Source organism: Roseateles sp. (assembly GCF_965229315.1).
Taxonomy (GTDB): Bacteria; Pseudomonadota; Gammaproteobacteria; order Burkholderiales; family Burkholderiaceae_C; genus Pelomonas.
Window position 1 is genome coordinate 57,672 of the sequence record NZ_CBDDJA010000001.1, and the last position, 57,671, is coordinate 115,342.

Genomic DNA, 57,671 nt, shown 5'->3' on the forward strand with positions numbered 1-57,671 from the left:
ATGTTGCGGTAGCGCTCGATGGGGGTTTTGCGGGCCATGGTTTGCTCCAGAAGACAGGAGCCGCCAGCGGGTTGGTAGAAACCCGAGGCGGCCGAAAGACAGTGAGTTTAGAAGCGGAAGTGCGAGAACGCCTTGTTGGCTTCTGCCATGCGGTGGACTTCGTCGCGCTTCTTCATCGCGCCGCCGCGGCCTTCTGCGGCCTCCAGCAGCTCATTGGCCAGGCGCTGCGCCATCGATTTCTCGCCGCGCTTGCGGGCGGATTCCTTCAACCAGCGCATGGCCAGAGCCATCCGGCGGACGGGGCGAACTTCCACGGGAACTTGGTAGTTCGCACCGCCGACCCGGCGGGACTTCACTTCGACCATGGGCTTCACGTTGTTCAGGGCGACCATGAACACTTCCAGCGGGTCCTTGCCGATCTTCTTCTCGACCTGCTCCAGGGCACCGTAGATGATGCGCTCGGCGACGGCCTTCTTGCCCGATTCCATGATGACGTTCATGAACTTGGACAGATCGACGGAACCGAACTTGGGGTCCGGCAGGATTTCGCGCTTGGGTACTTCGCGACGACGTGGCATGGCACTCTTCCTTTTGCTTCAGTTGGAGACGGCTTTTCTGGCCTGACTCCGCTGGACAACCACCGACATCTGGGGTCATCCACTTACTCGGCTGGCTGACATTGCAGCAGCCGCAACAACGTTGGGTCAGCGTGTGCGCTGAGCCCGAACAAACGATTTACTTCTTCGGACGCTTCGCGCCGTACTTGGAACGCGACTGCTTGCGATCCTTGACGCCTTGCAGGTCGAGCGAGCCACGGACGATGTGGTAACGCACGCCGGGCAAGTCCTTCACACGGCCGCCGCGCACGAGCACGACGCTGTGTTCTTGCAGGTTGTGGCCTTCACCGCCGATGTACGAGATGACCTCGAAACCGTTGGTCAGGCGCACCTTGGCGACCTTACGCAGAGCCGAGTTCGGCTTCTTGGGCGTGGTGGTGTAGACGCGGGTGCAGACACCGCGGCGCTGCGGGCAGTTCTGCATCGCAGGCGACTTGGACTTGATGACCTCGGCCTCTCGACCGTGGCGCACCAGTTGATTGATGGTTGGCATTACGACTTGTTCCCGTTTGAAGTCTGTGAACCTCGCCCACTTGTTCAAGCGCTTGTTCAGCCACCCGTTCAAGTGACGTTCAAGCGTTTTGAGCGCGCAGCGATGCGCCGCCCAAAAGGCGAAGAGCCGAGGATTGTAGACCGGCGGGCGATCGGGCACAAGGGCCGGTCCGAAGCCGCAGGTAAGCTGCCGACCATGGACATCGTCACGCCACCCGCGCCCGACATCGGCAGACCCGGCGCAGACCCACGCCCGGCCATCGTCGTCGACACCCAGGTCGTCATGGACTGGCTGGTCTTCAACGATCCGCGCGTGGCGCCCCTGGCGGCGGCGCTGACGTCGGGCGCGCTGCGCTGGCTGGTCGCGCCGGCGATGCGCGATGAGCTCCGCCACGTGCTCAGCCGAGGCGTGGCTTCTCGCTATGCGCCCGACCTGGCCCTCATCGAAGCGCAGTTCGATGCGCATGGCCAGGCGGTCGACGCCGTCGAACCGTCGCCACGCCTGCTGTGCCGCGACCCGGACGACCAGAAGTTCATCGACCTGGCGCTGGCGCTCGGCGCCCGCTGGCTGGTGTCGCGCGACAAGGCGCTGCTGGCCTTGGCCAAGCGCGCCCGCCCGCGTGGCCTTGCCATCCTGAAACCGGAGCAGTGGTCGCCGGACTGACAAAGAAAAAGCCGCCCGCGGCGTGAACCGGGGCGGCTTTGCGGGGCGCGAGGCCCCGTGGCTTATTCAGCCGAGCCGTCGCCAGCGTCCACACCCGCCATCTGCGCGGCAGCCAGTTCTTCGGCCTCCTGCAAGGCGATGGAACGGCGCTCGGCGTCGTCCATGGCTTCCTTGACGCGGCGCGCCTCGTGGAAGGCCATGCCGGTGCCCGCGGGGATCAGGCGGCCGACGATGACGTTTTCCTTCAGGCCGCGCAGCTCGTCGCGCTTGCCCATGATGGCAGCCTCGGTGAGCACGCGGGTCGTTTCCTGGAAGGACGCAGCCGAGATGAAGGAGTCCGTCGACAGCGAGGCCTTGGTGATGCCCAGCAGCACATCCGCGTGGGTGGCCGTGGTCTTGCCTTCCTTGCGCATGCGGTCGTTGGTGTCCAGCAGCTCCGAACGCTCGACCTGCTCGTTCAGGATGTAGTGCGTGTCGCCCGGGTTGGTGATGACCACGCGACGCAGCATCTGGCGAACGATCACCTCGATGTGCTTGTCGTTGATCTTCACGCCCTGCAGACGGTACACGTCCTGCACCTCGTCGACGATGTAGCGCGCCAGCTCCTCGATGCCCAGCAGGCGCAGGATGTCCTGCGGGTCTGCAGCGCCGTCGACGATCAGCTCGCCACGGTTCACCACCTGGCCTTCGTGCACCAGGATGTTCTTTTCCTTGGGCACCAGTTCCTCGTGGGCGTTGCCGTCCGGGTCGGTGATCTGCAGGCGGATCTTGCCCTTGGTCTCCTTGCCGAATGACACCGTGCCGGTCTGCTCGGCCAGCACGCCGACGTCCTTGGGCGAGCGGGCTTCGAAGAGTTCCGCCACACGCGGCAGACCGCCGGTGATGTCGCGCGTCTTCTGGCCTTCGACCGGGATGCGGGCAAGCACTTCACCGGGCAGCAGCTCCTGGCCGTCGCGGATCTGGATCAGCGAGCCGACCTGGAAGCCGATGGCCACCGAGTGGTCGGTACCCGGGATCTTGACCTCGTTGCCGCCGGCGTCCAGCAGCTTGACCTGCGGACGGATGACCTTGGCAGCGCCGCGGCGCTTCGGGTCGATGACCACCAGCGTCGACAGGCCGGTCACTTCGTCCACCTGCTTGGCGACGGTCACGCCTTCCTCGACGTTCTCGAACTTCGCCTGGCCGGCGAATTCCGTGATGATCGGGCGGGTCAGCGGGTCCCAGTTCGCGAGCACCACGCCGGCCTTGATGGTCTGGCTGGCCTTGATGTTCAGGATCGCACCGTACGGCACCTTGTGACGCTCACGCTCGCGGCCGTGCGGGTCGGAGATGACGATCTCGCCGGAGCGGGAAATCACGACCAGTTCGCCCTTGCCGTTGGTGACGTAACGCATCGTGGCGTTGAAGCCGATGATGCCGTCCGACTTGGCTTCGACGCTCGACGCCACGGCTGCGCGGGAGGCCGCACCGCCGATGTGGAAGGTCCGCATCGTCAGCTGGGTGCCCGGTTCACCGATGGACTGCGCGGCGATGACGCCGACAGCCTCACCGACGTTCACCAGGCCGCCGCGGCCGAGGTCGCGGCCATAGCACTTGGCGCACAGGCCGAAGCGCGTGGCGCAGGTCAGCGGCGTGCGGACCTTGATCTCGTCAACGCCGGCTTGTTCCAGCACGTCGAGCGTGTCTTCGTCCAGCATGTGGCCGGCACCCAGCAACGAGGCTTGCGTCTCGGGGTGGACGACATCGATGGCGGTGACGCGGCCAAGGACGCGGTCGCGCAGCGATTCGATCACCTCACCACCTTCGACCAGGGCGCGCATCGCCATGCCGTTGTCGGTGCCGCAGTCGTCCTCGATGACGACCAGATCCTGGGTCACGTCGACCAGACGACGCGTCAGGTAGCCGGAGTTCGCGGTCTTCAGCGCCGTATCCGCCAGGCCCTTGCGGGCGCCGTGGGTGGAGATGAAGTACTGCAACACGTTCAGGCCTTCACGGAAGTTCGCCGTGATGGGCGTCTCGATGATGGAGCCGTCCGGCTTGGCCATCAGGCCGCGCATGCCGGCCAACTGGCGGATCTGGGCGGCGCTGCCGCGCGCGCCGGAGTCGGCCATCATGTAGATCGAGTTGAAGGACTCCTGCACCACGTCCTTGCCGTGACGGTCCTTGACCGTCTCGACCTTCAGGTGGTCCATCATCTTCTTGCCGATCTCGTCACCGGCTTTGCCCCAGATGTCCACGACCTTGTTGTAGCGCTCACCGGCGGTCACGAGACCCGAGACGTACTGCTGCTCGATCTCCTTGACTTCCTTCTCGGCGCGGTCGATGACCGTGTGCTTTTCCTTCGGCACGAGCATGTCGTCGATGGCGATGGAGATGCCGGCACGCGTGGCCAGCTTGAAGCCGCTTTGCAGCAGCTTGTCGGCCAGCACCACGGTTTCCTTCAGGCCGCACTTGCGGAAGCTCGTGTTGATGAGACGCGAGATTTCCTTCTTCTTGAGCGCCTTGTTGATGTTCGAGAACGGCAGGCCCTTGGGCAGGATCTCGGACAGCAGCGCACGGCCGACGGTGGTGTCGGTCAGCTTGGTCTCGGCCACCCATTCGCCGGTGTCCTTGTCCTTGCTGTACTCCGTCAGGCGCACGCTGATCTTGGCGGTGATCTCGACGGCGCCGTTTTCAAGGGCGCGGATCATCTCGGGAATGTCCGAGAAGATCATGCCCTCGCCGCGGCCGTTGGTGCGCTCGCGGGTGGCGTAGTACAGGCCCAGCACCACGTCTTGCGACGGGACGATGGACGGTTCGCCGGAAGCCGGGAACAGCACGTTGTTGGAGGCCAGCATCAGCGTGCGGGCTTCCATCTGCGCTTCGATGGACAGCGGCACGTGGACGGCCATCTGGTCGCCGTCGAAGTCGGCGTTGAAGGCCGAGCAGACGAGCGGGTGCAGCTGGATCGCCTTGCCTTCGATCAGCACGGGCTCGAAGGCCTGGATGCCCAGGCGGTGCAGCGTCGGGGCGCGGTTCAGCAGGACCGGGTGTTCCTTGATGACTTCTTCGAGGATGTCCCAGACCACCGGCGTGCCGGATTCGACTTCCTTCTTCGCAGCCTTGATCGTCGTCGCGATGCCCATGGCTTCGAGACGGCTGAAGATGAAGGGCTTGAAGAGTTCGAGCGCCATCAGCTTGGGCAGGCCGCACTGGTGCAGCTTGAGCGTCGGGCCGACCACGATGACCGAACGGCCCGAGTAGTCGACGCGCTTGCCCAGCAAGTTCTGACGGAAGCGACCGCTCTTGCCCTTGATCATGTCGGCCAGCGACTTGAGGGCACGCTTGTTCGCGCCGGTCATCGCCTTGCCGCGGCGGCCGTTGTCCAGCAGCGAGTCGACGGCTTCCTGCAGCATGCGCTTTTCGTTGCGCACGATGATTTCAGGGGCCTTCAGCTCCAGCAGACGGGCCAGGCGGTTGTTGCGGTTGATGACGCGGCGATACAGGTCGTTCAGGTCGGAGGTCGCGAAGCGGCCGCCGTCCAGCGGCACCAGCGGACGCAGGTCCGGCGGCAGCACGGGCAGCACGTCCAGCACCATCCAGTTCGGCTTGATGCCGGACTTCTTGAAGGCCTCCATGACCTTCAGGCGCTTGGAGTTCTTCTTGACCTTGAGCTCGGAGCCGGTCATGTCGTTGCGGAGCTTGTCGATCTCGATGTCGAGATCCATTTCCTCCAGCAGCTTCTTGATGCCCTCGGCGCCCATCAGCGCGATGAACTCGTCGCCGAATTCGATGCGCTTGGCGTCGTAGTCGTCCTCGCTCATGATCGAGAACTTCTTCAGCGGCGTCATGCCCGAGTCGACGACGACGTACGCTTCGAAGTACAGCACGCGTTCGATGTCGCGCAGCGTCATGTCGAGCACCAGGCCCAGACGCGACGGCAGGCTCTTCAGGAACCAGATGTGCGCGCAGGGCGCGGCCAGGTCGATGTGACCCATGCGGTCACGGCGGACCTTGGTCTGGGTGACCTCAACGCCGCACTTCTCGCAGATGACGCCACGGTGCTTCAGGCGCTTGTACTTGCCGCACAGGCACTCGTAGTCCTTGATCGGGCCAAAGATCTTGGCGCAGAACAGGCCGTCGCGTTCCGGCTTGAAGGTGCGGTAGTTGATGGTCTCGGGCTTCTTCACCTCGCCGAACGACCAGCTGCGGATCTTCTCCGGGGAAGCCAGGCCGATCTTGATGGCATCGAAATGCTCATCGGGGGTGAATTGCTTGAAAAGGTCGAGTAGTCCCTTCATGCATCTGCTCCTTAATTGCGTTCCAGTTCAATGTCGATGCCCAAGGAGCGGATTTCCTTGACCAGCACATTGAACGATTCGGGCATGCCCGCTTCGATGGCGTGTTCGCCCTTGACGATGGACTCGTACACCTTGGTGCGGCCATTCACGTCGTCGGACTTGACCGTCAGCATTTCCTGCAGGATGTACGAGGCGCCATAGGCTTCCAGCGCCCACACTTCCATTTCGCCGAAACGCTGGCCGCCGAACTGCGCCTTGCCGCCCAGCGGTTGCTGCGTGACGAGCGAGTACGGGCCGGTCGAGCGGGCGTGCATCTTGTCGTCCACCAGGTGGTGCAGCTTCAGCACGTGCATGTAGCCGACGGTGACCGGGCGTTCGAACTGCTCGCCGGTACGGCCGTCGCACAGCCAGGCCTGGGTGCGCGTGGCGGTCAGGCCCTTCTTGGCGGCGATGTCGTCCGGGTAGGCGAGCTTGAGCATGCCGCGGATTTCCTCTTCCTTGGCACCGTCGAAGACCGGCGTCGCGAAGGGCACGCCCTTCGACAGATTCGCGGCCATCTCCAGCACTTCGGTGTCGGTCAGGTCGTCGATGTTCTCGGTCTTGCCGCCGCTCTGGTTGTAGAGCTCGTCGAACAGCTTGCGCAGCTCAGCCACCTTGCTGTGCTGCTGCAGCATGTCGCCGATGCGCTGGCCGATGCCCTTGCCGGCCCAGCCCAGGTGCACTTCCAGCACCTGGCCCACGTTCATCCGCGACGGGACGCCCAGCGGGTTCAGCACGATGTCGGCGGGCGTGCCGTCGGCCATGTAGGGCATGTCTTCGATCGGGGTGACCTTGGACACGACGCCCTTGTTGCCGTGACGGCCGGCCATCTTGTCGCCGGGCTGCAGGCGGCGCTTGACGGCCAGGTAGACCTTGACCATCTTCAGCACGCCGGCGGGCAGCTCGTCGCCCTGCGTCAGCTTCTTGCGCTTTTCTTCAAAAGCCAGGTCGAAGCTGTGGCGGGTCTGGTCGAGCGAGTTCTTGATCGACTCCAGCTGGTTGGCGGCCTCTTCCTCGGCCGGACGGATATCGAACCAGTGGAACTTCTCGACCGAGGCCAGGTAGTCCTTGTCGATCTTGGTGCCCTTGGCGATCTTCTGCGGGCCGCCGTTGGCGACCTTGCCGATCAGCAGCTTCTCGATCCGGTCGAAGGCGTCGCTCTCGACGATGCGCAGCTGGTCGTTCAGGTCCAGGCGGTAGCGCTTGAGCTCGTCGTCGATGATCTGCTGGGCGCGCTTGTCGCGCTGGATGCCTTCACGGGTGAAGACCTGCACGTCGATGACGGTGCCTTGCGTGCCCTGATCGACGCGCAACGACGTGTCCTTCACGTCCGAAGCCTTCTCGCCGAAGATGGCGCGCAGCAGCTTCTCTTCCGGCGTCAGCGTCGTCTCGCCCTTGGGCGTGACCTTGCCGACCAGCACGTCGCCCGGGTTCACCTCGGCACCGACGTAGACGATGCCCGACTCGTCCAGGCGGCCGAGTTGTTGCTCCGACAGGTTCGGGATGTCGCGGGTGATTTCCTCGGCGCCCAGCTTGGTGTCACGCGCGTTGACCACCAGTTCCTCGATGTGGATCGAGGTGTAGCGGTCTTCGGCGATGACGCGTTCCGAGATCAGGATCGAGTCTTCGAAGTTGTAGCCGTTCCAGGGCATGAACGCGACCAGCATGTTCTGACCCAGGGCCAGCTCGCCGATGTCCGTGGAGGCACCGTCGGCAATGATGTCCTCGGCCGCCACCTTGTCGCCACGCTTGACGATGGGGCGCTGGTGGATGTTCGTGTTCTGGTTGGAACGCTGGTACTTGATCAGGTTGTAGATGTCGACACCGACCTCACCGGCCACGGTCTCGGCATCGTTGACGCGAATCACGATGCGGTTCGTGTCGACATAGTCGACCACGCCGCCGCGGCGAGCCGCGACCACCGTGCCCGAGTCCTTCGCAGCGACGCGCTCGACGCCCGTACCCACGAAAGCCTTCTCGGGACGCAGCACCGGCACGGCCTGACGCTGCATGTTGGCACCCATCAGTGCGCGGTTCGCGTCGTCGTGCTCCAGGAACGGCACCAGCGATGCCGCAACGGACACGATCTGCGTCGGCGCCACGTCCATGTACTGGATGCGTTCGGGCGAGGTCAGCACCGATTCGCCGTTTTCACGGGCGGACACCAGTTCGTCGGTCAGCTCGCCGCCGGCGTTCAGCGTGGCGTTGGCCTGGGCGATGACGTACTTGCCTTCCTCGATGGCCGACAGGTAGTCGATCTGGTCGGTGACCTTGCCATCGACGACGCGGCGGTACGGCGTCTCCAGGAAGCCGTACTCGTTGAGCTGCGCAAACAGCGCCAGCGAGTTGATCAGGCCGATGTTCGGGCCTTCCGGCGTTTCGATCGGGCAGACGCGGCCGTAGTGGGTCGGGTGCACGTCGCGGACTTCGAAGCCGGCGCGCTCGCGGGTCAGACCGCCCGGGCCCAGGGCGGAAACGCGACGCTTGTGCGTGATTTCCGACAGCGGGTTGGTCTGGTCCATGAACTGCGACAGCTGCGACGCACCGAAGAACTCCTTCAGCGCCGCGGAGATCGGCTTGGAGTTGATCAGGTCGTGCGGCATCAGGGCTTCGGTCTCGGCCTGGCCCAGACGTTCCTTGACGGCCTTCTCGATGCGGGCGAGGCCCGAGCGGTACTGGTTTTCGGCCAGTTCGCCCACGCAGCGCACGCGGCGGTTGCCCAAGTGGTCGATGTCGTCCACTTCGCCGCGGCCATTGCGCAGCTCGACGAGGATCTTGACGACGTCAAGGATGTCCTCGTTGGACAGGTTCATGTTGCCTTCGGGCGTGTCACGGCCGACACGCGCGTTGAACTTCATGCGGCCGACACGGCTCAGGTCGTAGGTGTCGGTGCTGTAGAACAGGCGGTTGAACAGCGCTTCGACGGCGTCTTCCGTCGGCGGCTCGCCGGGGCGCATCATGCGGTAGATGGCAACGCGGGCCGCCAGCTGCGTCTCAGTCTCGTCGGACGCCAGCGTCTGCGAGATGTAGGCGCCCTCGTCCAGTTCGTTCGTGAACAGGCACTGGATTTCCTTGACGCCGGCCTGGCGCAGCTTCTTCAGCAGCGCTTCGGTCAGTTCGTCATTGGCCTTGGCAATGATCTCGCCGGTGTCGGCATCGATCATGTTCTTGGCCAGCACGCGGCCGATCAGGAAGTCTTCCGGCACCGAGATGTGCTGCGTGCCGGACTGCTCCAGCTGGCGCGCATGGCGGGCGGTGATGCGCTTGTCCTTCTCGACGATGACGGCACCCGACTTGTCGACGATGTCGAAGCGCGCGACTTCACCCTTCAGGCGGTCCGCCACGAATTCGAGCTGCGCGCCGACGTCCATCAGGCGGAAGTTGTCGAACACGAAGAAGTGGGCCAGGATCTGCTCGGGGTTCAGGCCGATGGCCTTGAGCAGGATCGTGACCGGCATCTTGCGGCGGCGGTCGACGCGGAAGTACAGGATGTCCTTCGGGTCGAACTCGAAGTCCAGCCAGGAGCCGCGGTAGGGAATGATGCGGGCGCTGAACAGCAGCTTGCCCGACGAATGCGTCTTGCCCTTGTCGTGCTCGAAGAACACGCCCGGCGAACGGTGCAGCTGCGACACGATGACGCGCTCGGTGCCGTTGACGATGAAGCTGCCGTAGTCGGTCATCAGGGGCACTTCGCCCATGTAGACCTCTTGCTCCTTGATTTCCTTGACGGTCTTCGCCTGGGGCGATTCACGGTCATAGATGATCATCTGCAGGCGCGCACGCACGGCGGCTGCGTAGGTCAACCCCCGCTGCTGGCACTCGCGGGTGTCGAACGGCGGCTTGGCGATGTTGAACTCGAGGAACTTCATCTCGACGAAACCGTTGTGCGAAACAATCGGGAACGCCGAAAGGAAAGCCGCCTGCAGCCCTTCGGGCTTGCGTTTGGCGGGGGCCACGTCCTTCTGCAGGAAGGCCACGTAGCTGTCCTTCTGCATGGTCAGCAGATAGGGAACGTTGAGAACGCTCTCGCGCTTGCCGAAGCTCTTGCGGATCCGCTTGCGCTCGGTGTAGCTGTAGGGGGTTGCTTGCGCCATAAACACTCCGTGTCGAGCCCACCCCTGGCCGTGGGGCGAGCCGCGTCGGCGACTGGCTGGCTCACCGGCCCAGGACGGGCGGCTGCCTAGCTTGGTGGTTGGCCACTACCAACCGCTGGCGGACAACCCCGGCCTCACCATCGGAGGCTTACCGGAGTCCGACCAAACTGGTTCTCTGCAGTCGGATCAGAGAACACGTGAAAGAACTGCGCATCATACTGCGCCGAGTGCTTTCAGCTGTTCTCAAGCAGGATTAACCCGCAAAGACGAAAAAGGGGAAGCCCAACGGGCAACCCCTTTTCAAGCGAGTGGGACCGGCGCTGCGTCGCAGCCCCGATCCCCGGGCTTCACTTCAGCTCAGCCTTGGCGCCGGCTTCGACCAGCTTCTTGACAGCGGCTTCGCCGTCAGCCTTGGACACGGCTTCCTTGACGTTCTTCGGTGCGCCGTCGACCAGGTCCTTGGCTTCCTTCAGACCCAGGCCGGTGATTTCGCGAACGGCCTTGATGACGGAGACCTTCTGTGCGCCGGCTTCGACCAGCACGACGTTGAACTCGGTCTTCTCTTCGGCAGCAGCCGCAGCACCGCCGCCAGCGCCACCGGCAGCCGGAGCAGCCATCGAAGCGGCGGACACGCCGAACTTCTCTTCGATGGCCTTGACCAGGTCGTTCAGTTCAAGAACGGTCATGCTGTCCAGCGAGGCCAGGAAAGCGTCTTTATCGAATGCCATGATGAATTTCCTTAAAACAGATTGATTGCGCGTGACTTGACGTGATGCGCGTTAGTTCGTCGATCAGGCCGTAGCCGGGGCTTCTTCGGCAGCAGCTTCCGGGGAAGCAGCGCCTTCGCCACGCTTGGCAGCCAGGGCAGCCAGCACGGCCGCGGTGCGTTGCACCGGCGACAGCAGCAGGCCAGCGATCTGCGACAGCAGCACTTCCTTGCTCGGGACCGAAGCCAGCGCCTTCACGCCAGCGACATCCAGAGCCTTGCCGCCGTACGCGCCGCCCTTGATGACGAGCTTGTCGTTGGTCTTGGCAAAGTCAGCGATGACTTTGGCAGCCGCGACAGCGTCTTCCGAAAAGCCGTAGATCAGCGGGCCGACCATGCTCTCCGCAGCAGCTTCGAACGGGGTGCCGGCGACAGCACGACGCGCCAGGGTGTTCTTCAGCACGTGAAGATACACACCTTGGGCGCGCGCGGTGACGCGCAGCTTGTTCAACGCTTCCACGGTGAGGCCACGGTACTCGGCCAACGCCAGCGTCTGCGACTTGGCAGCTTGCGCTGCGACGTCGGAGACAACGACTGCCTTCTCGTTGCGATTGAGACTCAAGGTCTACTCCTCACATTTGCCCCTTCGGCCTTGCAGCCTCCGGAGCGCCAGGGATTCAGCGACCATCTGTCAGGAAACCATCCAACAAGGCAGGGCCTTGTTGCACAACTTTTGCCGCAGCTTGCGCCACGGACGTTCCTTTCAGCGGGACCGCCATCTGCGTTGGTTCCCCGCCCTCGATTGCTCGAAGGCCGGGATTTAAGGGGTCTCCACCAACGGTCTTGGATGACGCGCCTCTCCGGCGAACCGGATTGACGCCCCACCAATCTTGTCGCCCCGGGCCAGACTCGCCCGGGGCAGATTCAGTGCACCAGGCCACGAGGGCCTGGACTTGCTTCAGGCCGCGCTGGTCTGAGCGTTGATCGACGCGATTTCGACGCGAGCGCCGACACCCATCGTCGAGGACACGGCGACCTTGCGCAGGTAGATGCCCTTGCTCGATGCCGGCTTGGACTTGTTCAGCGCCTCGATCAGCGCGCGCAGGTTGCCTTCGAGCTTGTCGGTGTCGAACGAGCGACGGCCGAGCGTGCCGTGGATGATGCCGGCCTTGTCAACGCGGAACTGGACCTGGCCAGCCTTGGCGTTCTTGACGGCGGTGGCGACGTCCGGGGTCACGGTGCCGACCTTGGGGTTGGGCATCAGGCCGCGCGGGCCGAGGATCTGGCCCAGGGTACCGACGACACGCATCGTGTCCGGCGAGGCGATGACCACGTCGAAGGGCATGTCCCCCGCCTTGACGCGCTCGGCCAGGTCTTCCATGCCGACGACGTCGGCACCGGCGGCGCGGGCTTCATCAGCCTTGGCGCCTTGGGCGAAGACGGCGACGCGCTTGGTCTTGCCGGTGCCGTTGGGCATCACGACGGCACCACGCACGACCTGATCCGACTTCTTGGCATCGATGCCGAGTTGCACGGCCACGTCGATGGACTCATCGAACTTGGCCGAGGCCAGGCTCTTGACCAGGTCCAGGGCTTCCGTCAGGCCGTACAGCTTGGTCGATTCGACCTTGCCAGCCAGCGCCTTTTGCTTCTTGGTGAGCTTGGCCATGTCAGACCCCTTCCACGATGATGCCCATCGAGCGGGCGGAGCCGGCGATGGTCTTGACCGCGGCGTCCAGATTGGCTGCCGTCAGGTCCTTGGTCTTGATCGTTGCGATCTCTTCCAGCTGGGCGCGGGTCAGCTTGCCGACCTTGTCCAGATGGGGGCGCTGCGAGCCCTTCTCGATCTTGGCGGCCTTCTTCAGCAGCACGGTCGCCGGGGGCGACTTGATGACGAAGGTGAAGCTCTTGTCTGCGAACGCGGTGATGACCACCGGCAGCTTCATGCCCGGCTCGAAGCCGGCGCCCGAAGTCTGGGCGTTGAACGCCTTGCAGAATTCCATGATGTTCAGGCCACGCTGACCCAGCGCGGGACCGACCGGCGGCGAGGGGTTGGCCTTGCCTGCGGCGACTTGCAGCTTGATGAAGCCGACAATCTTCTTTGCCATGTTTTCTCCAATCAGCGCCCGGGCGGCAAGCCTGGGCACCTGAGTGCTAACGCATCGGACTCGGACCGAAGTCCTACCTTTGCTCCTCTTGTCCGCCTCTCGTTGCAGACTGATCACGGGCCGACGTTAGGGACGCCGGCCAAACCCGCGATTCTAGACCGTCAAACTTTGCCGTAGGTCCTTTGGGCCAGCGGCGAAGTTTGACGAACCTTTCGGCTCGTCAAACTTTCTCGACCTGCGCGAAGTCCAGCTCGACCGGCGTCGCACGACCGAAGATCGTGACCGACACCCGCACCTTGGACTTGTCGTAGTTGACTTCTTCGACCGACCCGTTGAAGTCCGTGAAGGGGCCTTCCTTGACGCGCACGACCTCGCCAACCGTCCACTCGACCTTGGGCCGGGGCTTCTCGACGCCCTCCTGCATCTGGTTGACGATCTTCATGACCTCGGCTTCCGAGATCGGGGCCGGGCGGTTCTTGGCGCCGCCGACGAAGCCGGTCACCTTGGAGGTGTGTTTGACCAGGTGCCAGGACTCGTCGTCCATCGACATCTCGACCAGCACATAGCCCGGGAAGAAGCGGCGCTCGGTGACGGCCTTCTTGCCGTTCTTGAGTTCGACGACTTCTTCGGTCGGCACCAGGATGCGGCCGAACTTGTCCTGCATGCCGGCGCGGTCGATGCGCTCGCGCAGGTTGCGCTCAACGGCCTTTTCCATGCCCGAATAGGCATGGACGACGTACCAGCGCTTGGGCAGGCCCGCCGGGGCTTCGGTCGTGACGACTTGTTCTTCAGACATTGGGATTCCTTGCCTCGGTGATCAGCGCTTCCAGCCCAGGATCAGGTCGTACAGCACCCATTCCAGCGTCTTGTCGGTGAGCCACAGGAACAGCGCCATCACGACAACAAAGGCAAACACGTAGCCGGTCATCTGGGTCGCTTCCTTGCGGGTCGGCCAGACCACCTTCTTCACCTCACGCACCGAATCGCGGCCGTAGGCGATCAGCGCCTTGCCGTGCTCGGACGTGAAGAAGGCCGCCACACCGGCAGCCAGCAGCACGATCAGCGAGGCCCACTGCACCAGCGGGCCTTGCTTGGACAGGCCGTAATAAGCCGCCAGCGCACCGATCAGCAGCAGCACCGCAACAGCCAGCTTGGCCTTATCGGCGCCGGTGGTCACGGTCTCGACTTGGGGAGGATTCGCCATCACTTCACTTTCACGCGCCGCGCTTGAGGCGGCTTTTCAGATGCCGCCGAGGCCTGAAGCCATCAGCAGCAAGGCCCGCCGAGATCACTCTCGCGGGCCGATGCTCTTGTTGCCAGGAAAACCAACCGTCGTGATCAGCGACTGTTGGCAGGGGCAGAGGGTCTCGAACCCCCAACCTTCGGTTTTGGAGACCGACGCTCTGCCAATTGAGCTATGCCCCTGTGGCCTTGAAAACTTACGCGAGGATCGTGGCGACGACGCCGGAGCCGACGGTGCGGCCACCTTCACGGATGGCGAACCGCAGGCCGGTTTCCATCGCGATCGGGGCGATCAGCTTCACGGTGATGCCGACGTTGTCGCCAGGCATGACCATTTCCTTGTCCTTGGGCAGCTCCACCGCACCGGTCACGTCCGTCGTGCGGAAGTAGAACTGGGGACGGTAGTTGTTGAAGAACGGCGTGTGGCGGCCGCCCTCTTCCTTGCTCAGAACGTAGATCTCAGCGGTGAAGTGGGTGTGGGGCTTGATGGTGCCGGGCTTGGCCAGCACTTGGCCGCGCTCGACGTCTTCGCGCTTGGTGCCGCGCAGCAGGATGCCGACGTTGTCGCCCGCTTGACCTTGGTCCAGCAGCTTGCGGAACATTTCGACGCCCGTGACCGTGGTCTTCTGGACTTCGCGGATGCCCACGATTTCGATTTCTTCGCCGACCTTGATGATGCCGCGCTCGACGCGACCGGTCACCACGGTGCCGCGGCCGGAGATGGAGAACACGTCTTCCACCGGCAGCAGGAAGGCGCCGTCAACGGCACGGTCCGGCTGGGGGATGTAGGTGTCCAGCGCATCGGCCAGGCGCATGATGGCCTGCTCGCCCAGGTCGCCCGTGTCGCCTTCCAGCGCCAGCTTGGCCGAACCCTTGATGATGGGGGTGTCGTCGCCGGGGAAGTCGTACTTGCTCAGCAGCTCGCGCACTTCCATTTCGACGAGCTCAAGCAGCTCGGCGTCGTCGACCATGTCGCACTTGTTCAGGAAGACGATGATGTACTTCACGCCGACCTGGCGAGCCAGCAGGATGTGCTCGCGGGTTTGCGGCATCGGGCCGTCAGCGGCCGAGCACACCAGGATCGCGCCGTCCATCTGGGCGGCACCGGTGATCATGTTCTTGACGTAGTCGGCGTGGCCGGGGCAGTCAACGTGCGCGTAGTGGCGGTTGGCCGTCTCGTACTCGACGTGCGCGGTGTTGATCGTGATGCCGCGGGCCTTTTCTTCCGGCGCTGCGTCGATCTGGTCGTAGGCCTTGGCCTCGCCGCCGAACTTCTTCGACAGAACCGTCGCGATCGCCGCCGTCAGCGTCGTCTTGCCGTGGTCAACGTGACCAATCGTGCCCACGTTCACGTGCGGCTTGGTCCGTTCAAACTTGCCTTTTGCCATCTTGCGCTCCTGAGGCGAACCCGTTGAAACGAGTAGAAAAAGAGAAAAGGTGTGGTGCCCATGACGCGGATCGAACGCGTGACCTCTCCCTTACCAAGGGAGTGCTCTACCACTGAGCCACATGGGCATCGGCACGGGTTTGGCGCCATGTCCATTGCTGAACCGCTGGCCGGCAAACCGGTGTCGACGTCTGCCGACCAAGCTCCGCTCGATGGAGCGGGAAACGGGAATCGAACCCGTGTCATTAGCTTGGAAGGCTAAGGTTCTACCATTGAACTACTCCCGCCCTGGGAGTCAAAACAAAGCTGCCTCGACTGAAAGTCTTGGTGGAGGAGGCTGGATTCGAACCAGCGTACGCAATGCGGGCAGATTTACAGTCTGCTGCCTTTAACCACTCGGCCACCCCTCCTGAGGCAAGCCCGCAACTATAGCACACGTCGAACGTGGCGCAACAGAGGCGCGGGAAGTTCATGCGCGGCCGCGTCGGCGGCTCGCGCCAGAGGCCACACACCCGGCGGCACAGGCCCGTCGGAGATGGCGCAAAAAGCACCCCCTCCCGCAAACCCCGCGCCGCGCGCTGCCGGCCGGCAGCCGACGACCACACCTCGTCGCCCATTTGCAACACCGGGCAGCCCGTCGAAAAGTCCAATTGCATACCAATTTTGCATGCGGATTTGATCCTCCCAGAGAGGGGCCGGCCGCATGGACGCATTCCTCCACGGCACCAGGGAAACTACTCAGCCTAGATTGGTACCAAAGTGGCGTTATCCATCGCTATAGTGGCATCGCACTGGTTGCACCATGTGCCCGAGGACAAGCGCAGCAGCAACCGGACTGAAGGTGGTATGCGTCCAGCACACAACGAACACCGCCGCCCCGATTTCATTGGCCACAACGAGGAACAGTACATGAAGGTCAAGCAGACCCCCATCTCGCAGGCGGTGTTCATCGCCTTGCTCGGCGCCGGTGGCGCCGCCATGGCACAGCAGCAGGCACCGGCTTCGCAGCAGCTGGAAACGGTCACCGTGACCGGCATCCGTGCGTCTCAGGAAAAGTCGCTCAGCGTCAAGCGCAACGCCGACACCCACATCGACGTCATCTCGGCCGAAGACATCGGCAAGATGCCTGACAAGAACGTGGCCGACTCGCTGGCGCGCATTCCCGGCGTCACCATCCTGAACAGCCCGTCGGGCGGCTCCGGTGGCTTCGACGAGCGTGACCGCGTGGGCCTGCGCGGCACCAACCCGAGCCTGACGCAGACGCTGCTGGACGGCCACTCGGTCGCCAACGGCGACTGGTTCGTGCTGGACCAGACCGGCGCCGGCGTGGGCCGCAGCGTCAGCTTCTCGCTGCTGCCGTCCGAACTGGTGAGCCGCGTCGAGGTACACAAGAACGCTTCGGCCTCCGACATCGAAGGCGGCACGGCTGGCGCGGTGAACATCATCACCCGCAAGCCGCTGGACTTCGCCAAAGCGCTGACCTTCGAGGCCAGCCTGGGCGCCGTCTACGCCGATCTGCCCAAGAAGACGGACCCGCAGCTGAGCGCCCTGCTCGCCTGGAAGAACGATTCCAAGACCTTCGGCGTGCTGGTGCAGGCCTTCGACGAAAAGCGCCACCTGCGTCGTGACGGCGTCGAGACCTTCGCACATGACGGCGCGATGTCGCTGACCCCCATCACCGCCGCCACCAACCCCGCGGCCGTCGCCGCCGGCATCCCTGCGGGCACGCTCTTTCCCAACCTGATGGGCTCGGCCCTGTTCACCCAGGAGCGCGAGCGCAAGGGCGGCGTCATCAGCGCGCAGATCAAGCCGACCAGCGATGTCGACGTGACGCTGACGGGCTTCTCGTCCAAGATGGATGCGGACAACTACAACCGCAACTACATGCTGTCCAACCAGTGGGCATTGAGCCGCAGCCCCGCGATCAGCAACGTCACGATCGATCCCGCGACCCACATCCTGACGTCGGCCAACTACACGTTCGCGACGCCCACGATCATCGGCGTCTACGACCTGATCTCGCGCAAGGCGTCGGCCGAAACCAACTTCATCAACCTGGAAGGCTCCTGGAAGGTCAACGAGGCGCTGAAGCTGTCGGGCAACGCGGGCACGTCCCACGGCAAGGGCAAGACCATCAGCCAGGACGTGTACGAAGGCGACATCACCGCGTCCAGCGGTGGCTTCCAGCTCAAGGGCAGCGGCGAGGCGCCCGCTTTCAACATCGGCAACGCCAACAATGCCGCGCTCAAACCGTCGGGCACGGACTGGATCTTCGGTGACCAGAACGTCGTCGTGCAGGACAAGGACACCTGGGCGCAGGTGGATGCCGAGTACACGCTGGACGCGGGCATGCTGCGCAGCCTGAAGTTCGGCCTGCGTGGCTCCAAGCACGATCGCTACACGGACGGCCCGATCGTCAATCAAGGGCCGAACTGGGGCACCGACCCCTTCGCCAACCCGCTCCCCGCCTCCGCCTATACCGAGTCCTACCCCGGCAACTTCGGCAGCGGCCTGGGCGGCGGCTTCCCCACCGGCATCACCTACCCGACGGCGGATGCGCTGGCGGCCTACAACGCGAAATACGCCAACCGCGACATCTCGCGCCGCATGGTGACGCACGAATACGCCGTGAAGGAAAAGACGTCGGCGGGCTACGTGCAGGGCAACCTGGAAGGCGAAGGCTGGAGCGGCAACGTGGGCCTGCGCCTCGTGCGCACCAAGTCCAGCACGCTGGTCTGGGTGCCGACCAGCGACAAGACGCTGCCGGGCTATGTGCCGTCCGCATTCGCGGCCGTCGGTCCGAACTGGACCGACCCCACGGGCTACTACCAGACCTACCATGACCGCTCCTACACGGACGCCCTGCCCAGCGCCAGCCTGCGCATCGATGTGACGCCGAAGGTCGTGGCCCGCCTGTCGCTGTCGCGAACGCTGACCCGGCCCGACTACACGGCCTTGTCGGCAGCCCAGCTACTGGGCGGCTATTCCGACCCGACCGGCAAGGCGGTGGGCACCGGCACCAGCGGCAATCCCGACCTCGACCCCATCCGCTCAACCAACTTCGACGCCAACATCGAGTGGTATTTCGCGCCGCGCGCCTTCGTGTCCATGGGTGCGTTCCACATGAACATCGGCAGCTACATCACGGACGGCGTCCAGCGCGTGATCGCCTCCACGGACGTCACCCCTGCCGGTGGCCAGCAAGGCTCGCCGACCAACCAGCGCGTCACGGCACCGTTCGATCTGACGACCCAGATCAACAAGAAGGCCAGCGTCACCGGTCTGGAGTTCGCGTTCGAGACGCCGGTGTTCAACAACTTCGGCATCGGCGCGAACTACACCTACGCCGATGCCCACGACGTGACCGGCCACGTGCTGCGCGGCGCGGTCAAGCATTCGGCCAACCTGAACGGCTTCTTCGAGAACGACCAGTTCTCGGCACGCCTGAACTACGGCTACAACTCGGACAACTTCCTGGGTCGTGACCGCGGCACCGACTATTACCAACGCGGTGTGGCCGTGCTGTCGGCCTCGGTGGGCTACAAGCTCAACGACAACTTCGCCGTCAGCCTGGATGCGCAGAACCTGAACGACCCGATCCTGAAGTACTACGGCGACTTCAAGTCCGAGCCGCGCGCCATCTACAAAAACGGCCGCCAGTTCTACCTGACCGCCCGCATCAAGTACTGATGCACGCCGGCCCTGCTGGAACCCTCGAGTTCCAGCAGCCGTGCCGTATCACCAGAATCGAAGGGGAGCGTGCAACACACGCTCCTTTTTTTCATTGCGAACGTCCATGACCGACACCGCCACCGTCTTCAACCAGCAGGTCGCCGCACGACCCGCCGCGGGCTCCACGGACGCGCCGCCGCCCGTGCAGCACGTCTGCATCGTCGGCGGCGGCACGGCGGGCTGGATGACGGCGCTGATGCTGGCGACGTCGGCGTATGGTTCGCGCCTGAAGGTGACGGTGCTGGAGTCGCCGCAGATCGGCATCATCGGCGTGGGCGAGGGTTCGACGCCGTGGCTGCGCGGCTTCTTCGATGGCCTGGGCATCGAGGAGTTCGAATGGATGCCGGCCTGCAATGCCACCTACAAGAGCGGCATCACCTTCCAGAACTGGTCGACCAAGCCTGGCTTCGAGCGCTACTTCCACCCGTTCGCGTCGATGCTGGACAACATGACCATGCATCAGTTCGTGGACAACGTGCATGAGCGGCTGGACGGCGCCGACGTGCACGCCCACCCCGACCGCTTCTTCGTGGCCGCGGCGCTCGCCCGTCAGGCCCGCGGGCCGCGCGCCCACCCCGACTTCCCGTTCGACGTCTGGTACGGCTATCACTTCGATGCCACCTTGCTGGGGCAATTCCTGGGCGCCAAGGCGGTGGCGCGCGGCGTGCAGCACCTGCAGCGGCACGTCACGCAGGTGTTGCTGAACGAGCGGGGCGACATCGACCGGCTGCAGCTCGACGATGGCGAAACCCTGGCGGCAGACTTGTTCGTCGACTGCACCGGCTTCACGTCCCTGCTGATCGGCAAGGCCTTGCAGACGCCGTTCATCACCTACGCAGAGAACTTGTTCAACGACTCGGCCATCGCGATGCCGACGCCGCTGGACGGGCCTATCGAATCGCAGACCGTCTCCACCGCGCTGCGCCACGGCTGGGCGTGGCAGATCCCGCTGACCAACCGCCGCGGCAACGGCTACGTCTACAGCAGCGCGCACTGCTCGGCAGACCAGGCAGAGACCGAGTTGCGCCAGCACCTGGGCTTGCTGGACTCAGCCGTGCCGGCGCGCCACCTGACGATGCGCGTGGGCCGCATGAGCAAGCAGTGGAATCGCAACTGCGTGGCCGTAGGCCTGTCGCAGGGCTTCATCGAGCCGTTGGAGGCGACCGCGCTGCTGTTCGTGCAGCGCACGGCCGCGATGCTGGTGGAGGTGCTGGAAAAAGGCGACCTCGGTCCCGCCGCGCAGGACGCCTTCAACGAGGCCATGCGCCAGCGCTTCGAGAACACGCGCGACTACATCGTGGCGCACTACAAGACCAACTCGCGCGCCGACACCGACTACTGGCGCGCCAACGCCGACAACATGAAGCTGTCGGCATCGCTGCAGGGCGTGCTGATGACGTGGATGTCGCGCAAGCCATTGGCTGCGGGCCTGAAGGCCGGCCGCTTCGGGCAGGGCTACCCCATCGTGTCCTGGTACGCGCTGCTGGCGGGCATGGGCATCTTTCCGGACGCGCAGGAGCTGCGGCCGCCGACGCCCCACCAGGCGCGCCACCGCTTGGACACGGTGGATGACTTCGTGGCGCGCAGCGCGCGCAACTTCCCCGATCACCGCGAGCTGCTCGCCAACATCCCGCCGCGCGTGGGCGACAAGACTTTGCAGCTCTACCTCTGGTAGCGAGTGCCAGCCCCTCTGCCGATGGCGGCACAGGTCAGCGCTTGAGTTGCGTTGCGAGGTCGTCACGAATCTGGGCATCGCGCGCCGCATCCACATCGCCGAACAGATGGCGCTGACCCTCGGGGATGTGCGCCAACTGCTCACCGCGCGCGCCGAACACGTAGTGCCCGAACAGCGCCCGCCAGCCTTCTCGTTCCCCGTCAGGCAAATGGCGAAGGGCCAGCATGGCCAGCCGCATCGCCGCCGGGTGCAGGTCGTCGGGGCGGCCCGGCGCAGCCTCCGGCCGCCACCAATAGTTCACCAGGATGTTCAGGTGCGGCGCCAACGCCTCGACCTGGTGGAACCACAGCGGCGGGATGTAGATCGCGTCACCCGGCTCCAGCTCGGCCACGTGCGCCTGCGCCAGCGCCTCGCTCACCCGCGGGAACTTCACGGCATCGGCGCGGTGCAGGTCGGGCACGACGGACATCGGCGCCGGCGTGGGCGCGTGGTCCGGTGGGCCGAGATAGAGCAGAGGCGCGCATTGCGGCGGCAGCAGCGTGAAGCGCCGCTTGCCGGCCGCCACGCAGGCGATGTTGTGCGAGTCGTCGAAATGGGCCGGCACCGTGGCGCGGTTGCCGATCCAGATGCGCGGCGCGACCTGCGCATCCAGCAGCGGACAGACGTTGGCCTGCGCCAGGCCAGGCAAAGCCTCGGACACCAGCGCGCTCTGCGCCGCCAGGCTGGGCGGGTCGGGAAAGTGGCTGTAGCGCCAGAGCTGCTCGAACAGCGCGGCGTAGGGCCGCTTGTCGCGCATGAAGTTGAAGCCGTCCAGCTCGGGCTTGTACGTGAAGGCGCGCACGGCATCGGGCTTGGCCAGCACGGCGTCCACCGGCGTGCCGGCATCGAAGCCCATCAGGTACTGCAGGCAGGGCTCCAGGCCCGCGCGGCCTTGCGCCACCAGCGGCCAGTGCGCCACCACGCCACGCATCACGACCGGCTCGTAGCCCGGCACCACCTCGCGCTCGAAACGCTCACGCGTGACGCCGGTCAGCTCCTTCATGGCTCGCATGCCGTCCCTCCTCAGCGCCGCCGCGCCAGCACGCCGTGCCAGGCCTGCGGGATGTGCGCGGCAGGCTCCTGCTCGCGCTGCACGACGTAGTGGTCGAACATCGCGGCCCACGCCTCGCGCTGCGCGGGCGGCAGCGCGTTCAGCACCTTCAGCGCCTGCATCAGCGCGGCCGCGGGCGTGGGCTGCTGCGCATCGCCAGACACCGGCCACCAGTAGTTCACCAGCAGGTTGACCTTCTCCAGCGCCTCGACCTGATGGAACCACAGCGGCGGGATGTAGAGCGCATCACCCGGCGCCAGCTCGACGACGCGGCGGGCGGCCAGCGCGGCACGGTAGCGCGGATAACGCTCGAAGTCCGGCGCGCCCGGGTGCACGACCGAGATCGGCGCGCCCGACGGCGTGTGCTCCAGCGGGCCGATGTAGAGGTTGCCGACCTGATCCGGCGCGAACAGCGTGAAGCGCCGCCGTCCGGCCACGACGCAGGCCAGGTTGTAGGGGTGGTCGTGGTGCACCGGCACCGTCAGTGCATTGCCCAGCCAGAAATTGGGCACCACGCCGGGCAGCGCGTGCAGCATGTTCTCGTCGCCAAAGCCCGGGATGACGTCGCTGACCTTGGCGCACTGCGCGGCAATGGACGGCGCGCCGTCGACCGGCAGGTAGGCCGCCAGGGTCGCCGTGAACTCCGGCAGCGTCATGCGCGCCTTGACGAAGGCGAAGCCGGTCAGCGTGTCGTTGTAGCCCATCACGCCGCGGGCCGCGGCACGCGTCTTGGTGGCCATGACCTCCACGCCGCGGTCGAAGCGGTGCAGGTAGTCGCAGATGGCCAGCGGCGCCGCACGCCCCGCTTGCACGGCCGGCCAGTGCGCAACCAGGCCCTTCAGCAGCACCGGTTCGGCACGCTGCTCAAGGCGCTGTTTCAGGGCCGGCTCATCGGCCGCCGGCCAGGTCTGGACCGGTTTCATCGCTGTCAGGGCTGCATGGCGTCCAGGATCTCGCCATTGTCCTGGCTCAGCTCCCACGCAAACACCCCGGCCAACCCCTGCTGCTTCGCGAACCTGACCTTGGCGCGCACGGCGCGCGGGTCGTCGTAGCCGACGAACTTCTCCGAGCCCACCATCGCCCAGGACTGGGTGGCCTTGTCGAACTGCGGCCTCATGCCCTGGGCCTTCAGTGCCGCGATGTCCTTGAACGCCACCGAGCCGTCCTCGTTCGGCCAGGGCTTGCCGTAGCGGCCGTCGGCCTTCACGCCGTCGAAGCCGCGGCCGTACATCGCCACGCCGGCCACCAGCTTGGCCGCCGGCACACCTTCGCGCTTCAGGTTGGCGACCGACGCGGCCAGGCTGTCGTCGCCGGCCGGCGTCGCGCTGCGCAGCGCCGTGTGGTTGACGGCCTTCTTCGTCCACGGGCCGGCGAAGTCATAGGTCATCATGAACACCAGGTCCAGCGACGGCGCCGCGCGGCCCATGGCCATGCGGGCGAGTTGCTCGCGCGTCGTCGCGATGGCGGTGGTCAGCGCATAGCGCTTGCCATTGGGTGCCATCTCGCGGCCCAGCGCGTCCAGGCCCGCGCGCAGGTCCTGCATCAGCAGCACGTAGTGCTCGGCATCGGCCGGGCTGCCCAGCGGCACGCCGTTGGCCGCGCCATTGGAGCCGGGGTGCTCCCAGTCGATGTCCAGGCCGTCGAAGCCGGGGTGGGCGCGCAGCCAGTCCAGCGCATGCCTCACAAACGCGGCGCGGCCCTGCGGCGTCGCCGCGAGATGGAAGAACGGGTCCGACCCGCCCCAGCCGCCCACCGAGGCCAGCACCTGCACCTTCGGATCGCGCACCTTCAGCCGCTCGAAGGCGGCCGAGAAGGTCTGCTGGTCCGCGTGCGGCGCGATGCTGAAGTTGGGCCGGCCCTCGCAGGCCTGCGCTTCCTGCGGCCGCTGGCCTGCGCCGCAGATCAGCAGGAAGGCGTAGAGCAGGTGCGTGACGCGGCCGGGCTTGAGCTGCTCGACGACGTCCACGCCGCGCTCAGCCAGGATGTAGGTGCCGACCACCGGCGGCGCCGCGTGGGCGGCGCAGGCGGCGGCGGCCAGCGCGAGGGCGGCAATCGTCTTCTTCATAGGTTGCATTCGCTGGTGAGGCCCGCGTCGGGCACGGTGTCGCGGCGCGCCACGCCCTGCTGGCGCAGCGCGGCCACGCGCGCCTGCATCGCGGCGGGGCTGAGCGTCCTGCCGGCCTCGTGCAGCACCCAGTCGATCTCGAAGGCATGCTCCCGCGGCTCGCCTTCCACGGCACCGGCGGCCAGCCAGTGGTTGAAGCTGATCGCCATCGGCTTGGCCGGCACGTTGCGCCCGGTGTGCTCGCCCATCAGCTGGCCGTTGACGTAGTGGCGCGTGCGGGTGGCCTCCACCTGCACGGTCAGCACCTGCCAGCCGTCGAACGAGCCCTGCCGGATGGACGCCTGGTTGAAGGACTGCCAGGGGGCTATGCGCACCGTCTGCCAGCTCACGCCATAGAGCCGCGTCTCGGGCTCGCCCCACCCGCCGTGCGGCAGGTACTCGAAGTCGACTTCGCTGAAGTCCGGGTCGTAGTCGTGCTTCAGCGGGCTGGCCAGGAAGAAGCTCTGGATGACGGGGTCGCGCGAGCCGGGCGTGTCGCGCAGGCGCACCCGCGCCGTCGTCGTGCCGACGAAGAACTTGCGCAGCGCGCAGAGCTGGGCGAGCGTCGTGTTGGCGGGCGTGCCGTCGGTAGACAGCTTGAGCTTGAGCAGGCCGCCGTCCAGCGACAGCTGCTGCGGCGCAAAGCGCGCGCCAGGCAAGCCGGGGTGGCCCGTGCCGTCGCGCAGCACCCAGCCGCTGGCGCGCAGCGCGTCGAGATCGGCCTGCGAGAAGTCGTCGAAGAATTCGCCACCGGCCGCGAACGCCGGCGCAGCGACGAACAGCAGCAGCAGCGCGGCCTTCATGCGGGCACCGGCTCGCCGGATGCGCTCGCGCGCGGCATGGGCACCCACAGCAGCAGCAGCAGCGCCGGCGCGCCGCACACCAGCGTCCACAGGAAGAAGTGCTGGTAGCCCATCGCGACCTGAATGTCGCCGCTGAGCGTCTTGCTGAGGATGAAGCCCAGCTGCATGACGCCGGAGCCCAGCGCGTAGTGGGCCGTCTGGTAGCGGCCCGGGGCCACGACCTGCATGATGTACAGGATCATGCCGACGAAGCCGAAGCCGTAGCCGAACATCTCCAGGCCCACGGCCGCGCCGATGCTCCAGATCGACGTCGGCAGCGCCAGGCTCAGTCCCCAGAACACCGCGTTGGGCACGGCCATCATCAGCACCAGCACCGGCATCGCCCGGCGCAGCGACAGCCAGGACGTGAAGTAGCCGCCCAGGATGGAGCCCACCAGGAAGGCCGCCGTGCCCACCGTGCCGTAGACGCCGCCGACCTGCTCGCTGGTCAGGCCCAAGCCGCCCTTGTCGCGCGCCTCGATCAGGAACAGCGGGCCGATGGTCTGCACCTGCCCCTCGGCGAGGCGGAAGATGACGATGAACAGCACCATCTTCCAGATGCCGGGCTTGCGCAGGAAATCGGCCACGATCTCGGCGAGCTTCACCGGCTCGCTCGACACACGCTGCGGGTTGGGCAGCGCCTTGGCGTTCCAGGCCGCCAGCAGCGCCAGCAGCACGGCCAGCAGCGCGAAGATCACCGACCACGCGTTGAACACGCCGATGCCGGCCTCCAGGTGGCCGGCCAGCACCATCAGGCCGCCCAGCGTCAGGAACTTGGACGCGTTGAAGAACGCCCCCTGCCAGCCGGCGTAGGCGGCCTGGCGCCTGGCGTCCAGCGCGCCCATGTACAGGCCATCGCAGGCGATGTCGTGCGTGGCCGACGCATAGGCCAGGAAGAACAGCACCGCCACGCTGAGCGCGAAGAAGTGGCTCGCCTGCAGCGCCAGCGCCAGCGCGCCCAGGCCCGCGGCGCCGCTGAACTGCATGGCGACGACCACCGCCTTCTTGCTGCGCGCCAGCTCGATCAGCGGGCTCCACAGCGGCTTGAACGCCCAGGCCAGGCCGATCAGGCCGGTCCAGCGCGCGATCTGGTCGTTGGCCACGCCCATCTGCTTGAACATCAAGCCGGCGATCAGCATGACGACGAAGAACTGCAGCCCCTGCACGAAGTAGAGGCTGGGAATCCAGCGCATCGGGTTGGCCGGCTTCGCGTCCATCAGTTCAGTCCTTGGGGCGCACGGCCGGTGGCCTCGCTGCGGCCTTCGAGCCACGACTTGAGTCCGTCGAGCGCACCCGGCGCGAATCCCCACGTCAGCACCGTCGGCCCGGCCACGTCCAGCGCCTGGTACGGGTTCCACAGCGCAATGTGCAGGTCAGGCCGCCAACCCTGCGCGGCGGGGCCGTAGCGGGCCCGGCGCGTGGACACCAGCACGTTGGCACGGCCGTCCTGCGGCACCGTGGACCAGTCGAGCTGGGCGATGTCGTCCACCATCTGCACCTGGGCGTCCGTGAACGCGTCGAACAAGGCCACCGCCTGGCGGCCCTTCGGGCCGGCCTCCGAGACCATGTCGGTGGGCACGTCGCCCTGCACGATGACGCGGATGGGGGCGTCGAGTGCGGGTGGCGTGGCGCCACGCAGCGCGGTGAGCCCGGCAGCCCATGCCTCGGCCATCAGCGCATGGTCGGCGGCACGCGCGGCGGCGTCGTCCACGGCGCGGGCCGGATAGGCGGCGGCGAGCTTGTCCAGCCGCGCGCAGGCGTTCTCGCCCTGCGCCCGCGTCAGCCGGCCGTCGGCGAACGCGTCGCGCAGCGCGTGGATCGCCACGAGCTGTTCTTCCTTGGAGCCCTGCGCCAGCACCATGTCGGCGCCCGCGGCGATGGCCATGACGGCGGAGCGTGCATAGCCGAAGCGTTCGGCCACGGCCTTCATCATCAACGCGTCGGTGATGACGACGCCGTCGTAGCCCAGGTCCCGGCGCAGGATGCCGCCCAGCAGCGCCCGGCTCAGCGTGGCCGGCCGGTCCGGGTCGATCTGCGGGTAGACGATGTGCGCCGTCATCATGGCGGGCGCCTCGCCGGCCAGCGCCTTGAACGGGCGCAGCTCCAGCGCGTCCAGCTCGGCGCGCGACTTGTCCACCGTGGGCAGCGCGTGGTGCGAATCGACATGCGTGTCGCCATGGCCGGGGAAGTGCTTCACGCAGCAGGCCACGCCTTCGGCCAGCGAGCCCTGCATCCAGGCCCGCGCCAGGCGCGTGACCTCGTCGGGGTCGCTGGAGAAGCTGCGCTCGCCGATGACCGGGTTGGCCGGGTTGTTGTTGACGTCCAGCACCGGCGCGAAGTTCCAGTTGATGCCCAGCGACTTGAGCCCGCGCGCCACCGCTGCACCCACCGCTTCGGCGCGCGCCGCGTCGCCGCCGGCGCCCAGCGCCATCGCCGAAGGCGGCTGCGGCAGGAACGTGGCGCGCACGACGGCGCCGCCCTCCTGGTCGATGCCGATCAGCGCCTCGGGGCCTAGCACGGCGATGAGGTCGCGCACTAGCGTGCGCACCTCGTCCTCGGTGCCGAGGTTCTTGCGGAACAGGCAGACGGAGCGGATCTTCTGCTCGCGCAGGAACTTCGCCGTCTGCGCATCGAGAGACTGGCCGGGGATGTCGACCATCACGAGACGGCCGGGATCGAAGGTGCTCATGGCGGTCCGCTTCTCAATGTGTTTTGGTGACCTTGGCCAGATTCGGCGGCACGTCCGGGTTGAAGCCGCGCGCTCGCGCCAGCGCCTCGACCATCGGATAGAAGCTCTGCACGAGGGCGATGGGGTCGAGATCCTCGTTGCCCGTCGGGACGAGCGGCAGTTCGGCGCCGGGTGTGCCCAGCGGCGCGGCGAGCAGCACACGGCCACCGCGGCTGCGCATTTCTTCGGCAATCGCCAGCAGGCCGGCCTGCGCCGGGCCGCGCGGCGCGAACACCAGCAGCGGGTAGCCGTCGCGCACCAGCGCCATCGGGCCGTGCTTGACCTCTGCACCCGAGAACGCCTCGGCCTGGATGCCGCAGGTTTCCTTCAGCTTCAACGCCGCCTCCATCGCCACGGCCTGACCGGTGCCACGGCCCAGCACGAAGAGACGGTCGGCGTCCTGCAGCACCGGCAGCGCGGCGCTCCAGTCGAGCTGGCTCGCCTGCTCCAGCGCGATCGGCAGCACGTCCAGCGCGGCGCGCAGCGCATCGTCCTGCTGCCAGGCGGCGACGACGCGGGCGCCGGCCACCAACTGGGCGATGTAGCTCTTGGTCGCGGCCACGCTCTTCTCCGGGCCGGCATGCAGCTCGAATACATGCTCGGCCGCAGCCGCGAGCGGCGAGCCGCTGGCGTTGACGAAGGCCACGGTGCGCGCACCGCCTTCGCGGAAGAAGGTCGTTGGCGCGATCAGGTCCGGGCTCTGCCCCGACTGCGAGAACGCCAGCGACAGCAGGCCCTCGCAGTGGATGCGGCTCTGGTACAGCGTGATCAGCGACATGGGCAGCGACGTGACGAGGCGCCCCAGCCGCGCCATGACGAGATAGGCCAGGTAGTGGGCCGCATGGTCGGAGCTGCCGCGGGCAATCGTCAGCACGCTGGTGGGCGGCACCTCCTGCAAAGCCTGGCCCAGGCGGGCGTAACTGAGCGGGTCGGCCGCCAACTGGCGGGCCACCGCGTCCGGCGCGCTCAGCGCCTCTTCAAGCATCAACGACGACATCGATCTCTTCACCTTCCACAAACACCTGCCGCAGCGTCAGCCCGGCATCCATCACCACCACATCGGCCCAGGCCCCTTCGCTCAGGCGCCCGCGGTCAGGCAGGCCCAGGTAGTCCGCCGCCGCCGTGGACACGCGCCGCGACGCCTCCGGCAGCGACAGGCCCAGCACGTGCACGAGATTGCGCAGCGCCTGGTCCATCGTCAGTGCGCTGCCGGCCAGCGTGCCCGCATGGGGGCCATCCGCCAGGCGCACGCCGCCCAGGCACTTGTGCACCGTGTGCTCGCCCAGCCGGTACTCGCCATCGGGCATGCCGGCCGCGGCCGTCGAGTCGGTCACGCAGAACAGACCCGGGATGCAGCGCAGCGCCGCGCGGATCGCGCCGGGGTGCACGTGCAACAGGTCGGGAATCAGCTCGGCGTACTCGGCATGCGCCAGCGCCGCGCCCACCATGCCGGGCTCGCGGTGATGCAGCGCACTCATCGCGTTGAAGAGGTGGGTGAAACCGGACGCGCCGGCCTGCAGCGCGGCCACGCCGTCGGCGTAGCTGCCGTTGCTGTGGCCGATCTGCACGCGGATGCCGGCGTCGCGCAGCGGGCCGATCAGCGCGAGGTGGCCGGGCATCTCGGGCGCGAGCGTCAGCACCTTGATGGGCGCGAATTCGTTGAGCCGCTGCACCTCGGCCAGCGTTGCGGGGATGGCGTGCGCGGGCTGCGCGCCGAGACGCCCCGGGTTGATGTAGGGGCCTTCGAGGTGCACGCCCAGCACGCGCGCCGACTGCGCGCCCCGCTCTCGGCACACCGGACCCAGCGCCTTCAGCGCGGCCTCGATGTCGCGCAGTGGTGCCGTCATCGTCGTCGCCAGCAGGCTGGTGGTGCCGTGGCGGGCATGGCGGCGCGCGATGGTCGCGATGGCGTCGCCACCCTCCATCGTGTCGCGGCCGCCGCCGCCGTGCACATGGGTGTCGATGAAACCGGGCAGCAGCATGGCGCGGCCGTTCTCGCCGGCACGTGCGGGGTCGATGGGCGTGCCGCTGACATTGGCAATGCGCCCGCGCTCGATGTCCAGGCAGCCACTCACGACGCCTTGCGGCGTGAGGATGTCGCCTTCAAGTCGTCGTTTCATCAGTCCCTGCGCATCTCGGCAACGAAGTCGTAGTAGTCGCTGCGGCAGTAGGAATGCGTCAGCTCGACGGCCTGGCCGGAAGCCAGGTAGCCGACGCGTGTGATGAAGAGCACGGCGGCGCCCAACGCCACCTCCAGCAGGCCGGCGAGCTTGGCGTCCGCGTTCAGCGCGCGGATGTGCTGCAGCGCGCGCACGGGGGCGCGGTCGCCCAGGTGGGTGTAGAGCGACGCCTCGACCTTCTGCGGGTCGGGCAACACCGACTGCGGCAGCACGCTGACCTCGTAGGCCATGACGACCTGGTCCGCCAAACGCAGCCGCTCCAGCCGCGCGACGCGCTCGCCGCTCTTGAGCTCCAGCGACAGCTGCTCGTCGGGTGCGGCCGGCGTGAAGCCGCGCAGCAGCCAGCGCGAGCTGGGCACGAAGCCGCGCTGGTGCAGCTCTTCGGAGAAGCTGGTCAGGCGTGTCAGCGGCTGCTCCAGCTTGGGCGCGATGTAGTTGCCCGAGCCGCGCTTGCGAATGATGAGGCCCTGCTCCACCAGCCGGTCGATGGCCTTGCGCGCGGTCACGCGCGACAGCGCCAGTTGCTCGGCCAGCACACGCTCTGAAGGCAGCGCCTCGTCGGCATGGAAGATGCCGTCGCGGATGGCTTGCGCCAGGCTCTGCGCCAGTTGCATGTACAGCGGCGACGCCGCATTGGGATCCGGTTTGAAATCGAAAACAGCGCTCATGCGGGGTTCATGTCCTGTTGGATCAGCCAGAGCGCGCCGGTGGCGGCATCGCCCTGGGGTTCGACGCGGCGGGACTGCAAGGCCGGGCTGAGGCGGTTGCCCAGGCGCAGCGCGATGCTGCCCGCCAGCGCGAGCGGCAAGGTGGGGTGCAAGGCGGCCGCCAGCGCCTCCAGCGCGCGGGCGGCCTCGGCCAGCAGCGCGGCGGCGGCCGGATCATCGGCCTCGTGTTCGAACACCAGCGGCGCGAGGCTGGCGTAGCCGCCCTGGCCGGCCTGGGCGCAGAAACCCAGCAGCGCCTCGCGCGTCGTGCCGACCTGCTGCCAGACAGCCTGCACCAGCGCTCCGGCAGCGGCGCGGCTGTCGTAGGCGGCCTGCGCGAGCTTCATCGCCTGCTGGCCCAGCCAGGCGCCGCTGCCTTCGTCGCCGATCTGCCAGCCCCAGCCGCCCACCATGCGCCGGCTGCCGTCCGGCAGCAGTGCCTCGGCGACGGAGCCGGTGCCTGAGATGAGCAGCGCCCCGGGCTGCCCGCCATGGGCACCGAGCAAGGCGGCCAGACCGTCGGTGACGAGCGCGAACCGCGCCACGCCCGGATCGGCGGCGACAAAGGCCTTGAGTTGCGCGGGCACCCCGGTGCCGGACAAGCCCAGTCCCAGCGCACAATCCGCCAGCTCAAGGTCAGGCACACCGGCATCGGCAATGGCCTCGGCGATGTGGCGCCAGGCCTGCCCTGCCCCCTGGCCCAGCGCCGACGGGCCGGCCTCGCCGCGACCCAGCACGCGCCCCGCCGTGTCGGCCACGACGGCCCGGGTGCTGGTGCCACCGCCGTCGATGCCGATGCACCAGCGCGGGGGTCGACCGGAGTCGCGAGAAGTCAGCAGGGAGGGATCGAGAGCAGGTGGCATGGTCGACAGGGATGGTCGATACCACTCTAATACCAACAAACCAGTCCGTCAATTGGTTTTAAACTGGTCTACAGCCGCTGGTTGTAGGCTACGGGCCCGTTCAGCAAGGGCGTGGCGCGATCTCGCGATCGACAAGAATACCAGTGAGAAACCAACCTGAAACCGCTGCCGTGTTCACGCTTCAACCCGCTGCTTCCGACGCCCTGGCCGAGCTGCTGGCGCGCATCGCCCGCGTCTCACACCGCCATCCTGCCGCCGCCGACCGCCTGCTGGACACGGTCAGCAGCCACGCTTTTGCGGCCAGCGACACCGCGGCCGGGGTCGATGCGCTGTACGCCCGCTTCGGCCTGCTGGAGCCGCGCGGCCGGGCGCTGGAGCTGCTGCCGGCGCTGGAGCAGGCCGGCGCGCTGGCGGCGGCCGGCCACTTCCCGGTGCAGGCGGCGCGCGTGTGCGAAGCGTTGGGGCGCATCGCCTACCAGCAGGGCGAGTACCAACTCGCCAGCGAACAGTGGTCGCGCGCGCTGGACCTGGCCGAGGTCAGCGGCCACCAGCAGACCGGCGTGGCGGCGCGCATCGGCCTGGGCCAGATCCACTACGCGCAGGCCGACTGGGCGCGTGGCCTGCGCCAGATGCGCAACGCGGGCGAGCACCTGGCAGGCGCGGACGACAGCTACCTGGCCGCCAAGCTGGCGCTGAACATCGGCGTGGGCAGCTTCGAGACGGGCGACCTGCCCGCGGCCGAGCGCCACTTCAGCCACGGCCTGGCCGCGGCGCGGCGCGGCGGCCACCGCGTCTTCGAGGCCGAGGCGCACTGGCACCTGGCGCGCGCGGCGCTGGCCCGCCAGCGCATGGACTGGGCGGTGGCCGACTGCCGGCTGGCGCTGGACATCGCCGTGCGCCAGGGCTACCCCTGGCTGGAGGCCGCCGCCAGCCGCACCTGGACCGAGATCGCGCTGGCCCGGGGCGACACGGCCGCCGCCATCCGCTCCACACGCCACGGCCTGGCGCTGGCGCAGCGCATCCAGGCCCGTGCACAGGCGCGGCAGGCGCACCTGCAGCTCGCGCAGTTGCTGCAGACCGAGCACGACGCGGCCGGCGCGCTGGAGCACCTGTGGCAGCACCTGGCGCTGCAGTCCGAGATCGAGCGCCTCTCGCTGCCTGCCCGTGCGACGCTGGCGGCGCCCCCCGCCGACGAAGGCGGCGCCCCCGTGACGCCGGAAGAGCTGCTGCTGCACCTGTGCGGCCAGCGCCCGCGGCTGGCCGCCGCACCGCCGACCGAGGCGCTGGCGGAACTGAAGGCGGCCAGCGTGCGCATCCTGGGGTTGGCCCATGTCGTGCACTGGCAGGTCGGCACGCCGGGCGGGCTGAACGCCGCCGGCCAGCCGCGCTACCTCGACCTGCTGACCCGCCACGCCGCGCCCCTGGCGCTGCCGGACGCGGCGCTGCACCCCTGCCACGCGGAGCTGGCCGGCCTCAACGGCGCGGCCGAGGCGCGCATCGAGGTGCCGCTGTACGACGGCGCCCGGCTCGTCGGCGCGCTGTGGCTGGTCGACGCGCGGGCGACACGGGCATGGACGCGCCAGGAGCTGCTGATCGCCAGCCAGCTCGCGCTGCTCTTCGAAGCCCAGACCCGCTGATCACACCCCGCGCATGCGCCCCTCGCGCTGCGGCGCGTCGCGCACCAGTTCGCCGATCAGCGCGGCCTCGGGCAGCTGCGCCCAGTAGCGCACCGGCATCTCCCTCTTCATCGCCGCGACCTTCAGCCGCGCCGGATTGAAGATGCTGCGGTAGTAGGTCAGCCACAGGGCCTCGCCGGCATCCTCGGGCGGCGCGTCTTCCCGCCGCGCCGGGCCGGCCCCGGTCAGCCGCCGGCCGTCCCAGTGCAGGCAGCCGCGCGGCGTCAGGATGGCCCACGGGTGCTGCGCAAAGCGGCGCACGAAGAAGGGGGCCACCGCGCGCAGGATGTGGTGCGCGGGCTCGAACCAGGCGACGTGACGACGGCCCCGCGCGGCATGTTCGTCCACCACCTCGCGAAAGCGCACGAAGGCGTGCATCTTGTGGATCTCGCGGTCCACCTGCCGGGCCAGCGACTGCAGGCGGCGGCGGTCGGGGTCGAGCACGTCGGCCCACAGGCCCGGCTCGCGCTGCAGGCGGCGGGCGAAGGCGAGCAGGCGGGCGTAGCGCGCGTCGTCGGCATGCATGGCGACGCGCCGGCCGAGATCGTGCCAGCCCTCGGGCGGCCGCCAGGCTTGCACGTGGGACTGCGCAGGCGCGCCGAACAGCGCCGCCTGGGCGCCGACATCGCGCGTCCAGTCGGCGTCGCCCGCCAGCAGCGCCGGCAGCTGCGCGGCGAAACCGTCCCAGTCGGCAGGGAAGCGCAGCGGCAGCGTCATCAGAACAGCACGGCCTGCTGCGGCTGCGGCGCCGGCCGCGACAAGGCCATCACGTCGGCGGCACGAGGCCGGTGATCCACGGCGACGAGAAAGGGCAGCGCGCGCTTCACGGCCGGGCCCAGCGCCAGCAGGTCGGCCCGGCGCAGGCGGCGCAGCTGCCGCGCGGCCAGCAGCTTGTCCACCGAGCCCACGCCCAGGCCGGGCACGCGCAGCAACGCCTCGCGCGGCGCGCGGTCGACGTCGAGCGGAAACGTCGCCGGGTGGGCCAGCGCCCAGGCGAGCTTGGGGTCGTGGTGCAGCGACAGGAAGCCGGCGTCGGTGACGATCTCGTCGGCGTTGAAGCCGTAGAAGCGCATCAGCCAGTCGGCCTGGTACAGCCGGTGTTCGCGCATCAGCGGCGCGGCCTGCGGCGGCAACGCACGGCTGGCGTGCGGGATGGGGCTGTAGGCCGAGTAGTAGACGCGCCGCAGGCCCTGCCCGGTGTAGAGCCGGCTGGACAGCTGCAGCACGGCGCGGTCGTCCGAGGCATCGGCACCAACGATGAGCTGCGTGCTCTGCCCGGCGGGTGCGAACGCCGGTGGCTTGGCCGCACGCGCCGCGGCGCCGGGCAGGGCGCGCACGCCTTCAGCCTCGCGCTTCGCCTCCTTCGCGGCCTGCAGCCGCAGGTGGATGCGCGACATCGTGCGCTCGATGCCCACGGCATCCTTCTCAGGCGCCAGGGCCTTGAGGCTGGCCGCGCTGGGCAGCTCGACATTGATGGACAGCCGATCCGCATAGCGCCCGGCGCGCTCGACCAGTTCGGGCGACGCATCGGGAATGGTCTTGAGGTGGATGTAGCCCTTGAAGTGCTCCTGCTCGCGCAGCCGCCGGGCGACCTCGATGACCTGCTCCATCGTGTAGTCGGGCGTGCGGATGATGCCGCTGGACAGGAACAGGCCTTCGATGACGTTGCGCCGGTAGAAGGACAGCGTCAGCTGCACCACCTCGTCGATGCTGAAGCGTGCGCGACGCACGTCGCTGGACTTGCGGTTGATGCAGTACAGGCAGTCGTAGACGCACCAGTTGGTCAGCAGGATCTTCAGCAGCGACACGCAGCGGCCGTCCGGCGTGTAGGCGTGGCAGATGCCGGCGCCTGTCGTCGAGCCTATGCCCTGGCCGTCACGCGAATCGCGCCTGGCGCCGCCGCTGCTGGCGCAGGAGGCGTCGTACTTGGCGGCGTCCGCCAGCACGGCGAGCTTGTCCTGAACGTCCATTTCAATACTGTATATGCATACAGCCACTGCGTGGGAGTTGTATCCAGCGCCAAGTCCTACACCCGTGATCGAGGCGGCTTCCTAGAGTCTTCGCACCCAGCCAACGCCAGGAGCCTTCATGGCCAAGTCACCCCGCCCAGCCCCTTCTGCCCAAGCCCAGGTGGGCACCGGCGGCGAACCTCACCACACCGCCGGCGGCAGCCACCCGCCGCTGACGACCAACCAGGGCATCCCCGTGCCCAACAACCAGACTTCGCTGAAGGCGGGCGCGCGCGGGCCCGCGCTGCTGGAAGACTTCATCCTGCGCGAGAAGATCACGCACTTCGACCACGAGCGCATCCCCGAGCGCATCGTGCATGCGCGCGGTTCGGCGGCGCATGGTGTGTTCGAGTTGCACACGTCGCTGGCCAAGTACACCACCGCCAAGGTGCTGACCGAGGTGGGCGTGAAGACGCCTGTGTTCACGCGCTTCTCGACCGTCGCCGGCGGCGCGGGCTCGGTGGACACGCCGCGCGACGTGCGCGGCTTCGCCGTCAAGCTCTACACGACCGAGGGCAACTGGGACCTGGTGGGCAACAACATCCCGGTGTTCTTCATCCAGGACGCGATGAAGTTCCCCGACCTCATCCACGCCGTGAAGATGGAACCCGACCGCGGCTTCCCGCAGGCGGCCAGCGCGCATGACACGTTCTGGGACTTCATCTCGCTGATGCCCGAGAGCCTGCACATGGTCATGTGGGCCATGAGCGACCGCACGCTGCCGCGCTCGCTGCGCTTCATCGAGGGCTTCGGCATCCACAGCTTCCGGCTGCTGGACGCCAAGGGCAAGAGCACCTTCTGCAAGTTCCACTGGCGCCCGGTGCTGGGCCTGCAGAGCACGCTGTGGGACGAAGCCGTGCAACTGGCCGGCGCCGACCCCGACGCGCACCGGCGCGACCTGTGGACGGCCATCGACGACGGCCGCTTTCCCGCGTGGGACCTGGCCGTGCAGCTCTTTACCGAAGCGCAGGCCGCCGAGTTCCCGTTCGACCACCTGGACCCGACCAAGCTCATCCCCGAAGAACTGGTGCCGCTGCAGGTGATCGGCCGCATGACGCTGAACCGCAACCCGGCCAACCACTTCGCCGAGAACGAGCAGGTCGCCTTCTGCCCGGCCAACCTGCCGCCGGGCATCGACTTCTCCAACGACCCGCTGCTGCAGGGGCGGCTGTTCAGCTACCTGGACACGCAGCTGTCGCGCCTGGGCACGCCCAACTTCGACCAGTTGCCCATCAACGCGCCCAAGTGCCCCTTCCACACGCAGACGCGCGACGGCCACATGCAGACGCGCGTGCCCACCGGCCGCGTGGCCTACGAGCCCAGCAGCCTGCAGGCCGATGCGCCGTATGAGGCGCCGCGCGGCTTCCAAAGCTTTGCCGCGCCCGGCGAGCCGGACCCGAAGGGACGCATCCGCCCGGAGAGCTTTGCGGATCACTACAGCCAGGCGCGCATGTTCTTGCGCAGCCAGAACGTGCTGGAGCAGGCGCACATCGCGTCGGCCCTCGTGTTCGAGCTGAGCAAGGTGGAGACGCTAGCCGTGCGCGAGCGCATGGTGGGCCACCTGCGCGTCATCGAGGCCAGCCTGGCCCAGCGCGTCGCTGCGGGCCTCGGCATGGCGACCCTGCCGCCCGCCGCGAAACCCGCCGCGCCCGTGCAGGACCTGCCGCCCTCGCCCGCCTTGAGCATCATCGACAAGAGCCCGCCGTCGCTGCAGGACCGCTGCGTGGCCATCGTCTACAGCGACGACTCCGACGCCAAGCGCATCGCGGCCGTCGAGAAGGCGCTGCGCAAGGCCGGCGCCAAGGTGCAGAAGCTGGCACCCCGCATCGGCGGCGCCAAGCTCAATGACGGCACGCATCTGCCCGCCGACGCCCGCCTGGCCGGCAGCCCCGCCGCGGCCTTCGACGCGGTCGCGCTGGTGCTGTCGTCCGCTAGCGCGCAGCAGCTCGCGCAGGACGACACCGCCGCCACCTTCGTGCGCCAGGCCTACGGCCATCTCAAGGCCATCGGCCACGACGAAGGCGGCAAGATGCTGATCGAAGCGCTGCATCTCGTCGCCGACGACGGCATCTGCGCGCTGGACGGCAAGGCCATCGTCTTCGTCGAAGCGGCCGCGACACGGCAGTGGGACCGCGAGGAGCGCGTGCACCCGCTGCCGTGAGGCACTGAACCCCGCCGCGTCATCGGCATTTCACGCCGTGCCGCCACAGTGCGGCGCTCGTGCATGCCACCTCCACCGACGCCCCGCCCCTCGCTGCTGCGCGGCCCACGCTGCCGCGTGGCTTCGGCTTGGTCATCGGTGCGCAGTTCGCGTCCGCGCTGGCCGACAACGCGCTGCTGATCGTCGCCATCGCGCTGCTGAGCAGCCAAGGCTTCGCGCCGTGGTGGGCGCCGCTGCTGAAGGTCGGCTTCATGGCGGCCTATGTGCTGCTCGCGCCCTGGGTGGGGCCGCTGGCCGATGCGTTCGCCAAGGGCCGCGTGATGGCGGCGATGAACGTGGTGAAGATGCTGGGCCTGGTGCTGCTGGCGCTGGGCCTGAACCCCGTCGCCGCGCTGGCCGTCGTGGGCCTGGGCGCGGCGGCGTATGCGCCGGCCAAGTACGGCCTCATCACCGAGATGGCCGCGCCCGAGGCGTTGGTGAAGGCCAACGGCTGGATCGAGATCAGCGTCGTGTCCGCCGCGCTGCTGGGTGCCGTGCTGGGCGGCGCGCTGGTGAGCCCGCAGTGGCTGGCGTCGGACCTGGCGTTCGCGTTCGACGGCTGGGACTTGCCCGCCGACAAGCTGACGGGCTCGCTCGCGGCCCTGCTGCTCATCTACGCGTTGAGCAGCCTGCTGAATGCGGGCATCCGCGACAACGGCCGGCGCCAGCGCAGCGCGGCACACGACCCTGCCACGCTGCTGCGCGAATTCCGCGCCGCCAACCGGCTGCTGTGGCGCGACCGCGAGGGCGGCCTGTCGCTGGCCGCGACGACGCTGTTCTGGGGCGTGGGCGCCACGCTGCAGTTCGCCGTGCTGCGCTGGGCGGGCGTCGCGCTGGCACTGCCGCTGAGCCAGGCAGCCTACCTGCAGGCGGCGGTGGCCGTGGGCGTCATCGGCGGCGCGGCGGCGGCTGGCAGGTGGCTGGCGCTGCACCAGGCGCGGCACGGGCTGTGGGCCGGCGTTGCGCTGGGGCTACTGATGCCGGTGGTGGCGCAGGTCAGCGACGTGGCGACCGCGGCTGTCGTGCTGGCTCTGGTGGGCGCGGTGGGTGGCGCGATGGTGGTGCCGCTGAATGCCTTGCTTCAGCACCGCGGCGCGACGCTGCTGAGTGCCGGGCGGTCGATTGCGGTGCAGGGGTTCAACGAGAACCTGAGCGTGCTGGTGATGCTGGCGGCGTATGCCGGGTGCGAGGCGGCGGGGGTGGCGATTGGGGTGACGCTCAGCGGCTTGGGGCTGCTGGTGGCTTCGGCGATTGCGGTGCTGATCGGGCTGGATGCCAGGCAACGCAGCGGTTGATGGCGAGAGTGGTGCCGGGAATTTGCCCCGGCACGGGCCTCACGACCTCAAGCCACGGCCCGCAGTCCAGCCAGCAGCAACGGCGGTTCGACACGCGCGATCGCTCCTTCCAGCACCGACTCGAACCGCGCCGTGATGTCGCCCCAATCGAGCCGCCGCGCCGTTGTGCGCGCAGCCTCGGCCACAGCGCGCCGCGCGCCCGCATCCAGCGCCGCCACGCGTGTCGCCGCCACGAAATCCGCCTCCCGGCCCGCCCCCGCCAGCCAGCCATTCACGCCACTGTGGATCAGCTCCCCCGCCGCCGCGCTATCGAACGCGACAACGGCGCAGCCGCTGGCCATGGCCTCGGTCGTCACGTTGCCGAAGGTCTCCGTCAGGCTGGCGAACAGGAACAGGTCCAGCCCCGCGTAATGCGCGGCCAGGTCGTCGCCGCTGCGCTGCCCGGCGAACACCGCATCGGGCACGCGCGCTGCGAGTTCTGCGCGCATCGGCCCGTCGCCGACGAACACCAGCCGCGCCCGCGGCTGCACGGCCTTCACGGCGTCAAACGCGGCGAGCACGACGCCCAGGTTCTTCTCCGGCGCGAGACGCCCCACGTAGCCCATGACCAGATCGTCCGGCCCCGCACCCCAGCTCTCACGCATCGCGGCGCTGCGGCGCACCGGGTCGAAGCGCTGTGCATCCACGCCGCGGCCCACCACGCTCAGCCGCTCGAAGCCGCGATCCGCCAGTTGCACGCGCATGGCTTCGGTCGGCACCATGGTCGCGTCGCAGCGGTTATGGAACTTGCGCAGATAGCCCATGATGGGCTTGGAGAGCAGGCCCAGCCGGTAGTGCTTGCCGTAGGCGTGGAAGTTGGTGCGGTAGTCCGACGTGACGGGCAGCGCCAGGTGCTGCGCGGCCTGCAGCGCCGACCAGCCCAGCGGCCCTTCCGTCGCGATGTGCACGACGTCCGGGCGCTTCAGCGACCACAGCTTGACCAGCGCGCGCTTGCTGGGCACGCCCATGCGCAGGTTGGGGTACAGCGGCACCGGCAGGCCCTTGGTCAGCACCTCGTCGATGGCCGGGTTGCCGCTCGGCGCGGAGGTCAGCCTGGCCGGCTGGCGCGGGCGGATGAGCTGCACGTCGTGGTTGCGGCGGTTCAACCCGTCCACCACACGCGCCATCGACATCGCGACGCCGTTGACTTCGGGCGGATAGGTCTCCGTCACCACCGCGAGCCGGCGCGAGTGGCGCGGCGCGGGCAGGTCGTCAACCAGGATGTCGTCGGCGTCGGTGGAGGTCGTCATGGCGCGAGATGGTCACGGCCGCATGCAACAGCACGATGACAACCGGACCGTCACGTGGATTTCACGCAGCCGGCCCACCATCCGCCCCGCTTGCCACCCACAGACGAGGACGGGACGTGAACGAGTTCTTTCAAACCCTGAAGACCCAGCGCTGGGACGACCACCGCTACTACCACCACAGCCGCATCAACCAGAGCCTGCACCTCATCAGCGCGCTGAGCTTCCTGGTGTCGTACGGCCTGGTGTTCGTGAACCCGGCCTGGGCGGCGCTGCTGGCCTGGTGCGTGTCGATGACGACGCGCCAGGCGGGCCACTTCTTCTTCGAGCCGCGCGGCTATGACCACGTCAACCAGGCCACCGACGAGTACAAGGAAGAGATCAAGATCGGCTACAACATCCGCCGCAAGATCGTGCTGATGGCGGTCTGGGTGGCACTGCCGGCCGTGCTGTGGCTGGCGCCTTCGCTGGGCGGCCTGATCGAGCCGGCCGTGGGGCTCAAGGGCTATGTCGAGGACGTGGGCATGGCCTGGTTCTGCCTGGGCGTGACGGGCCTGGTGTTCCGTGTCGTGCAGTTGTGGATCACGCAGAACCTGATGCAAGGCCTGGCCTGGGGCTTCAAGATCATCACGGACCCCTTCCACGACGTGCTGCTGTACTGGAAGTCGCCCTTCTACCTGCTGCGCGGGCAGTTGATCGACCCCATGGAGCACGTCGGCCACGGCCAGGCGCACTGAGCCGATGGACGAGACCCTCACCCTGTCGGCGCTGGCGCTGGGCGTGTTCGCGCTGCTGCCGGCGGCCAAGCGGCGCATCGAGCTGTCGCGCGCCAAGCATCGGTCGCTGGCCGGCCACTCGCGCATGGCCAAGCGGCTGGCGCGCTGGGTGCCGGGCTACGCCTATGACGAGGCGCAGTTCTTCAACGCGGATGGCGCGCCGGCCGACGTCGCCGCGCAGCGCCGCGCCGCATTGCGGCGGCTGGGCGCGGAGTTCGACACGCGTTTTGCGAAGACGCTGGCCGCCACCGAAGCAGCGCGCGACACCATCTCCGACCTCAAGTTCACCGGCCGCTACCGCGTGCCCTTCCAGTTCAGCCCTGTGCTGCGCGAGCACCTGAAGGTCGGCGCCTTTCTGCAGCACAGTGATGGCGTGCAGGTCGAGGACTTGGACGGCAACCGGTTTCACGACCTGACCGGCTCCTATGGCGTCAACGTGCTGGGCTATGACGCGTACAAGGAATGCATCGACGAGGCCGTCGCCACGGCGCGCGAACTGGGTCCTGTGCTCGGCGCGTACCACCCCTGCGTGCTAGACGTGCTCACCCGTCTGAAGGCCGTGTCCGGTCATGACGAGGTGAGCTTCCACATGAGCGGCACCGAAGCCGTCATGCAGGCCGTCCGGCTGGCGCGTTATCACACGAAGAAGAAGCGCCTGGTGCGCTTTGCCGGCGCGTATCACGGCTGGTGGGAAGACGTGCAGCCGGGGCCCGGCAACCCGCTGCCGCCGCGCGAGACCTTCACGCTGCAGGACATGGCCGAGCGCTCGCTGAAGGTGCTGGCCACGCGGCGCGACATCGCCTGCGTGCTGGTGAACCCGCTGCAGGCGCTGCACCCCAACGTCAACGCGCCCGGCGACTCGGCGCTCATCGACGGCAGCCGCCGCGCCCGCTACGACCGCGAGGCCTACACCGCGTGGCTGAAGCAACTGCGCGAGGTCTGCACCGCGCGCGGCATCGTGTTGATCTTCGACGAGGTGTTCGTGGGCTTTCGCCTCGCACCAGGTGGCGCGCAGCAGTATTTCGGCGTGAAGGCGGACCTCGTCACCTACGGCAAGACGCTGGGCGGCGGGCTGCCGGTGGGCGTCGTCTGCGGCAGCCGCACGTTGATGCAGCGCTACCGCGAGGACCGGCCGGCGGACATCTGCTTTGCGCGCGGCACGTTCAACGCGCATCCGTATGTCGTCGCCGCGATGGCCGCCTTCCTGAGGCGCATCGAGCGTCCCGAGGTTCGCGCGCTGTACGACGGCCTCGACGAACGTTGGAACGCACGCTGCGCCCAGTTCAATGCCCGCCTGGCAGCAGCCGGTGCGCCGGTGCGCATGGCCAACCTGTCGACGATCTGGACAGTGATGTACGAGCAGCCCGGCCGCTACCACTGGATGCTGCAGTTCTACCTGCGCAAGCACGGCCTGGCGTTGAGCTGGGTGGGGACGGGCCGGCTGATCTTCAGCCTGAACTATGGCGACGCCGAGTTCGCCCAGGTGACGGACCGGTTCATCGCCGCCTGCGATGAGATGCGCGCCGATGGCTGGTGGTGGACGGCGCCGGAGCTGACGGCCAAGGCCATTCGGCGCAGCGTGTTCCGCGAGATGCTGGCCCGGAAGTTCTGAGCGATGACGAACCAAGACTCCTCGCCCGCGCTGGATGGCGGGACGGACGGCCGTGCCCTGCCGCGCCCCGGCTGGTTCAAGCGCCTGGTGGCGCAGGAAGACCTGAACTTCCTGCTGACCAACCGCGTGCCGCGCATCGCACTCACCAAGCTGATGGGCCGCTTCTCGCGCATCGAAAGCCCGCTGCTGACGAAGCTGACGATTGCCGTGTGGCGCTGGTTCATTCCGCTGGATCTGAGCGAAGCTCAGCACACCCGCTTCCGCTCGCTGAAGGACTGCTTCACCCGCGAGCTCAAGCCGGGCTCGCGAGTGTTCGATGGGCGGCCAGACATCTTCGCGAGCCCCAGCGACGCCATCATCGGCGCGACCGGCATCGTCGAGCAGGGCCAGGTCTACCAGGCCAAGGGCTTTCCGTACGCGACCGACGAGCTGTTCGGCCCGACGCAAGATGCGAGCGTGTTCGAGGGCGGGCGCTTCATCACGCTGCGGCTCACGTCGGCGATGTACCACCGCTTCCACGCGCCGGCCGACGGCACGGTGGAGCACGTGACCTATCTCAGCGGCGACACCTGGAACGTGAACCCCGTCGCGCTCAAGCGCGTGGAGCGGCTGTTCTGTCGCAACGAGCGGGCCGTCGTGCGCATAACGCTGGCCAGCGGCCACGCCATCGCGCTGGTGCCCGTGGCGGCCATCCTGGTTGCCAGCATCCGCCTGCATTTCCTCGATGTGCTGCTGCACCTGGGCCGCAAGGGCGCCAACGAGATGCCGTGCAACGCGCCATACGTGAAAGGCCAGGAGATGGGCTGGTTCGAGCACGGCTCGACCATCATCGTCTTCGTGCCACCCGGCTTCGAGCTGGCCGAAGGCATCGCGTCCGGCGTGCAGATCCGTGCGGGTCAGGCCTTGCTCAAGCTGAGCTGACCGTCTCGGGCGACGCGGCCTTTGCGGCCGCAGGCACCGGCAATGCCATGGGCTGCGGCCTGGCCTTTGCTGCGGGCAGCATGCCTGGCAGGGCGGCTTCGTCGCCACGGTCGATGATCTCCAGCCGGCCATCGAAGTGCTCGACGAGCGCCGTCAGGCTCTCCACCCAGTCGCCATCGTTGCAATACAGGATGCCGTCGATCTCGCGGATTTCGGCATGATGGATATGGCCGCAGACCACACCATGCGCACCGCGCTTCCTCGCCTCGCGCGCCACCGCATTCTCGAACTCGTTGATGTAGCTGACCGCGCGCTTGACCTTGTGCTTCAGGTAGCGCGACAGGCTCCAGTACGGCAGGCCGCACTTGGCACGGATGCGGTTGAACCAGCGGTTGGCCTTGAGCGTGAATTCGTAGGCCAGGTCGCCGGCGATGGCCAGCCAGCGCGCGCACTGGATGACGCCGTCGTACAGGTCGCCATGCGTGACCCACAGTCGCTTGCCGTCAGCCGTCACGTGCATGGCCTCTTCCATCACGTCCACGCCGCCGAAGTTGTGCGTCAGGTACTTGCGCGCGAACTCGTCGTGGTTGCCCGGGATGAAGATCACGCGCGTGCCCTTGCGCGCCTTGCGCAGCAGCTTCTGCACGACGTCGTTGTGCGCCTGCGGCCAGTACCAGGAGCGGCGCAGCTGCCAGCCGTCAATGATGTCGCCGACGAGGTAGAGCGTCTCGCACTCCACATCTCGTAGGAAGTCGAGCAGGGCTTTGGCCTGGCAACCGGGCGTGCCCAGATGCAGGTCCGAAATCCAGACGGTGCGCACCGACAGCGTGGGCGTGTCGGCGGCGGTGGCCGACGCGGAGGCGACGGCGGTGCTGGCTGCAGCGTTGGGGTGTTGCGTCGTCGGCATGTCGGGCATGCTGCCCGCGCGCCATGACGCAACGGTGAACGTGTGGTTCACATCGCACCACTGGTCGGCTGCTGAAGTGGCTGTGGAGCGCGACGCGCGGTTGGTACGCCAAGCGCTTTGGCATATTTGCACCGTCTGCGGTTACGCCTGCCTCCCCACGAGTGCGCAGTTCGATACCGGACCGCATATGCGTTCAGAGGTGATCTTGATGGCAGATCGACACCGGCCGTGACTCTCCGGAGTTTCGGTGGCGCGCAATTGACGTCGCGCAAAGCAAAACGCCCAATCTCTTTCGAGATTGGGCGCTGGGCTTCAATAAATAGCCTGACGATGACCTACTTTCACACGGGAATCCGCACTATCATCGGCGCTGACTCGTTTCACTGTCCTGTTCGGGATGGGAAGGAGTGGGACCAAGTCGCTATGGTCGTCAGACTTGACTGGTTGGCTTGTTGACGAGGTCAACAAACCCAATTCGTAGAGTCAGCAGAACTTGGTTTTACCCAATCTGCACACTGCAGGTCAATCATACCTGCAGCGGAATCAGCTTATTTGATTGCGTCTTCGTCACTTCGAAGAACGACATAACTTGAACACCCACCTTGACTTGCTGCGTTCACTTGATGTGACTCACAGCTGTCAAAGTTATAGGGTCAAGCCTCACGGGCAATTAGTACTGGTTAGCTTAACGCATTACTGCGCTTCCACACCCAGCCTATCAACGTCCTGGTCTCGAACGACCCTTCAGGGGGCTCTAGGCCCCGGCAAGACTCATCTTGAGACGAGTTTCCCGCTTAGATGCTTTCAGCGGTTATCTCTTCCGCACTTAGCTACTCGGCAATGCCACTGGCGTGACAACCGATACACCAGAGGTGCGTCCACTCCGGTCCTCTCGTACTAGGAGCAGGCTCTCTCAATCTTGCAGCGCCCACGGAAGATAGGGACCAAACTGTCTCACGACGTTTTAAACCCAGCTCACGTACCTCTTTAAATGGCGAACAGCCATACCCTTGGGACCGGCTACAGCCCCAGGATGAGATGAGCCGACATCGAGGTGCCAAACACCGCCGTCGATATGAACTCTTGGGCGGTATCAGCCTGTTATCCCCAGAGTACCTTTTATCCGTTGAGCGATGGCCCTTCCATACAGAACCACCGGATCACTTTGTCCTACTTTCGTACCTGCTCGACTTGTCAGTCTCGCAGTCAAGCACGCTTATGCCAATGCACTATCGTCACGATTTCCGACCGTAACTAGCGTACCTTCGAACTCCTCCGTTACACTTTGGGAGGAGACCGCCCCAGTCAAACTGCCCACCATACACTGTCCCCGACCCGGATAACGGGCCAAGGTTAGAACCTCAAACACACCAGGGTGGTATTTCAACGTTGGCTCCATAAGATCTAGCGACCTTACTTCAAAGCCTCCCACCTATCCTACACAGATCTGTTCAAAGTCCAATGTAAAGCTACAGTAAAGGTTCATGGGGTCTTTCCGTCTTTCCGCGGGGAGATTGCATCATCACAAACATTTCAACTTCGCTGAGTCTCTGGAGGAGACAGTGTGGCCATCATTACTCCATTCGTGCAGGTCGGAACTTACCCGACAAGGAATTTCGCTACCTTAGGACCGTTATAGTTACGGCCGCCGTTTACTGGGACTTCAGTCAAGAGCTTGCACCCCATCATTTAATCTTCCAGCACCGGGCAGGAGTCACACCCTATACGTCGACTTTCGTCTTTGCAGAGTGCTGTGTTTTTAATAAACAGTTGCAGCCACCGATTCTCTGCGGCCTCATTCGGCTCACCAAGTCAATGGATCACCTAATAAAGGCACACCTTCTTCCGAAGTTACGGTGTCAATTTGCCGAGTTCCTTCTCCAGAGTTCTCTCAAGCGCCTTAGAATACTCATCTCGCGCACCAGTGTCGGTTTGCGGTACGGTCGTCAATAGCTGAAGCTTAGTGGCTTTTCTTGGAAGCAGGGTATCACTCACTTCGTCTGCAAGCAGACTCGTTATCACGCCTCATCTAATCCCCCCGGATTTGCCTAAGGGGCACGACTACACGCTTGAACCAACATATCCAACAGTTGGCTGAGCTAACCTTCTCCGTCCCCACATCGCACTATTGATCGGTACAGGAATATTGACCTGTTTCCCATCAGCTACGCATCTCTGCCTCGCCTTAGGGGCCGACTCACCCTACGCCGATGAACGTTGCGTAGGAAACCTTGCGCTTTCGGCGAGGGGGCTTTTCACCCCCTTTAACGCTACTCATGTCAGCATTCGCACTTCTGATACCTCCAGCAGGCTTCACAACCCACCTTCACAGGCTTACAGAACGCTCTCCTACCACGCGCAATAAATTGCACATCCGCAGCTTCGGTAACTGGCTTAGCCCCGTTACATCTTCCGCGCAGGACGACTCGATCAGTGAGCTATTACGCTTTCTTTAAATGATGGCTGCTTCTAAGCCAACATCCTGACTGTTTTAGCCTTCCCACTTCGTTTCCCACTTAGCCAATTTTAGGGACCTTAGCTGGCGGTCTGGGTTGTTTCCCTCTTGAGTCCGGACGTTAGCACCCGGTGCTCTGTCTCCCAAGCTGTACTCATCGGTATTCGGAGTTTGCCAAGGTTTGGTAAGTCGCCATGACCCCCTAGCCTAAACAGTGCTCTACCCCCGATGGTAATACTTGAGGCACTACCTAAATAGTTTTCGGAGAGAACCAGCTATTTCCAAGTTTGTTTAGCCTTTCACCCCTATCCACAGCTCATCCGCTAATTTTGCAACATTAGTCGGTTCGGACCTCCAGCACCTGTTACGGTACCTTCATCCTGGCCATGGATAGATCACTTGGTTTCGGGTCTACACCCAGCGACTATTCGCCCTATTCGGACTCGATTTCTCTACGGCTTCCCTATTCGGTTAACCTCGCCACTGAATGTAAGTCGCTGACCCATTATACAAAAGGTACGCAGTCACCCTTGCGGGCTCCTACTTTTTGTATGCATGCGGTTTCAGGATCTATTTCACTCCCCTCCCGGGGTTCTTTTCGCCTTTCCCTCACGGTACTTGTTCACTATCGGTCGATTACGAGTATTTAGCCTTGGAGGATGGTCCCCCCATATTCAGACAGGATTTCACGTGTCCCGCCCTACTCTATTCGCGCCTAGTTCCACACCTTGCATTTCTCATACGGGGCTATCACCCGCTGTGGCCGGACTTTCCATTCCGTTCTGATATACATGATGCTAAAACGCGAGGGCTACTCCGATTTCGCTCGCCACTACTTTCGGAATCTCGGTTGATGTCTTTTCCTCGAGCTACTGAGATGTTTCAGTTCACCCGGTTCGCCACAATGACCTATGTATTCAGTCAGAGTTACTCCTTGCGGAGTGGGTTTCCCCATTCGGAAATCTCCGGATCAAAGCTAATTTGCCAGCTCCCCGAAGCTTATCGCAGGCTATCACGTCCTTCGTCGCCTGTAATCGCCAAGGCATCCACCACATGCACTTAGTCACTTGACCCTATAACTTTGACACCGCTGACCGCAGTGTCGTCAAGGACTCAATTCAGATCCGCAGATCCAAACTGTTTTTGAGTATTCACGCGTTACGCCGTTCTTCATACCTAAACAATTTCTTGCTCAGTTGAAGTTCTATGTTGACGCAATCAAAATGCTACTAGCGGCACGGTGCTTCGAACCCTTTACGATTCGTCGCTTTCCGCTAGCAGCGCTGATTCGACTCTACAAATTGTTAAAGAACAACAGCCGATCTTTGCAGATCAAGAGCTGGTAAACCTCAGCAAACATTCCTATTCGCTAAGGTTTACCAACTTGAATGAGTGAAACTGGTGGAGGATGACGGGATCGAACCGACGACCCCCTGCTTGCAAAGCAGGTGCTCTCCCAGCTGAGCTAATCCCCCGGGGTACCTTCAAATCGCTTTGAAGCCGTGGTGGGTCTGGCTGGATTCGAACCAGCGACCCCCGCCTTATCAAGACGGTGCTCTAACCGACTGAGCTACAGACCCACGCGAACCGTGCGCATGAACTCTGTTTATCGTCAGCCTGTCGAGGCCAGCTCAACAGGCTCACGCAATTTCACTCACTGTTGTATGACAGCCGATAAGTGTGGGCGCTTAAAGCAAAGTGCTTGAGCTTTCGCTCTTAGCGATCTCGCTCTGCCTGTCCCGAAGAACAAACGAGGCTCGATCTATCTAGAAAGGAGGTGATCCAGCCGCACCTTCCGATACGGCTACCTTGTTACGACTTCACCCCAGTCACGAACCCTGCCGTGGTAATCGCCCTCCTTGCGGTTAGGCTAACTACTTCTGGCAGAACCCGCTCCCATGGTGTGACGGGCGGTGTGTACAAGACCCGGGAACGTATTCACCGCGGCAAGCTGATCCGCGATTACTAGCGATTCCGACTTCACGCAGTCGAGTTGCAGACTACGATCCGGACTACGACCGGGTTTCTGGGATTAGCTCCCCCTCGCGGGTTGGCAGCCCTCTGTCCCGGCCATTGTATGACGTGTGTAGCCCTACCCATAAGGGCCATGATGACCTGACGTCATCCCCACCTTCCTCCGGTTTGTCACCGGCAGTCTCATTAGAGTGCCCTTTCGTAGCAACTAATGACAAGGGTTGCGCTCGTTGCGGGACTTAACCCAACATCTCACGACACGAGCTGACGACGGCCATGCAGCACCTGTGTTCTGGCTCTCTTTCGAGCACTCCCAAATCTCTTCAGGATTCCAGACATGTCAAGGGTAGGTAAGGTTTTTCGCGTTGCATCGAATTAAACCACATCATCCACCGCTTGTGCGGGTCCCCGTCAATTCCTTTGAGTTTCAACCTTGCGGCCGTACTCCCCAGGCGGTCAACTTCACGCGTTAGCTTCGTTACTGAGAAGAAACCCTCCCAACAACCAGTTGACATCGTTTAGGGCGTGGACTACCAGGGTATCTAATCCTGTTTGCTCCCCACGCTTTCGTGCATGAGCGTCAGTACAGGTCCAGGGGATTGCCTTCGCCATCGGTGTTCCTCCGCATATCTACGCATTTCACTGCTACACGCGGAATTCCATCCCCCTCTACCGTACTCTAGCTATGCAGTCACAAATGCAGTTCCCAGGTTGAGCCCGGGGATTTCACATCTGTCTTGCATAACCGCCTGCGCACGCTTTACGCCCAGTAATTCCGATTAACGCTTGCACCCTACGTATTACCGCGGCTGCTGGCACGTAGTTAGCCGGTGCTTATTCTTCAGGTACCGTCATTAGCTCTCTGTATTAGAAAAAGCCGTTTCTTCCCTGACAAAAGCGGTTTACAACCCGAAGGCCTTCTTCCCGCACGCGGCATGGCTGGATCAGACTTGCGTCCATTGTCCAAAATTCCCCACTGCTGCCTCCCGTAGGAGTCTGGGCCGTGTCTCAGTCCCAGTGTGGCTGGTCGTCCTCTCAGACCAGCTACAGATCGTAGGCTTGGTAGGCCTTTACCCCACCAACTACCTAATCTGATATCGGCCGCTCCAATCGCGCGAGGTCTTGCGATCCCCCGCTTTCACCCTCAGGTCGTATGCGGTATTAGCTGCTCTTTCGAGCAGTTATCCCCCACGACTGGGCACGTTCCGATATATTACTCACCCGTTCGCCACTCGTCAGCTTAACCTGTTACCGTTCGACTTGCATGTGTAAGGCATGCCGCCAGCGTTCAATCTGAGCCAGGATCAAACTCTACAGTTCGATCTTGAATTTACTCAACGGAATCGACTTAAACCATTTGCATAGTTCAAATCTAATTTCCGTGAGCGTTTAAAGTCCGAAGGACCGTCATCAGTCACCTGACAACATCACTTCACTTCAAACGCCCACGCTTATCGGCTGTGAATTATTAAAGAGCATCGCAAACTGAGCTTTAACTCATTTCGCGTCGCTGACGTTTCGCTGATTTCTCAGTTTGCTTCGTCAGCAGCAAAGAAGCGAGATTCTAATCTGCTTTTTGCTTCGTCGTCAAGTATTTTGAAATTTTATTTTCGAGATACTCAACAACTTGCTTTCCCTACCACTCCGGCTCGCTTGATTTCGTTTCCGATTTCAGCGCTTCGTCAGCAGCAAAGAGGCGAGATTTTGATCTGCTTTCGCAGTGCCGTCAAGTACTTTTCAAAATTTCTTTCGAAGCACTCAACGAACTCTCCAGCTCGCCCTCAAGCCTTTCGGCCCGCTTCACCAACCCCTTCCGCCGCTAGCTGCCGTTCCCGACAAGCGCTGCGTTGTGATCAGCGAAGCCCACGACTGTAGCACAAGGTTTTTCAGCAGCGCAAGAAACCACGCCATTTTTTGCAATGCGCCCGCACCGGGCGGCTCAGTACTACGAGCCGATCCTCTATATCTACAGGGGGCGAGTTCCGCTGACTCGCGCAGGTCGCGATCCAACCGCCGTCAGTGAACGAGTGATCCAGACCTTGCTGACGCCAGCTCCTTCTCAGCGACCGCCTGCGGATCCTCACTCTCCAGCACGCGCGGCAACGCGGCAGCCAGCCTTTGGGAGTCGGCGCGCAGGATGCGTTGCTTCACCGCTGGAATCTGCGATGGATGCATGGAGAAGCTGCGCAGCCCCATCGCCAGCAGCAACTCCGTGAAATCGGGGTCGCCTGCCATCTCGCCGCAGACGCTGACCGATTTGCCTGCCGCGCGCGACTGCGCGATCGATTGGTGGATCAGTTGCAGCACCGCCGGATGCCAGGGGTCGTACAGATGGGCGACGGCCTCGTCGGCACGGTCGATGGCCAGCGTGTACTGGATCAGATCATTGGTGCCAATGGACACGAAGTCTACGTGCCGCAGCAGCAGCGGCAGCATCACCGCTGCCGCAGGGATCTCAATCATCACGCCCAGCTCGACGCGCGTGAACGCATGGCCCGCATCCGTCAATTGCTGCTGCACCCGGCGCACGGTCTCGACAATCTGCCGGACCTCGCCCAGATGCGCCACCATGGGAACCAGCAGCCGGACCTTGCCGAACGCGCTGGCGCGGTAGATGGCCCGCAGCTGCTGGCGGAACATGCTGGGCTCCGCCAGGCTCCAGCGGATCGCCCGCAGCCCCATGGCCGGGTTGAGCACATGCTCATGCCGGAGCTCGTTCACGGTGAGTCGGTCCAGCGGCTTGTCGGCGCCCACGTCCACCGTGCGTATCGTCACCGGCATGCCCTTCATGGCCTCAACCGCCGCCTTGTAGGCGATGAACTGCTCCTCTTCGCTGGGCAGTTCGCCCTCGCGGTTCATGAACAGGAACTCGCTGCGGAACAGGCCGACCCCGGTTGCCCCGGCCAGCACGGCGGCCTCGGCATCGACGGGCATCTCGATGTTGGCATGCAGCTCGACCTGCTCGCCATCCAGCGTGACGGCCGGTGTATGCCGCAAACGTGCCAGCCGCGCACGCTCCAGTTCGCTCTGGCGCTGACGGAAGCGGTACTCCTCCAGGATGATGGGCGACGGGTTCACGATCACGGTGCCGGCATCGCCATCAATGATGACCCAGTCGTCCTGCATGATGAGGCGCGAGGCTTCACGGGTGCCCACCACGGCCGGGATGTCCAGGCTGCGCGCGACGATGGCGGTGTGCGAGGTCTTGCCGCCGATGTCGGTGATGAAGCCGCGGAAGACACTGCGCTTGAACTGGATCATGTCGGCGGGCGCGATGTCCGCAGCCACCAGCAGCAGCGGGTCCTCGCCGCCGAAGTCCCGCGGCGTCACCGGCTTGGGCGCCTTGCCCTGCTCTTGAGCCAGCGCACCCAGCACCCGTTCGACCACCTGCTCCAGGTCCGCCTTGCGCTCGCGCAGGTAGTCGTCCTCCATCTCGTCGAACTGGCGCGCCAGCACTTCGAGCTGAGCCGACAGCGCCCACTCGGCGTTGTAGTGGCGCTGGATGATCCAGTGGCTGGCGCCGCCGGTGAAGGCCTCGTCGTTCAACAGCATCATGTGGACGTCGAGCAGCGCGGCGAGTTCGTGCGGCGCGTCGCCCGGGAGTTCCTGCTTCAGCGTGTCCAGCTCCTGCACGACGGCATCGCGCCCACGCAGCAGGCGCTCAATCTCGGCCTGGATCTCTTCCGGCGCGACGAAGTAATGCGCCACGTCGACGCGGCTGGACGCCACCAGCACCGCGCGGCCGATGGCAACGCCGCGCGAGACCGCAATGCCGAACACCTGAAAGCTCATCAGCTCACCCCACAGATCGGAGGCTCAATGTAGCGCGTTGCGCTGGCCCTGGCGTCACGGTTCTTTCATGACGGCTTCACCGCAGCGTCAAACCGGACCAGGAGCATGCAGGGCATGAACCCTGGTCATCGAATCCTCTCGCATGCGGTGTCGCATGCCCCCGTGCTGCAGCGCGCCGAGCGCCCTGCATCGTCCGCCACCCGCCTCAGCGTGAGCTGGGCCCGCAGCGACGCCGACGTGCGCGAGGCCCAGGCGCTGCGCTACCAGGTCTTCGCCGTCGAGATGGGTGCGCGCCTGGCCATGCCCAATGGTGCACCGGCGGGGCTGGATATCGATCTCTTCGACGCCTATTGCGAGCACCTGCTGGTGCGCGCCAGCGGCGCCGACGGCGAACCCGGTCCCGTCGTTGGCACCTACCGCGTGCTGACGCCGGCGGCGGCCATTCGCGCCGGTGGGCTCTACAGCGACACCGAGTTCGACCTGACCCGGCTGCGCTCGCTGCGCCCGCGCCTCGTCGAGATCGGCCGCGCCTGCGTGCATCCCGACCATCGCAGCGGTGGCGCCATCCTTGCGCTGTGGGGTGCGCTGGCGGAGTTCATGACACGCAACGGGCTGGACACCGTCATCGGCTGCGCCAGCGTCAGCATGCGCGACGGCGGCCACTTCGCGGCCAGCCTGTGGAAGCAGATCGCCGCCACGCACCTCGCCCCCATCGACCGCCAGGTGCGCCCGCGCCTGCCGCTGCCCATCGCCCATCTGCGCCAGGACCTGGCCGTCGAGCCGCCGGCATTGATCCGCGGCTACCTGCGCTGCGGTGCCAGGCTGATGGGTGAGCCCGCGTGGGACCCCGACTTCAACACCGCCGACCTGCCGCTGCTGCTGCGCACGGCCGACCTGCCGGCGCGCTTTCGCCGCCCGGCAGGCTGAGACAGCGGCTACTGGCCCTCGCCGAACTTGTCGTTGACGAGCGCGGTGATCTGATCCTGCGCCGCCTGCTCGTCGTCGCCGTCCGTCTCCAGCTCCACCGTCGAGCCCATGCCGGCGGCAAGCATCATGACGCCCATGATGCTCTTGGCGTTCACGCGCCGACCGTTGCGGCTCATGTGGATCTCGCACTTGAAACTGCCGGCCAGCTTGGTGAGTTTGGCGGACGCGCGAGCGTGCAGACCCAGCTTGTTGCTGATGGTGAGGGTGGATTTGATCATTCGTCCGGGGGCAAGGGAGGCGTGGCGACGATGCCGCTGACCGCGCCCTGCACGGCGCGCCGGGCCAGCTCGGTCAAGGGTTTCTGGCTGGCGTAGCAGAGCGTGCGCCAGAGCATGGGCACGCTCACACCGCTGAGCACCTGCACCCGCTCGCCGGCCAGGCGCAGCGCGCCGTTGCAGGGCGTCGCGCCGAACACGTCGGTCAGCACCAGCCAGTCCTGGCCGTCGACCGCCATCAGCGCGCGCGCCGCCGTCTCGACGTCGGCCGCGCACATGTCCGTCGTCACGTCCAGCACGGTCAGCGTCGGCGCGCAGTCCGGAAACGTGTGCTCCGCCACCTGGCGCAGCGCGGAAGCCAGCGGCGCGTGAGCGATGACGAGCAGATGGGGCATGGCCGGGATGTTACCGGGCGGCTTCGGCGGCGGCACCGACACGCAGTCCGCCCAGGAAGCTCTCCCACGCGGCCGCGTTGTCAGGGTCCGCGGTCATGACGGCCTGGTAGACCCGCCCGCCATAGGCGAAAACGGCCACCCGCGTCACGCCGCCCGCACCTGCCAGCCGGTATTGCAGTGCCTCGGCCATGGGCGTCATGCCCGGCACCCGCACCACTGCGGCCGCCGGCAGCGGCTGGCCGACCTTGGCCGCCAGCGCCTGCGGCATGGCCTTCAGGGCGGCACCGGCCTGCGGCGCGTCGGGCACGTCGGCCCAGGACAACGCAAATCGCAACGCGCCCGCCTCGCATTGCGCCAGGCCCATCGCCCCTTCGCCAGCCCGCGCCGCGCGCTGGTCCACGTCGGGCTTGCAAGGAAACAGCGCCGCAGCACCGGCGCCGGGCGGACGGGCCTCGCGCCAATTCAGCGCAGGCTGGCAGCCCGACAGCATCAGCATTAGGGCAAATCCGGCGGTCAGTCTCGGGTGCATGGCTGAATTATCGGCACGGCCCACCGACAATTCCGCAATGCAAGATCAGCCTTCCTCGACCGCACCGCAAGCGCTGACCGGCGTGCGTGTGCTGGACCTGTCCCGCGTGCTGGCCGGCCCCTGGTGCACGCAGACCCTGGCCGACCTGGGCGCCGATGTCATCAAGATCGAACGCCCCGGCAGCGGCGACGACACGCGCGCCTGGGGCCCGCCCTACTTGAAGGACACCGACGGGCAAGACACCTCCGAGGCGGCCTATTTCCTCGGCGCCAACCGCAACAAGCGCTCGCTGGCCGTGGACCTGTCCCGGCCCGAGGGCCAGGCCATCGTGCGCAGGCTCGCCGGCCAGGTGGACGTGCTGGTCGAGAACTTCAAGGTCGGCGATCTGGCCCGCTACGGGCTGGACGCGCAAAGCCTGCTGGCCGACCACCCCGGCCTCGTCATCTGTTCCATCACCGGGTTCGGCCAGACCGGTCCCTACGCCGAGCGCGCCGGCTACGACTACGCCGTGCAAGGCATGGGCGGGCTGATGAGCGTCACCGGCGAGCGCGACGACCTGCCCGGCGGCGGGCCGCAGAAGGTGGGCGTGGCGGTGGCGGACCTGTTCACCGGCATGTATGCCACCGTGGCCATCCTGGCCGCGCTGCGCCATCGCGATGCCACCGGCCAGGGCCAGGTCATCGACATGGCGCTGTTCGACACCCAGCTCGCCATGCTCGCCAACCTGGGCAGCAACTACCTGTGCAGCGGCAAGGCGCCGGGCCGCATGGGCAACGCGCACCAGAACATCGTGCCGTACCAGACCTTCGAGGCCAGCGACGGCTACCTGATCCTGGCCGTCGGCAACGACCGGCAGTTCGCCAAGTTCTGCGAGATCGCCGGCCGGCCGGAATGGGCGGCCGACGTGCGCTTCGCGACCAACGCCGAGCGGGTGCGCCATCGCACCGTCCTCGTGCCGCTGCTGGAGGCCGCCGTGCGGCAGCGACCGCGCGCCGACTGGCTGGCCGCGCTGGAGGCTGCCAAGGTGCCTTGCGGGTCGATCAATTCCATCGCCGAGGCGCTCGACGACCCGCAGGCGCAGGCGCGCGGCTCGGTGGTGGGCATGCCCCACCCGCTGACGCCGGACCTGCGCCTGATCGCCAGCCCGATCAAACTGTCGGCAACGCCTGTCAGCTACCGGCATGCGCCGCCGCTGCTGGGCCAGCACAGCGACGAGTTGCTGCGCGAAGCCGGATGTGACGAGGAAGACATCAGGCATTGGCGCGCCACAGGCGTCATCTCGTGAGGACAAACCCACCCGCTGGGCTGCGGGTTTGGGTCTGCCGGGCGGCAGCGGCAGACCTAACGCGTCCTTTCGTGCGGGCAAACCCACCCGCCTGGCAGCGGGTTTGGGTCCGCCAGGGCGCAGCGGCATGCCTAACGCGCCTTTCCGTGCGGGCAAACCCACCCCTGAACCAAGGGTTTCCCCCCGGCTGGGGGATGGAGGTCGGGGCCGGCAATCCGGAGCATGCGCCTACGCACTGCGGCGGGCCGACCACCTAGAACCATCCGCCGCAGGTTCGCCGTCACCGGGTCATGTCCACACCGCCTTCTTCAGCGCCAACCAATGCCGCCAACGATGTCATGCCTGAACCGTCCCCGGTGCAGTGGGCAGAAATCGTCCAGCAGCTGGGCGCCGAGATCGCCGGGCCGCTGAGCGCGGCGCTGGAGCAGATCCAGAACCTCGCCACCACCGGCCAGATCGACCGCCGCGGCCTGCGCCTGCTGCGCCGCAGCGTCGACGACGCCCGCACGGCCGGCATGCTGGGCCAGCAGCTGTCACGCCTCGCCTCCGGCCGCCTGCGGCTCAACCGCGAGCGCCAGAACCTCACGCAGATGCTGCGCAGCGTGCTGGCCCAGCGCAGCCGCGAGACGCAGGCGCGCGGCGTGCAGGTGCGCCAGTCGCTGAAGGCGGTCGAGATCTGGGCCGATGGCGCACTGCTGTTCGGGCTGCTGAACGCGCTGATGGACTGGGCGCTGGCCAACACCCATTCGTCGGTGGACCTGCGGCTGGACCTGACGCCGTGGCCCGTGAAGGCCCGGCTGAGCTGCCGCTTCGCCCACCGCTCGCTGGAGCTGCTGGGCGACGAGGCCGACACGCACGCCTCGGCAGCAGGCCTGGATTCGCTGGCCTGGCGGCTGCTCGAACAGACGGCCATCACGCTGGGCGTGCTGCCGCTGCGCGAGCAGGAGGCCGGCATCACGCTGCTGACGCTGGAGTTCAACCAGCTCGCACCCGACGAGGCGCCGCCGCCCGACAACACGCACAGCCGCCTCGAAGCCGAAGCCGCGCGCCTGGGCGGCAACTCCCGCCCGCTGGCCGGCTGCCAACTGCTGATCCTGTCCGCCAACCGCGAACTGCGCGCCGACGCGCAGGCCGCCGTGCGCCACATGGGCATGCTGGTGGATGTGGTGGGCAGCGTGGCCGAGGCGGAGCAGTTCTGCCGCGAGGGGCTGCCGCATGCCTTGCTGTTCGACGCCGGCCAGATGAGCGAGCCGATGCTGCAGCTCATCGCCGACGTGATGCGCGACGCGCCGGACTTCGCCTTCGTCGAGATGTTCGACGGCGAGCACCGCACCCAGCTCTCCACCGCCACAGGCGACGGCGTCGCCCGCATCTCGCGGCGCAACCTGGCCGACGCGCTGCCATCGCTGCTGATGTTCGAGCTGGCACGAAGGAATTGACGCCCTTCGTAGAATCGTGGCCATGTTGACGCGCCGCACCCTCGCCGCTTTCGCCCTCGCCTGCACGGCAGCCCTGAGCGGCTGCGCCCGCGAGCGCGCCCCCGAGGTCGGCTACGTGCTGCTGGACGGCAAGGCCTCCAGCTCGCGTGACTGGCAGGGCAAGGTGATGTTGGTGAACTTCTGGGCCACCAGCTGCGCCACCTGCGTGGCGGAAATGCCCAGCATCGTCGCCACGCATGACAAGTTCAAGGCGCGCGGCTTCGACACGCTGGCCGTGGCGATGAGCTACGACCCGCCGGCCTTCGTCGCCAAGTACGCCGAGACGCGCAAGCTGCCGTTCGGTGTGGCCATCGACAACACCGGTGCCG

The 57,671-nt window shown here is 66.2% G+C and carries 43 protein-coding genes, 6 tRNA genes and 3 rRNA genes (2 of these 52 cut by a window edge); 13 read left to right on the forward strand and 39 right to left on the reverse strand.

Going from position 1 to position 57,671, the window contains the following annotated elements; genetic code table 11:
* The 3 genes from fusA to rpsL form a co-directional block, all read right to left on the reverse strand.
* Positions 1–38, reverse strand: the 5' end (the start) of a protein-coding gene (fusA, locus tag ACO07H_RS00260; RefSeq protein WP_422009922.1) for an elongation factor G. 2,068 nt of this gene lie to the left of the window's left edge; the window shows 38 of its 2,106 coding nt (coding positions 1–38); it begins with the start codon at positions 36–38; its stop codon lies beyond the left edge, outside the window.
* A 69-nt stretch (positions 39–107) separates the two neighbouring features.
* Complete coding sequence (rpsG, locus tag ACO07H_RS00265) at positions 108–578, reverse strand: 30S ribosomal protein S7 (protein ID WP_056194782.1); 471 nt, start codon at positions 576–578, stop codon at positions 108–110.
* Positions 579–735: 157 nt separating this feature from the next.
* Positions 736–1,110, reverse strand: coding sequence for a 30S ribosomal protein S12 (rpsL, locus tag ACO07H_RS00270; RefSeq protein ID WP_056265769.1), 375 nt, complete (start codon positions 1,108–1,110; stop codon positions 736–738).
* A gap of 72 nt (positions 1,111–1,182) precedes the next feature.
* On the opposite strand from rpsL, the gene ACO07H_RS00275 reads away from it, so the two are divergent.
* Positions 1,183–1,773 carry a putative toxin-antitoxin system toxin component, PIN family gene (locus ACO07H_RS00275; protein ID WP_422009925.1) on the forward strand — a complete coding sequence of 197 codons (591 nt, stop codon included), beginning with the start codon at positions 1,183–1,185 and terminating at the stop codon, positions 1,771–1,773.
* A gap of 62 nt (positions 1,774–1,835) precedes the next feature.
* On the opposite strand, the gene rpoC is transcribed toward ACO07H_RS00275, so the two are convergent.
* The 13 genes from rpoC to ACO07H_RS00340 form a co-directional block, all read right to left on the reverse strand.
* Positions 1,836–6,053 carry a DNA-directed RNA polymerase subunit beta' gene (rpoC, locus tag ACO07H_RS00280; RefSeq protein WP_422009927.1) on the reverse strand — a complete coding sequence of 1,406 codons (4,218 nt, stop codon included), beginning with the start codon at positions 6,051–6,053 and terminating at the stop codon, positions 1,836–1,838.
* Positions 6,054–6,064: 11 nt separating this feature from the next.
* Positions 6,065–10,186 (reverse strand): DNA-directed RNA polymerase subunit beta, encoded by a 4,122-nt coding sequence (gene rpoB / locus ACO07H_RS00285; RefSeq protein ID WP_422009929.1) that lies wholly within the window; start codon positions 10,184–10,186, stop codon positions 6,065–6,067.
* 347 nt (positions 10,187–10,533) lie between these two features.
* A complete protein-coding gene (gene rplL, locus ACO07H_RS00290) occupies positions 10,534–10,914 on the reverse strand; it encodes a 50S ribosomal protein L7/L12 (RefSeq protein ID WP_422009931.1) in 381 nt (126 codons plus the stop codon).
* A 63-nt stretch (positions 10,915–10,977) separates the two neighbouring features.
* Positions 10,978–11,514: a 50S ribosomal protein L10 gene (gene rplJ / locus ACO07H_RS00295; protein WP_422009933.1), complete on the reverse strand. Its 537-nt coding sequence runs from the start codon at positions 11,512–11,514 to the stop codon at positions 10,978–10,980.
* A gap of 336 nt (positions 11,515–11,850) precedes the next feature.
* Complete coding sequence (rplA, locus tag ACO07H_RS00300; protein WP_422009935.1) at positions 11,851–12,561, reverse strand: 50S ribosomal protein L1; 711 nt, start codon at positions 12,559–12,561, stop codon at positions 11,851–11,853.
* 1 nt (position 12,562) lies between these two features.
* The gene (rplK, locus tag ACO07H_RS00305) at positions 12,563–13,000 is read right to left on the reverse strand and encodes a 50S ribosomal protein L11 (protein ID WP_422009937.1); all 438 of its coding nucleotides are present in this window, start codon (positions 12,998–13,000) and stop codon (positions 12,563–12,565) included.
* A gap of 220 nt (positions 13,001–13,220) precedes the next feature.
* A complete protein-coding gene (gene nusG, locus ACO07H_RS00310) occupies positions 13,221–13,796 on the reverse strand; it encodes a transcription termination/antitermination protein NusG (protein WP_422009939.1) in 576 nt (191 codons plus the stop codon).
* Positions 13,797–13,817: 21 nt separating this feature from the next.
* On the reverse strand, positions 13,818–14,204 hold the full coding sequence (gene secE / locus ACO07H_RS00315; protein WP_422009941.1) for a preprotein translocase subunit SecE: 387 nt from the start codon (positions 14,202–14,204) through the stop codon (positions 13,818–13,820).
* Positions 14,205–14,349: 145 nt separating this feature from the next.
* A tRNA-Trp gene (locus ACO07H_RS00320) sits at positions 14,350–14,425 on the reverse strand.
* Between the two features lie 14 nt (positions 14,426–14,439).
* Positions 14,440–15,630, reverse strand: coding sequence for an elongation factor Tu (gene tuf / locus ACO07H_RS00325; RefSeq protein WP_025564238.1), 1,191 nt, complete (start codon positions 15,628–15,630; stop codon positions 14,440–14,442).
* A gap of 52 nt (positions 15,631–15,682) precedes the next feature.
* A tRNA-Thr gene (locus ACO07H_RS00330) sits at positions 15,683–15,757 on the reverse strand.
* Between the two features lie 85 nt (positions 15,758–15,842).
* Positions 15,843–15,916 (reverse strand) — tRNA-Gly (locus tag ACO07H_RS00335).
* A gap of 38 nt (positions 15,917–15,954) precedes the next feature.
* Positions 15,955–16,039: transfer RNA gene (locus ACO07H_RS00340), tRNA-Tyr, on the reverse strand.
* A gap of 436 nt (positions 16,040–16,475) precedes the next feature.
* Between ACO07H_RS00340 and ACO07H_RS00345 the strand changes: the two genes are divergently transcribed.
* Complete coding sequence (locus ACO07H_RS00345) at positions 16,476–19,319, forward strand: TonB-dependent receptor (protein WP_422009943.1); 2,844 nt, start codon at positions 16,476–16,478, stop codon at positions 19,317–19,319.
* Positions 19,320–19,425: 106 nt separating this feature from the next.
* The gene (locus ACO07H_RS00350) at positions 19,426–21,036 is read left to right on the forward strand and encodes a tryptophan halogenase family protein (protein WP_422009945.1); all 1,611 of its coding nucleotides are present in this window, start codon (positions 19,426–19,428) and stop codon (positions 21,034–21,036) included.
* A gap of 34 nt (positions 21,037–21,070) precedes the next feature.
* Here the strand turns inward: ACO07H_RS00350 and ACO07H_RS00355 are convergent, their stop codons facing one another.
* Genes ACO07H_RS00355 through ACO07H_RS00400 form a run of 10 tightly spaced genes read right to left on the reverse strand, consistent with a single transcriptional unit; the run spans position 21,071 to position 31,550 of the window.
* Positions 21,071–22,087: a cupin-like domain-containing protein gene (locus tag ACO07H_RS00355; RefSeq protein WP_422009947.1), complete on the reverse strand. Its 1,017-nt coding sequence runs from the start codon at positions 22,085–22,087 to the stop codon at positions 21,071–21,073.
* Between the two features lie 11 nt (positions 22,088–22,098).
* Complete coding sequence (locus ACO07H_RS00360) at positions 22,099–23,049, reverse strand: cupin-like domain-containing protein (protein ID WP_422009949.1); 951 nt, start codon at positions 23,047–23,049, stop codon at positions 22,099–22,101.
* 5 nt (positions 23,050–23,054) lie between these two features.
* Positions 23,055–24,191 carry a glycoside hydrolase family 18 protein gene (locus ACO07H_RS00365; RefSeq protein ID WP_422009951.1) on the reverse strand — a complete coding sequence of 379 codons (1,137 nt, stop codon included), beginning with the start codon at positions 24,189–24,191 and terminating at the stop codon, positions 23,055–23,057.
* Positions 24,188–25,033: a glycoside hydrolase family 16 protein gene (locus ACO07H_RS00370; RefSeq protein ID WP_422009953.1), complete on the reverse strand. Its 846-nt coding sequence runs from the start codon at positions 25,031–25,033 to the stop codon at positions 24,188–24,190. The genes ACO07H_RS00365 and ACO07H_RS00370 overlap by 4 nt, the downstream gene beginning before the upstream one ends.
* Positions 25,030–26,289 (reverse strand): MFS transporter, encoded by a 1,260-nt coding sequence (locus tag ACO07H_RS00375; protein WP_422009955.1) that lies wholly within the window; start codon positions 26,287–26,289, stop codon positions 25,030–25,032. The genes ACO07H_RS00370 and ACO07H_RS00375 overlap by 4 nt, the downstream gene beginning before the upstream one ends.
* Positions 26,289–27,761 carry a beta-N-acetylhexosaminidase gene (nagZ, locus tag ACO07H_RS00380; protein WP_422009957.1) on the reverse strand — a complete coding sequence of 491 codons (1,473 nt, stop codon included), beginning with the start codon at positions 27,759–27,761 and terminating at the stop codon, positions 26,289–26,291. The genes ACO07H_RS00375 and nagZ overlap by 1 nt, the downstream gene beginning before the upstream one ends.
* A 13-nt stretch (positions 27,762–27,774) precedes the next feature.
* Positions 27,775–28,797: an SIS domain-containing protein gene (locus ACO07H_RS00385; RefSeq protein WP_422009959.1), complete on the reverse strand. Its 1,023-nt coding sequence runs from the start codon at positions 28,795–28,797 to the stop codon at positions 27,775–27,777.
* Positions 28,778–29,920 (reverse strand): N-acetylglucosamine-6-phosphate deacetylase, encoded by a 1,143-nt coding sequence (gene nagA, locus ACO07H_RS00390; RefSeq protein WP_422009961.1) that lies wholly within the window; start codon positions 29,918–29,920, stop codon positions 28,778–28,780. The genes ACO07H_RS00385 and nagA overlap by 20 nt, the downstream gene beginning before the upstream one ends.
* Entirely contained in the window at positions 29,920–30,648 is a 729-nt protein-coding gene (locus ACO07H_RS00395; protein WP_422009963.1) for a GntR family transcriptional regulator, read from the reverse strand. Before ACO07H_RS00395 ends, nagA begins: the two co-directional genes overlap by 1 nt.
* The gene (locus ACO07H_RS00400) at positions 30,645–31,550 is read right to left on the reverse strand and encodes a BadF/BadG/BcrA/BcrD ATPase family protein (RefSeq protein ID WP_422009965.1); all 906 of its coding nucleotides are present in this window, start codon (positions 31,548–31,550) and stop codon (positions 30,645–30,647) included. The genes ACO07H_RS00395 and ACO07H_RS00400 overlap by 4 nt, the downstream gene beginning before the upstream one ends.
* A gap of 170 nt (positions 31,551–31,720) precedes the next feature.
* Between ACO07H_RS00400 and ACO07H_RS00405 the strand changes: the two genes are divergently transcribed.
* Positions 31,721–33,187 carry a GAF domain-containing protein gene (locus ACO07H_RS00405; RefSeq protein WP_422009967.1) on the forward strand — a complete coding sequence of 489 codons (1,467 nt, stop codon included), beginning with the start codon at positions 31,721–31,723 and terminating at the stop codon, positions 33,185–33,187.
* On the opposite strand, the gene ACO07H_RS00410 is transcribed toward ACO07H_RS00405, so the two are convergent.
* Positions 33,188–33,943, reverse strand: coding sequence for a TIGR03915 family putative DNA repair protein (locus ACO07H_RS00410; protein WP_422009969.1), 756 nt, complete (start codon positions 33,941–33,943; stop codon positions 33,188–33,190).
* A complete protein-coding gene (locus ACO07H_RS00415; protein WP_422009971.1) occupies positions 33,943–35,196 on the reverse strand; it encodes a putative DNA modification/repair radical SAM protein in 1,254 nt (417 codons plus the stop codon). Before ACO07H_RS00415 ends, ACO07H_RS00410 begins: the two co-directional genes overlap by 1 nt.
* A 118-nt stretch (positions 35,197–35,314) precedes the next feature.
* On the opposite strand from ACO07H_RS00415, the gene ACO07H_RS00420 reads away from it, so the two are divergent.
* Positions 35,315–37,396: a catalase gene (locus tag ACO07H_RS00420; RefSeq protein ID WP_422009972.1), complete on the forward strand. Its 2,082-nt coding sequence runs from the start codon at positions 35,315–35,317 to the stop codon at positions 37,394–37,396.
* A gap of 59 nt (positions 37,397–37,455) precedes the next feature.
* Entirely contained in the window at positions 37,456–38,730 is a 1,275-nt protein-coding gene (lplT, locus tag ACO07H_RS00425) for a lysophospholipid transporter LplT (RefSeq protein ID WP_422009975.1), read from the forward strand.
* Between the two features lie 47 nt (positions 38,731–38,777).
* On the opposite strand, the gene ACO07H_RS00430 is transcribed toward lplT, so the two are convergent.
* On the reverse strand, positions 38,778–40,019 hold the full coding sequence (locus ACO07H_RS00430) for a glycosyltransferase family 4 protein (protein WP_422009977.1): 1,242 nt from the start codon (positions 40,017–40,019) through the stop codon (positions 38,778–38,780).
* A 116-nt stretch (positions 40,020–40,135) separates the two neighbouring features.
* On the opposite strand from ACO07H_RS00430, the gene ACO07H_RS00435 reads away from it, so the two are divergent.
* The 3 genes from ACO07H_RS00435 to asd are packed head-to-tail and all read left to right on the forward strand — an operon-like array spanning position 40,136 to position 43,325.
* On the forward strand, positions 40,136–40,753 hold the full coding sequence (locus tag ACO07H_RS00435) for a hypothetical protein (RefSeq protein WP_422009979.1): 618 nt from the start codon (positions 40,136–40,138) through the stop codon (positions 40,751–40,753).
* 4 nt (positions 40,754–40,757) lie between these two features.
* Positions 40,758–42,404: an aminotransferase class III-fold pyridoxal phosphate-dependent enzyme gene (locus tag ACO07H_RS00440; protein WP_422009981.1), complete on the forward strand. Its 1,647-nt coding sequence runs from the start codon at positions 40,758–40,760 to the stop codon at positions 42,402–42,404.
* Between the two features lie 3 nt (positions 42,405–42,407).
* The gene (asd, locus tag ACO07H_RS00445; RefSeq protein ID WP_422009983.1) at positions 42,408–43,325 is read left to right on the forward strand and encodes an archaetidylserine decarboxylase; all 918 of its coding nucleotides are present in this window, start codon (positions 42,408–42,410) and stop codon (positions 43,323–43,325) included.
* Here asd and ACO07H_RS00450 read toward each other — a convergent pair.
* The 7 genes from ACO07H_RS00450 to ptsP all read right to left on the reverse strand — a co-directional run bounded on the left by ACO07H_RS00450 (position 43,312) and on the right by ptsP (position 52,453).
* On the reverse strand, positions 43,312–44,241 hold the full coding sequence (locus ACO07H_RS00450) for a UDP-2,3-diacylglucosamine diphosphatase (protein ID WP_422009985.1): 930 nt from the start codon (positions 44,239–44,241) through the stop codon (positions 43,312–43,314). The two genes, asd and ACO07H_RS00450, sit on opposite strands and share 14 nt — an antisense overlap.
* A gap of 313 nt (positions 44,242–44,554) precedes the next feature.
* A 5S ribosomal RNA gene (gene rrf / locus ACO07H_RS00455) occupies positions 44,555–44,667 on the reverse strand.
* Between the two features lie 214 nt (positions 44,668–44,881).
* Positions 44,882–47,760, reverse strand: a 23S ribosomal RNA gene (locus tag ACO07H_RS00460).
* A 326-nt stretch (positions 47,761–48,086) separates the two neighbouring features.
* Positions 48,087–48,162, reverse strand: a tRNA-Ala gene (locus ACO07H_RS00465).
* 28 nt (positions 48,163–48,190) lie between these two features.
* Positions 48,191–48,267: transfer RNA gene (locus ACO07H_RS00470), tRNA-Ile, on the reverse strand.
* Positions 48,268–48,457: 190 nt separating this feature from the next.
* Positions 48,458–49,981: ribosomal RNA gene (locus ACO07H_RS00475) — 16S ribosomal RNA — on the reverse strand.
* The 16S, 23S and 5S rRNA genes sit together here with 2 tRNA genes alongside, the layout of an rRNA operon.
* Before the next feature lie 696 nt (positions 49,982–50,677).
* Entirely contained in the window at positions 50,678–52,453 is a 1,776-nt protein-coding gene (ptsP, locus tag ACO07H_RS00480) for a phosphoenolpyruvate--protein phosphotransferase (RefSeq protein ID WP_422009987.1), read from the reverse strand.
* A 114-nt stretch (positions 52,454–52,567) separates the two neighbouring features.
* On the opposite strand from ptsP, the gene ACO07H_RS00485 reads away from it, so the two are divergent.
* Positions 52,568–53,380 carry a GNAT family N-acetyltransferase gene (locus ACO07H_RS00485; RefSeq protein ID WP_422009991.1) on the forward strand — a complete coding sequence of 271 codons (813 nt, stop codon included), beginning with the start codon at positions 52,568–52,570 and terminating at the stop codon, positions 53,378–53,380.
* Between the two features lie 8 nt (positions 53,381–53,388).
* Here the strand turns inward: ACO07H_RS00485 and ACO07H_RS00490 are convergent, their stop codons facing one another.
* The 3 genes from ACO07H_RS00490 to ACO07H_RS00500 are packed head-to-tail and all read right to left on the reverse strand — an operon-like array spanning position 53,389 to position 54,579.
* Complete coding sequence (locus ACO07H_RS00490) at positions 53,389–53,658, reverse strand: HPr family phosphocarrier protein (protein WP_422009993.1); 270 nt, start codon at positions 53,656–53,658, stop codon at positions 53,389–53,391.
* Positions 53,655–54,050, reverse strand: a complete 396-nt coding sequence (locus tag ACO07H_RS00495; RefSeq protein WP_422009995.1) for a PTS sugar transporter subunit IIA — start codon at positions 54,048–54,050, stop codon at positions 53,655–53,657. Before ACO07H_RS00495 ends, ACO07H_RS00490 begins: the two co-directional genes overlap by 4 nt.
* A 10-nt stretch (positions 54,051–54,060) precedes the next feature.
* A complete protein-coding gene (locus tag ACO07H_RS00500) occupies positions 54,061–54,579 on the reverse strand; it encodes a hypothetical protein (protein ID WP_422009997.1) in 519 nt (172 codons plus the stop codon).
* Positions 54,580–54,616: 37 nt separating this feature from the next.
* Here ACO07H_RS00500 and ACO07H_RS00505 point away from each other — a divergent pair, with 37 nt between their 5' ends.
* The 3 genes from ACO07H_RS00505 to ACO07H_RS00515 form a co-directional block, all read left to right on the forward strand.
* Entirely contained in the window at positions 54,617–55,864 is a 1,248-nt protein-coding gene (locus ACO07H_RS00505) for a CaiB/BaiF CoA transferase family protein (protein ID WP_422009999.1), read from the forward strand.
* A 338-nt stretch (positions 55,865–56,202) separates the two neighbouring features.
* A complete protein-coding gene (locus ACO07H_RS00510) occupies positions 56,203–57,303 on the forward strand; it encodes a hypothetical protein (RefSeq protein ID WP_422010001.1) in 1,101 nt (366 codons plus the stop codon).
* Positions 57,304–57,325: 22 nt separating this feature from the next.
* Positions 57,326–57,671, forward strand: the 5' portion of a protein-coding gene (locus tag ACO07H_RS00515; RefSeq protein ID WP_422010003.1) for a TlpA disulfide reductase family protein. 143 nt of this gene lie beyond the right edge of the window; only the first 346 of its 489 coding nucleotides appear in the window; it begins with the start codon at positions 57,326–57,328; its stop codon lies off the right edge, out of view.

Bases quoted from the DNA above. Each gene is read 5' to 3' on its own strand.
- ACO07H_RS00355 (WP_422009947.1), bottom strand. From the start codon at position 22,087: ATGCGAGCCATGAAGGAGCTGACCGGCGTCACGCGTGAGCGTTTCGAG.
- rplA (WP_422009935.1), bottom strand. From the start codon at position 12,561: ATGGCCAAGCTCACCAAGAAGCAAAAGGCGCTGGCTGGCAAGGTCGAA.
- nusG (WP_422009939.1), bottom strand. From the start codon at position 13,796: ATGTCTGAAGAACAAGTCGTCACGACCGAAGCCCCGGCGGGCCTGCCC.
- rpoC (WP_422009927.1), bottom strand. From the start codon at position 6,053: ATGAAGGGACTACTCGACCTTTTCAAGCAATTCACCCCCGATGAGCAT.
- rplK (WP_422009937.1), bottom strand. From the start codon at position 13,000: ATGGCAAAGAAGATTGTCGGCTTCATCAAGCTGCAAGTCGCCGCAGGC.
- rpoB (WP_422009929.1), bottom strand. From the start codon at position 10,186: ATGGCGCAAGCAACCCCCTACAGCTACACCGAGCGCAAGCGGATCCGC.
- rpsG (WP_056194782.1), bottom strand. From the start codon at position 578: ATGCCACGTCGTCGCGAAGTACCCAAGCGCGAAATCCTGCCGGACCCC.
- ACO07H_RS00365 (WP_422009951.1), bottom strand. From the start codon at position 24,191: ATGAAGAAGACGATTGCCGCCCTCGCGCTGGCCGCCGCCGCCTGCGCC.
- rpsL (WP_056265769.1), bottom strand. From the start codon at position 1,110: ATGCCAACCATCAATCAACTGGTGCGCCACGGTCGAGAGGCCGAGGTC.
- nagZ (WP_422009957.1), bottom strand. From the start codon at position 27,761: ATGAGCACCTTCGATCCCGGCCGTCTCGTGATGGTCGACATCCCCGGC.
- ACO07H_RS00370 (WP_422009953.1), bottom strand. From the start codon at position 25,033: ATGAAGGCCGCGCTGCTGCTGCTGTTCGTCGCTGCGCCGGCGTTCGCG.
- ACO07H_RS00485 (WP_422009991.1), top strand. From the start codon at position 52,568: ATGAACCCTGGTCATCGAATCCTCTCGCATGCGGTGTCGCATGCCCCC.
- secE (WP_422009941.1), bottom strand. From the start codon at position 14,204: ATGGCGAATCCTCCCCAAGTCGAGACCGTGACCACCGGCGCCGATAAG.
- ACO07H_RS00420 (WP_422009972.1), top strand. From the start codon at position 35,315: ATGGCCAAGTCACCCCGCCCAGCCCCTTCTGCCCAAGCCCAGGTGGGC.
- ACO07H_RS00385 (WP_422009959.1), bottom strand. From the start codon at position 28,797: ATGTCGTCGTTGATGCTTGAAGAGGCGCTGAGCGCGCCGGACGCGGTG.
- tuf (WP_025564238.1), bottom strand. From the start codon at position 15,630: ATGGCAAAAGGCAAGTTTGAACGGACCAAGCCGCACGTGAACGTGGGC.
- ACO07H_RS00490 (WP_422009993.1), bottom strand. From the start codon at position 53,658: ATGATCAAATCCACCCTCACCATCAGCAACAAGCTGGGTCTGCACGCT.
- ACO07H_RS00400 (WP_422009965.1), bottom strand. From the start codon at position 31,550: ATGCCACCTGCTCTCGATCCCTCCCTGCTGACTTCTCGCGACTCCGGT.
- ACO07H_RS00495 (WP_422009995.1), bottom strand. From the start codon at position 54,050: ATGCCCCATCTGCTCGTCATCGCTCACGCGCCGCTGGCTTCCGCGCTG.
- ptsP (WP_422009987.1), bottom strand. From the start codon at position 52,453: ATGAGCTTTCAGGTGTTCGGCATTGCGGTCTCGCGCGGCGTTGCCATC.
- ACO07H_RS00360 (WP_422009949.1), bottom strand. From the start codon at position 23,049: ATGAAACCGGTCCAGACCTGGCCGGCGGCCGATGAGCCGGCCCTGAAA.
- asd (WP_422009983.1), top strand. From the start codon at position 42,408: ATGACGAACCAAGACTCCTCGCCCGCGCTGGATGGCGGGACGGACGGC.
- ACO07H_RS00505 (WP_422009999.1), top strand. From the start codon at position 54,617: ATGCAAGATCAGCCTTCCTCGACCGCACCGCAAGCGCTGACCGGCGTG.
- ACO07H_RS00395 (WP_422009963.1), bottom strand. From the start codon at position 30,648: ATGAGCGCTGTTTTCGATTTCAAACCGGATCCCAATGCGGCGTCGCCG.
- ACO07H_RS00410 (WP_422009969.1), bottom strand. From the start codon at position 33,943: ATGACGCTGCCGCTGCGCTTCCCTGCCGACTGGGACGGTTTCGCCGCG.
- ACO07H_RS00415 (WP_422009971.1), bottom strand. From the start codon at position 35,196: ATGGACGTTCAGGACAAGCTCGCCGTGCTGGCGGACGCCGCCAAGTAC.
- ACO07H_RS00450 (WP_422009985.1), bottom strand. From the start codon at position 44,241: ATGCCCGACATGCCGACGACGCAACACCCCAACGCTGCAGCCAGCACC.
- ACO07H_RS00510 (WP_422010001.1), top strand. From the start codon at position 56,203: ATGCCTGAACCGTCCCCGGTGCAGTGGGCAGAAATCGTCCAGCAGCTG.
- ACO07H_RS00345 (WP_422009943.1), top strand. From the start codon at position 16,476: ATGCGTCCAGCACACAACGAACACCGCCGCCCCGATTTCATTGGCCAC.
- ACO07H_RS00500 (WP_422009997.1), bottom strand. From the start codon at position 54,579: ATGCACCCGAGACTGACCGCCGGATTTGCCCTAATGCTGATGCTGTCG.
- ACO07H_RS00375 (WP_422009955.1), bottom strand. From the start codon at position 26,289: ATGGACGCGAAGCCGGCCAACCCGATGCGCTGGATTCCCAGCCTCTAC.
- ACO07H_RS00430 (WP_422009977.1), bottom strand. From the start codon at position 40,019: ATGACGACCTCCACCGACGCCGACGACATCCTGGTTGACGACCTGCCC.
- rplL (WP_422009931.1), bottom strand. From the start codon at position 10,914: ATGGCATTCGATAAAGACGCTTTCCTGGCCTCGCTGGACAGCATGACC.
- ACO07H_RS00350 (WP_422009945.1), top strand. From the start codon at position 19,426: ATGACCGACACCGCCACCGTCTTCAACCAGCAGGTCGCCGCACGACCC.
- ACO07H_RS00440 (WP_422009981.1), top strand. From the start codon at position 40,758: ATGGACGAGACCCTCACCCTGTCGGCGCTGGCGCTGGGCGTGTTCGCG.
- nagA (WP_422009961.1), bottom strand. From the start codon at position 29,920: ATGAAACGACGACTTGAAGGCGACATCCTCACGCCGCAAGGCGTCGTG.